Below are 43,665 nucleotides of genomic sequence, written 5' to 3'. Positions count from 1 at the left end.
GGGGAAGAACTCGTACCAGGAGCCGTACAGGGCGCGTTCGCGCTCCACCAGCAGGGGCATCGGATCGGAGGCCGTCACCAGCTCCCGCAGCGGATAGCGGGCCAGGAGCGTCTCCACCTCCGGGGCGAGGGCCGCCTCCAGGCGGTCGTGCACCGAGCGGGAGTCGTCGCCGAGGGTCCGCGCGGTGGCCAGGACCAGGTCGCGCTCGGGGCCCTTGGGCACTCCGGCGGCGGCACGCTCGTACAACTCGGCGCCCTCTTCCAGGACCAGGCCGGTGTCGATCCCGGCCGGCACCTTCACCGACGCGGTGTGCCGCCAGGTCGCCAGCGGATGGCTCCACGCCTCCACCCGGTAGGTCCAGCGGCCCGGGGAGTCCGGGGTGACCTCCGCCCCCCAGCGGTCGCTTCCCTCGGACAGCTCCCGCATCGGTGTCCACGGGCCGCGGCGGCCCGCCGGATCGCGCAGGACCACGTTCGCGCCCACGGCATCGTGCCCTTCACGGAACACGGTGGCCGTGACCTCGAAGGTCTCTCCGGCCACCGCTTTCGCCGGGCGCCTGCCGCACTCCACGGCCGGCCGGACGTCGCGTACCGGTACACGGCCGATGGCCGGGGTCCTGCGCATGTATCTCACCTCCGCCGTGCGCGAAGCCGGGCACGGCGGCCCGGCTTCGCGATCCGAAAGTCGGGCCGGTGCGAGCCGGTCCCGAGGGGAACGCCTTGTACGGTGCCAGGTCAGGGCCTTGGCGCCGTGGAACGCCGCTCCGGTGGCGGCGCTCTTCTCGCCGACCGACGCGGCTGCGGCCGGCCGTCCTGCTCGCGCAGGTAGGTGACCGGGTTCGTGCGCAGATAGCGCTCGGCCGCGTCCGCGGCTTCGCGAGCGCAGCGTTTGCCCATCAGCACGCACAGGGTGTACCCCGAGTCCTCGAAGGTGGCCCGGACCGCGCGGTCGTACGGCGAGGCGAGCATCACGCGCTCCCACGCCCGGTAACGCCGCAACTGCCGGGCCACTTCGGCCTTGGCCGGTAGCAGCATGGCCCTCTTCACCTTCCACGCTCTCGACTGGGCGCGTTCCCGACGGTCGGGTGGCGTCCGCGCACGGAGAGGCGCGGCACCGTTACGGCGATCGAGGCTTTCACTTATGGTGCACGCGCGACGACGCAGCGTCTTGTTGGAGCTTCAACGATTGCGGGTGTCGGGGGTTCGTGTTGCACGAATGGCGTAGTGGCCGCACCGTGGAGGTGACTCAGAAGCGATCAGCACTCACGCTATGTGTCCGGGATCCCTCCCGGACGGGCAAGGGGAGCGACAGCTTCGCCGGTGAGGAGCAAGCGACAATGAAGACCGCAGTGCCCTGCTACTACCACCTCGACGTGGAAGTCAGCCCGGAACGGGTGGGACAGGTCAGCCGCATCCTGGCCGCCCATCTCCGCTACTGGGACCTGGAGAACCTCGCGGTTCCCGTCTGCCACGGCGCGGAACTGCTGCTGCGGGCGATCGACGCCCATGCCAAGGACAAGCACACCTCCATCGAGATGTGGTGGAACGGCCAGCACCTCATCACCGCCTTCGGCGACGACGACCCGGATCTCCGCCCCGACCAGGACCTGCGGTCCTGCCTGGCGGACATCGCCGCCATGAGCGACGGTTGGGGCTGCTGCGCCCCGGACGGCGGCAGCAAGATCATCTGGTTCTCGCAGCGTGCCCGCGCCGGCCAGCGCGTCCCGCTGGTGCCGGTCGCCCCCGACTCCACCCTGCGCACGGGACGGAAGGTGCCGCGCGAAGAGCCCGTGGCCGTGCTGGCCGGGTGGGCGCCCGCCGGCGACGACGCCCTGGAGGGCAGCCGGTGACCGCCCGTACCTCCCGTACAGGGCTGCCCGTCTGGAGCGGGCAGCCCTACCCGTTGGGCGCCGCGTTCGACGGTCAGGGCACCAATTTCGCCCTGTTCAGCGAGGTCGCCCAGCGCGTCGAGCTGATCCTCGTCGACGACGCCGGTACCGAGACCCCGGTCCGGCTGCACGAGGTCGACGGCTTCGTGTGGCACGCCTACCTGCCCGGCATCGGCCCCGGCCAGCGCTACGGCTACCGGGTGCACGGCCCCTGGCAGCCGGCGCTCGGACACCGCTGCAATCCGGCGAAGCTGCTGCTCGACCCGTACGCCCGCGCCGTGGACGGTCAGATCGACAACCACCCGACCCTGTACGAGCGCGCCGCGGACGGCCCGGCCCCGGGCGACAGCGCCGGCCACTCCATGCTGGGGGTCGTCACCGACCCGTTCTTCGACTGGGGCGACGACCGCCCGCCCAGGACGCCGTACGCGGACTCGGTGATCTACGAGGCCCACGTCCGCGGCCTCACCCGCCGCCACCCGGACGTCCCCGAGCGGCTCCGCGGCACCTACGCCGGCCTCGCACACCCCGCCGTGACCGAGCACCTCACCTCGCTCGGCGTGACCGCGGTGGAGCTGATGCCGGTGCACCAGTTCGTGCAGGACGGCGTCCTCCAGGACCGCGGCCTGTCCAACTACTGGGGCTACAACACCATCGGCTTCTTCGCCCCGCACAACGCCTACGCCGCCTTCGGCACCCTCGGCCAGCAGGTCAACGAGTTCAAGGCCATGGTGAAGGCGCTGCACGCGGCCGGCCTCGAAGTCATCCTCGACGTGGTCTACAACCACACGGCCGAGGGCAACGAGCTGGGTCCCACCCTGTCCTTCCGCGGCATCGACAACGCCTCCTACTACCGCCTGGTGGACGGCGACTGGGCGCACTACTACGACACCACCGGCACCGGCAACAGCCTCCTGATGCGGCACCCCTACGTGCTCCAGCTGATCATGGACTCGTTGCGGTACTGGGTCACCGAGATGCATGTCGACGGCTTCCGCTTCGACCTCGCGGCCACCCTGGCCCGGCAGTTCCACGAGGTGGACCGGCTCTCCGCGTTCTTCGACCTGATCCAGCAGGACCCGGTGATCAGCCGCGTCAAGCTGATCGCCGAGCCGTGGGACGTGGGCGAGGGCGGCTACCAGGTGGGCAACTTCCCGCCGCTGTGGTCGGAGTGGAACGGCAGGTACCGGGACGCGGTACGGGACTTCTGGCGGGCCGAGCCCGGCTCGCTCGGCGAGTTCGCCTCCCGGCTCACCGGCTCCTCCGACCTGTACCAGCACAGCCGGCGCCGGCCGCGCGCGAGCGTCAACTTCGTCACCGCGCACGACGGTTTCACCCTGCGCGACCTGGTGTCGTACAACGACAAGCACAACGAGGCCAACGGCGAGGACAACCGGGACGGCGAGAACCACAACCGGTCCTGGAACTGCGGGGTCGAGGGCGACACCGACGATCCGGCCGTCCTCGGCCTCCGTGCCCGCCAGCAGCGCAACCTGCTCGCCACGCTGTTCCTGTCACAGGGCATCCCGATGCTCTGCCACGGCGACGAACTCGGCCGCACCCAGCGGGGCAACAACAACGCCTACTGCCAGGACGACGCCCTCTCCTGGGTGGACTGGGACCTCACCGACGAGCAGCGCGCTCTCGCCGACTTCACCCGGCACCTGATCGCGCTGCGCGCCGCCCATCCCGTGCTGCGCCGACGCCGCTTCTTCCGCGGGGAGACCGCGACCCGCCCGGCACAGCCGCTGCCCGACCTGATGTGGCTGCGGCCCGACGCCCGTGAGATGACCGACCGGGACTGGCTGCGCGACGACGCGCACTCCGTCACCGTCTTCCTGAACGGCGACGCCATCGCCGAACGCGACCCCTACGGCGGCCGGATGGTCGACGACTCCTTCCTGCTGCTCGTCAACGGGTACTGGGAGCCGGTGGACTTCCGGCTGCCCGACCACTCCTTCGGCGAACGCTGGACCACCCTGGTCGACACCGCCGAACCCGACGGCGTCCTCGACGAACGCGAACACAAAGCCGGGACCAGGCTCCGCGCGGAGGCCCGCAGCCTGGTCCTGCTGTCCCGTCCGTCCCGCACCGCGAAGGACGCGGCCGAGCGCGCACGTGCCTAGCGGCGCCGACGAGCGCGCACGCGCCTAGCGGCGCCAGTTCGAGGTCACCGTGAACTGCGCGCCGTCCGCGTCGCGCAGGATGGCCTCGGTCTCGTCCTCGCGCAGCACGCTGCCGCCGTGCTTCTCCGCCGCGCGGGCGCAGCCGGGCACGTCGGACACCGCGAAGTGGACCTGCCAGTGCGGACGCACCGAGGGGTCCGGGGCCGCCTCCACCGCGCCCGAGTCGATGCGCGCCACCACGTCACCGCGGCTGCGCAGCACCACCTCGCCGCCCTCGTACTCCACCTCGCAGCAGCCCGGCTTCCCGGTCGCCCAGTCCAGGATCTCGCCGTAGAACATCGCCGAGTCGAAGGCGTCCCGGGTGTGCAGCCGCACGAACGTCGGCGCGGCCTGCCGCCACGCCTCCCAGTTGCCGACCAGCTCGCCCTGCCAGATCCCGAACGTGGCTCCGTCCCGGTCGGCCAGCAGCGCCGCCCGGCCCGGCGGGAAGGACAGCGGACCGACCGCGGCCGTACCGCCGCGCTCCCGGGCCCGGGCCACCGCCACGTCCGCGTCCGGCACGGCGAAGTACGGCGTCCAGGCCACCGCCATCTGCCACATGGAGGCCACGGCGGCGATCCCGGCCACCGGGACCCCGCCCGCCAGGGCGATCCGGAAGTGCTCACCCAGCTTGGCGCCGCGCCAGCGCCAGCCCAGGACGGCGGTGTAGAAGTCCTGGGTGGCCTGGAGATCGCGGCTGGTCAGACTCACCCAGCACGGCGCGCCGAAGACGGAGTCGGTGGAGACGACGTTGTTCCTGCGCGGCTCGCCGCCGGCGGAGGTGTCGTGATTCATGGCAGTCGTCCTGCTCTCGGGGCCGGGCGGCCACCGGTAGGGCACCAGTGTCCGGCCGGACGGGGTGGAAACGCCTGTCGAGTACCCCGGTTGGCAGGCTGCCAGGCCCTTGCGCAGGATGGAGGAATGGGAGAGAGCGAGCCGGACCGGGTGGCCGCGCTGGAGGCGGAGGTCGTCCAGCTGAAAGAGGCCATGACCTCGCACGCGGTGGTGGACCAGGCGATCGGCATGATGGTGGCGCTCGGCCGGGTCACCCCGGACCAGGGCTGGCAGGTGCTGCGGGAGGTCTCACAGCACACCAACATCAAGCTGCGCCATGTGGCGGAACTGATCCTGATCTGGGGGCGGCGCGGCGACATACCGGCCGACATCCGTGCCGAGCTGGAGGACGCCCTGGACCGGTACGGGCCCACGCAGGTGCCGGGCTCCGAGGGGACGTAGGGACAGCGGGCCGGGCGAGGGGGCGGCGGGGCCGGGTACCGGAGCACGGGCCTGGGCAGGAGGTCGGCCGGGCCTGGGCAGGAGGTCGGCCGGGCCCGGGCAGGAGGTCGGCGGGGCCTGGTGAGGGGACAGCGGGCCTCGGAGGCGGGAGGGGTCAGCGGACCTCGGCGAGCAGTTCCTCGCGGAGCCGGTCGAAGCAGCCGCTGAGCAGCCGCGAGACGTGCATCTGCGAGATGCCGAGCTGCTGGGCGATCCGGCTCTGGGTCATGCCGCCGAAGAATCGCATGTAGAGGATGGTGCGTTCGCGTTCGGGCAGTGCCGCGAGACACGGCTTGACGGCGGCACGGTCCACGACGAGGTCGAACCCCGGGTCGGGCTCGCCCAGGGAGTCCCCGAGGGCGTAACCGTCCGTGCCGGCCACCTCGGCGTCCAGGGACAGCGCGGAGAAGCACTCCAGTGCCTCCATACCGGTGCGCACCTCGTCCTCGCTGAGCCGGGTGTACGCGGCGATCTCGGCGACGGTGGGTGCCTGGCCCGCCGTGGACTGCGCCAGCTCCTTCACGGCGCCGCGGACCCGGTTGCGCAGGTCCTGCACGCGGCGCGGCACGTGCAGGGTCCACATGTGGTCGCGGAAGTGGCGCTTGATCTCCCCGGTGACGGTGGGCACCGCGTATGCCTCGAAGGCCCGGCCGCGTTCGGGGTCGTAGTGGTCGACGGCCTTGACCAGACCCAGGGCGGCCACCTGGTAGAGGTCCTCCAGGGCCTCGCCGCGGCCGCGGAACCGCACGGCGATCCGCTCGGCCATGGGCAGCCACAACCGGACCAGCTCGTCCCGCAGCGCCCGGCGCTCGGGACCGTCGGGCAGCCGGGCGAGCCGTTCGAAGGACTCGACCGTGTCCGGGGCGTCGTCATGAGGATGGGACTTCGTGCTGCCGGTGACACGCATCGGGCACACCTCTCTCAGCATGTGCAGGATGGACAGACGCCGTGGGAGGTGCGCTCGGACATGCACAGATCGTCGGGGCGTCCGGCGGAGCCGGCTCCCACGGACGTGCCTCCTGTCCGAAGCACTGAGCTTCGCATTCCCGCTGGAGGACACTCCAAAACAAATATGGTCATATCGGACAGAGGTGTGCATGCCGGGCGATGGCCCCGCAGGTTCTTTTGACCGTCTCTTGGCGGGGAGACATCTCTGTTGCAGAGGTAATTTTCGGGGGTGGAAGCCGAGGCTTTCCCGGAGGAGCCGGCCGACGTCCTGGTGGGCGTCCAGCGGCTGATCCGGCGCCGGCTGCGCGGCGGACTCACCGGACCCCGGCTCCGCGGTGCCGAGGTCGAGCTGCTGCGGCTCGACCCGGCCGTGCGCGAGGGCTCGCCGCCGTCGGTCTCACCGACGCCGCCGACCGGCTGGCCAAGATCTACTCCGGTGGCATGATCCGCCGCCTCGAACTCGCGAGATCGTCGGGGAGCGGGACGCGGGCATCCTGAACAAGCTGCTCGTCGCCCCCACCCCGCGCTCTGCGCTGATCACCGGCAAGGCGTTCGCGGCCGGGGTGAAGTCGCCGGTCCAGGCGGTCGTCGTGATCGTCATCGCCGCGCTGCTCGGTGTCGGTCTCACCTGGAACCCGCTCCAACTGCTCGGTGTCGCCGCGGTGGTGATCATCGCCTTCGCGTTCTTCTCCTGCCTGTCGATGACCATCGCGGGGATCGTGCTCGGCCGCGACCGGCTGATGGGCGTCGGACAGGCGATCACCATGCCGCTGTTCTTCGGGTCCAACGCCCTGTACCCCGTCTCGGTGATGCCCGGCCGGCTCCGGGCCGTCAGCAAGGTCAACCCGCTCAGCCGTCAAGTCGACGCCCCACGCGGCCTGCTGCCGGGCACGCCCGCGCATCTCGCCGCCGACTTCGGTGTGCTGGCGCCGGCCGCCGCCCTCGGCATCACCGCGGCCTCCGCCCTGCTCGGCCGCCTGGCCCGCTGATCTTGCCGCGGACGTGATGTGCGGCACGCACGCGTACCCGGCCGGAAGGCGCCCTCGACGGATTCTTCCTGGGCAGCGCTTGATCACCGATGAAAGCGGGTGAATACCCTGGCCACGGCGCATTCTGCTCATTTGACAGTGCGCTGAGCGCACAGATAGACAGCAGCTCTCGAAGGTCGAGAGGGGCACTGTGTACGAGCCGAACGTGGTCGGTGACTGGCAGGAGTACGAGGAGCATGCCGGTCTGCGGGTCCGCGTCCACCGCCTGGAGACGGCCGAGCCGCCGCGCGGACGGGACGACGCCGCCGCGGGGTTGACGTACTTCAGCCTCCGCGTGACCGTGGAGAACCGTGGCGCGCGCCACTACGGCATCCATCTGGAGGACGGTCAGCTCGACGTCCGCGTCGGCCCCGACGGCGAGGGCGCCTTCATCGACTGGCGCAACTCCCAGTTCATCGAGGGCTTCGACGTCTACCCCCTGCGCCGGGCCACCGCCGTGCTCTACGCCGCCGCGCCCGAGGCCGCGCTCACGCACGTGGACGTGCAGGTGCAGTTGCGGGTGGACGAGGAATGGGCCGACCGCCGGCTGTGGACGGGCGGCACCGGCGTCCTGGAGTCGACCGCGGCAGCGGCCCCGGCGGGCACCGGGCAGGCCAGCCTGGCCCACCAGGTCAGCGCCTTCCTGAAGGACCAGACGGAGCCGGGCACCGCCTGAGACGGACAGGGCCGGCCCGCCTCACGGGGGCCGGCGCCGACTGCCGTACGGCGCTCAGTGCGCGATGCCGTCGATGATCTCCCGGGCGCCCTGCCGCAGCAGCGCCACCGCCACCGAGGTGCCGAGCGTGGCCGGGTCGAGCCGGCCCGCCCACTCGTGGGCGTTCAGCCGGGTCTTGCCGTCCGGGGTGAAGACACACGCCCGCAGGGACAGTTCCCCGCTGCGGTCCACGCGCGCGTAGCCGGCGATGGGGCTGTTGCAGTGGCCCTGGAGCACGTGCAGGAACATCCGCTCCGCCGTCGCCTCCCGGTGGGTGGCCGGGTCGCCGAGCCCGCTGACCGCGTCGATCAGCGCGGTGTCGTCCTCCCGGCACTGCAGGGCGAGGATGCCCGCGCCGATCGGCGGCATCATCTCCTCCGGCGACAGCACCTCGCTGATCACGTCGGTCCGGCCGATGCGCTCCAGGCCGGACACCGCCAGCAGCAGCGCGTCCGCCTCACCCGCGGCCAGCTTCTCCAGCCGGCGGTTGGCGTTGCCGCGGAACGGCACGCACTCCAGATGCGGATGGGAGGCGGCCAGCTGGGCGATCCGGCGCACCGAGGAGGTGCCGATCCGGCTGCCGGCCGGCAGCCGGTCCAGGGTGAGCCCGCCCGGGTGCACCAGCGCGTCCCGGACGTCGTCCCGCTTGAGGAACGCGGCGAACACGGTCCCGGTCGGCAGCGGCCGGTCCGCGGGCACGTCCTTGACGCAGTGCACCGCGAGATCCGCTTCCCCGGCCAGCAGGGCCGCGTCCACCTCCTTGGTGAACGCCCCCTTGCCCTCGACCGCGGACAGATCGCCCATCCACTTGTCACCGGTCGTCCTGACCGGGACGACCTCCGTCCGTACGCCCGGGTGCAGTACGGCCAACTCGGCGCGGACCCGCTCCACCTGGGCCAGGGCCATGGGGGAGTCACGGGACACGATACGGATCAGTTCCGGCACAGACATGGGGGACACGATAGACCCTCGGATCACCCGCCCGGCACAGCATGACGGGCTTGACCCGGGTGCGGTCGAGCGGGCCGGTGAGCGTCGGATCGCTGTCGTTTCCCCCGTCCCCGTACGACGCCGTGCGGCATCTCCGGCACCGTGGAGCCATGGGTGTCGACCCGGACGGTGCCGGTGCGCGGTGCCCGGCTCCCACGGGGGTTCGCGGGTGCCGTGCGGCGGGCCTACCGCCGTCACCTCACCCGGCGACCACCGGGTGACATGGCCGGAAAGCGCGGACATCCGTGACTGCCGTGCGGGCACGCCGGCGGCCCCCGGTGTCAACCGAGGTCCTCCGGCAGGTCCGCCGCCGACTCCTCCGGGGTGAGGTCGGGGCGCAGCCGCAGCCAGGACGGCTGGCGGAGCATCCCGTTCCGGGTGCGTGTGCTGTAGCTGACCTCGCCCACCAGCCGGGGCAGCACCCAGCGGGCCCCCGGCACGCGCGGCACCGGATCGAAGGGGCACCGGTCGCTCGCCCCGTCCCGCAGCAGTTCCGCCAGCCGGGCACGCTCGGCCTCGCTCCAGCCCGTGCCCACCCCGCCGACGTACCGCAGACGCCCGCCCGCGCGCTGGCCCACCAGCACGGCGCCGGGCAGCCCGCTCAGCCGCCCCTTGCCGGGCAGCCAGCCGCCGACGATCACGTCCTCGGCCCGCATGTTCCGGATCTTGATCCAGGCGCGCGAGCGCACCCCGGGCTCGTACACCGAGTCCAGCCGCTTGCACACCAGGCCCTCCAGGCCGTGCTCACGGGTGGCGCGCAGCGCCTCGGCGCCGTGCCCGGTCACGGCGGCCGGCGTCGACCAGTACGGTCCCGCGAGCCCCAGCTCCTCCAGCCGCGCCCGGCGCCGCAGCCAGCTCTGCCGTACCAGGGGCTCCGTCAGGTACGGCACGTCGAACAGCACCAGGTGCACCGGCACCTGCGCGGCCCGGCGCGCCGCCCGCGCGGGGGCGTGTGCGAGGCCCATCCGGCTCTGCAGCAGCTGGAAGTCGGCCCGGCCGTGCTCGTCGAGGGCCAGCACCTCACCGTCCAGCACGGCGGGGGTGGCACCCAGGGCCGTGCCGAGGGGGCGCAGCTCCGGGTAGGCCGCGGTGATGTCCTCGCCCGAACGGGCCCGCAGCAGCAGCCCGCCGTCACCGGGCAGATAGACCATCACCCGCTGCCCGTCCTGCTTGGTCTCGTACGCCCACCGCGCGTCCTGGGCGGCCGGCGGCAGCGCGCCGGGGACGGCCAGCATCGGCGGGATGAGCGGCAGGGTCACGGCGGTCACGGCAGAAGGTCTCGACCGGGCCCGGTGCCCTCACGCGCCTTTCCCCGAGGGTTCCCCTGAACGGGCCCCGGCCCCGGCCCCGCACCCCCCGGACCGGGGCTGGGACGCCGGACCGCGGGGCCGGTGCCCGCCTCAGGCCACCCGCTCCGCCGACGGCCGGTTCAGGCCACCCGCTCCGCCGACGCCCGCCTCAGGCCACCCGCTCCGCCGACGGCTCGGGGGCCGCGGTCGCCGGGGCCGGGCCGTCGGGGCGGTGCCGGGGGAGGAAGGAGGCGAGGACGAAGGCGAGGGCCGCGGCGCCCGCGCCGATCGCCATGACGACCTTGAAGCCGAGGCCGCCACGGGGCTCGCCGACGCCGTCGTCGGCCTCTGGCTGGCCCCGGTCAGCGGCACCCGCTGCGGGGCGGCGCGGGGAGGGGCGTCCGAGTGCCGGGTCAGGCGCCCTCACGCACGGCGGCCAGGCCGTGGAACACGCCGACACAGGCGGTGCCGGCCGGCCCGGGTCAGGGGGAGCGCGGCGGCCTGACCCAGTTCAGGGACCGCTCGACGGCCCGCTGCCAGTTGTCGTACTCCGACTCCCGCAGTCCGGGGTCCATGTCGGGCAGCCACTGGGCGGCCTTGTGCCAGTTGCGGCGCAGCACCTCCAGGTCGGGCCAGTAACCGGCGGCGAGCCCGGCCGCGTAGGCGGCGCCGAGGGAGACCGTCTCGGCGACCATGGGCCGCACCACGGGCACGTCGAGCACGTCGGCCACGAACTGCATGAGCAGGTTGTTCGCGGTCATGCCCCCGTCCACCTTGAGCTGCTGGAGGGAGACCGAGGAGTCGGCGTTCATGGCGTCGACGACCTCGCGGGTCTGCCATCCCGTCGCCTCCAGGACGGCACGCGCCAGATGACCCTTGGTGATGTACGAGGTGAGGCCGACGACGACCCCGCGCGCGTCGCTGCGCCAGCGGGGCGCGAACAGCCCCGAGAAGGCGGGGACGATGTAGCAGCCGCCGTTGTCCTGGACCGTGCGTGCGAGCGTCTCGATCTCCGGGGCGCTGTTGATCAGGCCCAGGCGGTCGCGGAACCACTGGACGAGCGCGCCCGTGATGGCGATCGACCCTTCGAGGGCGTAGGCCGGCCGCTGGTCCCCGATCTTGTAGGCGACGGTCGTGAGCAGTCCGTGCCGGGACAGCACGAAGTCGCTGCCGGTGTTGAGCAGCAGGAAGCTGCCCGTTCCGTAGGTGCACTTGGCCTCGCCCGGCGAGAAGCAGGTCTGGCCGAAGAGGGCGGCCTGCTGGTCGCCGAGGGCGGCCGTGATGGAGACGCCCGGCAGCAGCGCGCGGGCCTCGCCGTACTGCTCGGCGGACGACCTGATCTCGGGCAGCATCGGGCGGGGCACCCCGAAGAAGTCCAGCAGCTCGTCGTCCCAGGTGAGCGTGCGTATGTTCATCAGCATCGTGCGGCTGGCGTTGGTGGCGTCGGTGATGTGCAGTCCGTTGTCGGCGCCGCCGGTGAGATTCCAGATCAGCCAGCTCTCCATCGTCCCGAACAGCACCTCGCCGTCCTTGGCCCGCTGCTCCACCCCCTTGAGGTTGTCGAACAGCCAGCGGATCCGCAGCGCCGAGAAGTAGGTCGAGGGCGGCAGGGCGCACCGGTCCAGGAAGAACGCCGCACCGGGCCGCTGCACCAGGTCCTCGACGAGCGGCGCGGTGCGGGTGTCCTGCCAGACGATCGCCCGGCCCAGGGGGGCGCCGGTCCGCCGGTCCCAGAGCACGGTCGTCTCGCGCTGGTTGGCCAGGCCGATGGCGGCGACCTGCCCCTGGTCGACGCCGGCGTCGGACAGGGCCTCGGGCACGATCCGGCGCAGGTTCTGCCAGATCTCGACGGCGTCGTGCTCGACCCAGCCGGGCCTGGGAAAGTGCTGCTGGTGTTCCTTCTGCGCGACCGAGACCAGCCGTCCGCGGTGGTCGAACAGGATGCATCGGGTCGAGTTGGTGCCCTGATCGATGGACAATACGTACCGTTCAGCCATGATCGGGTCTGCCTTCCGACGGATCGAGGGGCGGCTGTCCTGGCCTACCAGCGAGCGGCTCCCAGGTCTCTGGAGATCGCCCGAGCGGCCTCCCGGATCAGGGTGATCAGGTTCGGGCGGGGGTGGCCCTGGCCGTCGCAGAGCCGCTCGACCGGACCGGACAGCCCGATGGCGCCCACGACCAGGCCGCCGTGCCCCCGGATCGGCGCGGCGAGCCCCGCCTCGCCCATGCTCATCTCCTGGATCTCGGCGGCCCAGCCGACCTCCCGGACCTCTGCGAGGGCTCGGGCGAGCCGCTCCGGGTCGGTCAGGGTGTGCCGGGTGTACGCCTCCAGCTCGGGATTCCGGGCCGGTTCGACGGTCGCGGTTCCGTAGGCCAGCAGCACTTTGCCGAGCGAGGAGGCGTGCAGGGGCAGCAGGGCGCCCACGTCCAGCGTCTGGAAGGTGTCGTCCGGCCGGAACACATGGTGGACGATGAGCACGCTGCCCTCCAGCGGAGTCCCGAGGCGTACCGCCTCCCCGCTGCGGGCGGCCAGCGCGTCGGCCCAGTTCAGGGAGCGCGAGCGCAGCTCGTTGACGTCCAGGTAGCTGGTGCCGAGGTGCAGCAGGGCCGCTCCGAGCTGGTACTTGCCGGTCGCCGCGTCCTGCTCCACGAAGTCCACGTGCTGGAGCGTGCGCAGAATGCCGTGGGCGGTGCCCTTCGCCAGCCCGAGCGAAGCCGCCACCTCACCGAGTCCGAGTCGGCGGGGGCCACCGGCGAGCAGGCGCAGAATCGCCGCCGCCCGTTCGATCGACTGGACCGGGCCCGTCATGAAGCGAGCCTATTACCGCCGGAGGCGCTTCGCCGTGCGGACGGCGGGGCCCCCGGGGACGGTGGCGTTCGGTAATGCCGACCGCCGTTCATTGACCAGCCCGATTTGTCTCCATACCGTGCAGTGGAGTCGGAATGCGCCGAGACGCGGCGTGGGATCGGCCGCACACACCATCGGGAGACAACATGGCGGCACAGCTCAATACGCTGCTTCGGGTGGCAGGCGAACACATGTGTCTGGTTCCGCCCGTCGCCGGCGCCGTCTCGGCCGTACGCCGCAGGGCGGCGGCGGTCCTCGCCGAATGGAGAGTGTGCGCGGACGTCGTCGAGGACGCGCTGCTCGTGGTGTCCGAGCTGGCCACCAACGCGGTCATCCACGCCAGGCCCCCGGCCGAGCTGCGGCTCTCGTGGATCCGGGGCGACGGATACGGCACCCTGCGTATCGAGGTCACCGACCGGGGGCCCGCGTTCCCGGGTCAGTCGCTCGCCGGGATCGACCCGGACGAGCACGGCCGAGGCGAGACGATCGTCCACGCCCTCGCCGCCCGCCACGGCATACGCGTCCACGCCGGCGGCGTCACCCGATGGGCCGAGCTCGTCGAGCTCTAGAGCGCGGCGGCCGCGCGGGACGGGATGTCGAGCTTCAGAGCGCGCCGGCCGCGTGGGACGGGACGCGGGCCGATTCGTCCGCGGACTGCCGGCGCAGCAGGAGCAGGGCGGCGTCGTCGTGGAGCCTCCCGCCCACATGGGCCAGCAGTTCGTCGTGGAGCGCGCCCAGCGTGCGCCCCGGCTCCTCGGACACGCAGCGGGCCACCCCGTCGGCCAGCGGATAGAACGCGCGTGTGTGATCGCGGGCCTCGGTGACCCCGTCGGTGTAGAGCAGCAGCTGATCGCCCGCCGAGAAGGGAAGGCGCTGGAGGCTGGGGGAGATGTCCAGCAGGGAGCGCAGCCCGAGGGGCGGCGCCGGAGGGGTGGGCTCCACCGTCGCGACGTCGTTCGAGGCCGATATCAGCAGCGGTGGTGCGTGTCCGCAGTTGACGACCTCCAGATGGCCCGCGGGGGGCAGTCCGACGACCACGGCGGTGACGAAGTCGTCCGCTCCCAGGTTGCGGGCCAGGCTCCGCTCGATCCTCCCGACGACCGCGAGCAGGTCCGGTTCGTCGTACGCGGCCTCCCGGAACACCCCGAGCACGAGCGCGGCGGTCCCCACCGCGGGCAGTCCCTTGCCGCGCACGTCACCGACGATCAGCCGCACTCCGTGCGGAGTGGGCACCAGGGCGTACAGATCCCCGCCGATCCGGGCCTCCGCCGCCGCGGCGCTGTAACGCACCGCCACCTGGAACGGGCCGACGGTCTCCGGTACGGGCTGGAGCAGGGCGTGCTGGGCGGCCTCGGCGACCGAACGGACGGCCGCGAGGACCCTTTCACGACGGCCGCGCATCGCGCTGGCCAGGCAGCTCGCCGCGGTGACGGCCACCAGGGCGGACACCACGGCCGCCGGCTCGCGCGCGGGAACCGCGTGCGCGAGGCCCAGTGCCGCGCCCAGCGCCGCGGCGAGGAGACCGACGCAGACCACGCCACGCGGCCCGTTGGTGGCGGCCGCCAGCGCGGGACCGGCCACCAGCAGCGGCAACCACAGCATCCCCGCCGGGGCGGCGGCGCCGACGAGGACGACGACGGCGACGACCAGCACGGGCAGCAGCGGCGTTCCCGCGGCCAGCTGCCCGGCGGTCCGCCGGCGCGCCGATGCCAGGGCGCCGGTCATCCGCTGTCCGAACAGCCGCATCGCCGTGCGGTCGCCGCCGTGGTGTCGGGCATGACTCATGTCTCGTCCGCTGTCCTGCCTGTCAGGGGGTGCGCACCCGGAATGTCCGTTTCAACAAGGAAACGGGCTGGGTGCGGGCGGCCACAAGGCGCGGGTTTTCAGATAGTGAGCGAGAGGCTCCGGCTCACCCGGTTCGCGACCGGGAGCAGCCGTTCGCGGACTTCCTGGAGCCGGTTCCGCCGTTCCGCGGGCAGCGAGACGCCGAGCGAGCCGAACGCCTCCCCGCGGTAGACGGGCACGGCGACGCACACCGTGCCGATCGCGTACTCCTCCAGGTCCGTGACGGCCGGCGCCCAGGGCGTCGAGTCCAGCCTGCGGAGCAGCTCCGGAAGGCTGGTGATGGTCCGCGGCGTGAGGTCGGGCAGGTGGTGCCTGGACAGGTAGTCCCGGCGGGCGTCCTCGTCCAGCTCGCGCAGCACGCACTTGCCGAGGGCGGTGGCGTGTCCGGCGTCCTCGAACCCCACCCAGAGGTCGACCCGTGGGGTCCGGGGGCCGTCGACGATCTCGGCGACCCTGATCTCGCCGTCCTCGTAGAACGTGAGGTACGCGGCGGCGGACAGCTCGTCCCGCAGCGCCGCCAACGCCGGGCGGACGCGGCTGAGCAGCGTCTGCGTACGGCCCGCCGTGTGCCCGAAACTCACTCTGTCGCCCAGGACGAAGCCGCCGTCGTCCAGTTTCCGCACGTACCCGTCGTGCACCAGGGTGCGCAGGAGGTGATAGGTGGTGGCCAGGGGCAGCCGCGTCTCCCGCGCCAGCTGTTTCGCCGGCGCGCCGTTCTCGTGCGCGCTCACCGTCTCCAGCAGCCGGAAGGCCCGCTGCACGGACGTGATGAGGGTGGGGCCGTCCTGAGCACCCATAGGACCAGGTTGCCCCGGGCACCGGGCATGGGCAAGGCCGGCCGGACACCCGCCGGTCATCCGGAGCGATGCGCGCAGGCGGCAGCCGGCTCGCGGCGCACGGCTCACCGCTGTGCCCTGGCGATGCACACCGCGTTCGCCGCCACCACCGCGCCGATGCCCGCCCACTCCGCGGTGCCGAGCCCCTGCCCGAGGACCACCAGGCCGACCACGGCCGCCAGGACCGGGTTGACGCTCATGAACAGGCCGAACGTCCGGGCCGGCACATGGCGCAGGGTCAGCAGGTCGGCCAGGTACGGCACGGCGGAGGAGAGGACACCGGCGGTCACCGCGCACAGCACCGCCCGGGCCGTCGGTGGGTGGGTGAGCGCGACGGCGACGCCGACGGGCAGGAAGGCGAGGGCGGACACGGCAGAGGCCGCCGCCGCGCCCTGCGCCCCGGGGACGCGCCGCCCGACGACCCGGTTGAGCAGGATGTACGACGCCCAGCAGCACGCGGCGACCAGGCCGAGGGCCATCCCGGTGTAGTCGGTGGAGGGCCGCGGCCGCATCAGGACGACGACCCCCGCCCCGGCCAGCACCGCGCACCCGGCGTCCAGCCGGCGTCGGGACGCGGCCAGCGCGATGGTGAGCGGCCCGAGGAACTCCAGGGTCACGGCGAGGCCCAGGCCGATCCGGTCGACGGCGCTGTACAGGCTGAGGTTCATCGTGCCGAACACCCCGCCCAGCAGCAGCACCGGCCACCACTGCCGCCAGGTGAAGCGGCGCAGCCGGGGACGGGCGACGGCGCACAGGACGAGTGCGGCGACGTACTGCCGCACGGCCACCACGCCGAGGGGACCGAGGACGGGGAAGGCCAGCGCGCCGACGGCGGCGCCGGTCTGGTTGCACAGTCCGCTGCCGGCCATGGCGGCCGGCCCGGCCAGCCTGGCCGACCGCCAGGGCCGGTGCTCGTGCGGGGGCGCGCTCGCGGTCACGGATCCGGCCGAGTGCGGGCGTCGGAGGGCTGGTCGCATGACGGGGATGGTGCGCCGAACGGATACTTGCGCAAAATGCATCTCTCAGTCGATCTATACGCTGAGCGTATGCAGGACATCGATCTGCGCCACTTGCGCTCTCTCGTCGCCATCGTCGACGAAGGCACCTTCACGGACGCGGCGATCGCTCTGGGCGTCTCCCAGGCCGCCGTCTCGCGTGCCGTCGCCTCCCTCGAACGCGCCCTGGGAGTACGGCTGCTGAGGCGCACCTCCCGCGAGGTGACCCCCACCGCGGCCGGGGTGCGCGTGGTGGCGCAGGCCCGGCGGGTGCTCGCGGACGTGTCCGCCCTGGTCCGGGAGGCCACCGCGGGACACAGCCGGCTGCGCGTCGGCTATGCCTGGTCGGCGGTGGGCCGGCACACGGTCGCCTTCCAGCGGCGCTGGAGCGCGGCCCACCGCGACGTCGATCTGCAGCTGGTCCGCGTCAACTCGCCCTCCGCCGGGCTCGTCGAGGGCGCCTGCGATCTCGCCGTCGTCCGCAGGGCGCTGGACGACCGGCGCTTCGACACCGCCATCGTCGGGCTGGAGCGGCGGCTGTGCGCGCTGGCCGCCGACGATGCGCTCGCCCGGCGCCGTTCGGTGCGGCTCGCCGACCTCGCCGACCGGCTCCTGCTGGTGGACCGACGTACCGGAACGGCCACCCCCGAGCTGTGGCCGCCGGACGCCCGGCCGGCCACCGAGGAGACCCACGACGTCGACGACTGGCTGACCGTCATCGCCGCCGGACGCGGCATCGGGGTGACCGCCGAGTCCACCGCGCACCAGTACCCGAGACCCGGCATCGTCTACCGGCCCGTGCGCGACGCGGAACCCGTCGCCGTACGGCTCGCCTGGTGGCGCGACGACCCGCACCCGGCGCTCCAGGCGGTGCTCGAACTGCTCACCGAGCTGTACCGGACCGGCTGAGAGGGTGTCGTCGTCCAAGGTGTCCCTCGGCACCGCGGCCCCGCGCCGGCTCCGGCACTCCGAATCCAGCGCCCGCCCCGGCACTCCGAACCCAGCGGCTCCGGGCGGCAGCCGGTCAGGGCCGGCCGACGCGCCCGCCTCGCCCGCCGCACCCGGCGCCGTCCCCGGTCTCGGTCCCGGGTGCGGCGCCGGTCCGCCGTCCCCGGTGAACGGTCACCCCGGCGCCTACCGTCCAGTAATATCCGGCTGCAGGACACCAGAGGAGGAACCGTGCCCCGGTCCGAACGCTCACCCCTGCTGCTCGCCGGCCTGCTGGCGGCCGCCGGAGTCGCCCACTTCGCCGCCCCCCGGCAGTTCGACGCCACCATCCCCCGGCAACTGCCGGGCTCTCCCAGGGCCTGGACGTACGGCAGCGGGGTGGTGGAGCTGGCTCTCGCGGCGGGGATCGCGGCCCCCCGCACACGCGCGCTCACCGCGAAGGCGGCAGCGGCCTTCTTCGTCGGTGTGTTCCCGGCGAACGTCAAGTTGGCCGTGGACTGGCGGCACCGCCCGGCACCGCTCAAGGCGGCCGCCCTCGCCCGGCTGCCCCTCCAGGTGCCCCTGGTGCTGTGGGCGCGTGGAGTGGCCCGCAACGGGGAGGGCCGGTCGTGACCGAGCGCATCGCCGTCGGGGACGAGGTGCCGGACTTCACCCTGCCCGACGAGACCGGTACCCCCCGCCGGCTCACCGAGCTGCTGGCCGACGGCCCCCTCGTCCTCTTCTTCTATCCCGCCGCCCTCACGCCCGGCTGCACCGCCGAGGCCTGCCATTTCCGTGACCTCGCCGCGGAATTCGCCGCCGTCGGCGCCCGGCCCGTCGGAATCAGCGGGGACGACGTCGACAAGCAGCAGGAGTTCGCCGGCCGGCACCGCCTCGGCATGCCGCTGCTCTCCGACGCCGACGGGAAGGTCCGCGAGCTGTTCGGCGTCACACGCGGTTTCTCCCTCGCCCCGACCAAGCGGGTCACCTTCGTGCTCGCCCAGGACCGCACCGTCCTGGAGGTCGTCCGCAGCGAACTGCGCATGAACACCCACGCCGACCGGGCCCTCGCCGCCCTGCGCGCCCACCGGGGCTGACGCGCACGACCCCGCGGCTTGATGCACCGGGGCAATCGGAACATCCTTGGGCATATGGAGCCTGTCGCCGCCGTGGCGGTTCTCGATGTGCTGGGCAGAGTGACCGGGTGGAGCGAGGGCGCACGACTGCTCACCGGTCACCCGGCCGAGGACGTCGTGGGGCGGCCGGCGACGGACCTGCTGGCGGCGGGCGTGCCGGACGGTGCGCTCGCCGCTCGCTCCGGGGTCGTCGCGCTGCGGCACCGCGACGGCCACCGGATCGACCTGACCGTCACCGCCGACGCGGTCACCGGTGCCGGCGGAACGCCCACCGGCTACGTCGTCACGGCCGGTACGCCCGGCTCGGCACTGGCCGCCCAGGTCTTCGAGCAGGCGTCCATGTCGATGTCGGTCTTCGACCTCCAACAGCGCTACCTCCGCCTCAACGACGCGGCCTGCAAGGTGATGGGCGTCCCCGAGGCCACGCTGACCGGCCGGTTCTTCCCGGACACCGTGGAGGACGTCGCATACAACCGGGGGTTCCTGCGCCATCTGCGCGAGGTCGCCGAGACCGGCCGGCCCGTCCGCTACGAAAGCTTCGCCGGTGCTCCCTCCCTGAACCGGGAACACCTCTGGAGCATCGAGATGTGGCCGCTGCGGACCGGCTCCGGGGAGCCGGCCGCCGTCGCCATGGCCGCCTTCGACAACACCGAGCAGTACTGGGCCCGGCGTCGCCTCGTCCTGCTCAACGAGGCCGCCACCGGCATCGGCACCACGCTCGACGTCGTACGCACCGCCGAGGAACTGATCGGCATCCTCGTTCCGCGATACGCCGACTTCGCCTGCATCGACCTGCTCGACTGGGTGCTCGGCCCGGACGAGCCGCCGACCGTCCCCGAGGGCGACGTCGAGGTGCGGCGCGTCGCGCACGGCTCCACCCGCCCCGGCGATCCCGGAGCGGCCCTGGAGATCGGCGAGACCGACGTCTACCGGCCGGCCTCCCCGCTCGCCCGGGCGCTGCACGAGGGCAACGCGGTGCTCAGCCAGGCCGGCGAACCGGCGTTCACCGAGTGGCTCGCCGAACGCAACGCGCGAGCGCCCCGGGGGCGTCCCTTCCGTGAGGGCGCGCACTCCATGCTCGCGGTGCCGCTCCGGGCCCGCGGCACCACCCTCGGTGTCGCGGTCTGCGTCCGCATGGCCCACCCGGACGCCTACGGCCCCGACGACGCCGTCTTCGCCGAGGAGCTCGCCAGCCGCGCCGCCGTCTGCATCGACAACGCCCGCCGCTTCGCCCGCGAACGCTCCACCGCCCTCGCCCTCCAGCACAGCCTCCTGCCGCGCGGCCTGCCCGGACAGGCCGCGGTCGAGGTCGCCCACCGCTATCTGCCGTGCGGATCGCTCGCCGGCATCGGCGGCGACTGGTTCGACGTCATCCCGCTCTCCAGCGGCCGGGTCGCCCTGGTCGTGGGGGACGTGGTCGGCCATGGCATCCAGTCCTCGGCCACCATGGGCCGGCTGCGCACGGCCGTCCGCACCCTCGCCGACGTCGACCTTCCCCCCGACGAACTCCTCACCCACCTCGACGACCTGGTCACCCACCTGGCCGCCGACGGCAGCGGCGAGGAGATCGCCGAACTCGGCGCGACCTGCCTGTACGCCGTGTACGACCCCGTCTCCCGCCGCCTCTGCGTGGCCGCCGCCGGCCACCCGCCCCCGGCCGTCATCCTGCCCGGCGGCACCGCCGAGCTGCTTCCCCTGACCGCCGGGCCGCCGCTCGGCGTCGGCGGTCTGCCGTTCGAGGCCACGGACCGCGAGCTGCCCGAGGGCTCGGTCGTCGCCCTCTTCACCGACGGCCTGATCGACCACCGCGACCAGGACCTCGACGGCGCCGCCGACGATCTGCTCCGGGCCTTCGGCGCGCCCGCCGACTCCCTCGACGCCCTCTGCGACGACGTACTGAAGGCCCTCCTGCCCGCCCAGCCCTGGGACGACGTCGCCCTGCTCCTCGCACGCACCCGGGCCCTCGGCGCCGACCGGGTCGCCACCTGGGACGTCCCGCCCGACCCCGCCCACGTCGCGGTCGTCCGGCAGGCGGCCACCGAGCAACTCGCCGTCTGGGGACTCGCGGAGGCCGCCTTCGTCACCGAACTCGTCGTCAGCGAACTCGTCACCAACGCCATCCGCTACGGCGAACCCCCCATCCACCTGCGGCTGATCCGCGACCGTGCCCTCATCTGCGAGGTCTCCGACGCCAGTTCCACCTCCCCGCACCTGCGCCGGGCGCACGTCTACGACGAGGGCGGCCGGGGACTGCTGCTCGTCGCCCAGCTCACCCAGCGCTGGGGCAGCCGGCAGACCGGCTTCGGAAAGACCATCTGGGCGGAACAGCCGCTGCCCGGCACCTGATCACTCGAACGGGCGACCCGGGTTCGGTGCGTCCTCCGAGCGCCAGGGGGGCGGAACGCGATGATCCGGGTGCCTGCGGCCGGGAGCCCGCGGGCCGGGCTCACTCCTGTCCGGCGTCGGTGGCGACCTGCGCCAGCGTGCGTCCCGTGCGTACCGAACGGGCCCGCCGCGGATCGGGCGTGCCGTGCCCGGCCGACCGCGCCGGGCCCTTGCGCACCAGCAGCCACGCCTCCTTCTCGTCCGCGCCGCCGCGGAGACGGGTGAGGGCGTACTCGCCGTGCAGCTTGCTGCCGCGGAGCCGGAAGGTGGCGTGCCCGCGCTCCAGGGACTCCGCGAAGTCCACCGGGCGCCCCCCGCGGTCGTGACTGAGCGGCTCGTAGGTGCCGCGGTCCCACACGATCACGGTGCCGCCGCCGTACTCGCCCTTCGGGATGACGCCCTCGAAGTCCTCGTACGCCAGCGGATGGTCCTCGGTCGGCACCGCCAGCCGCTTGTCCCCGGGGTCGGTGGACGGGCCCTTGGGGACGGACCAGGACTTCAGGACGTCCTCGACCTGGAGCCGGAAGTCGAAGTGCATCCGGCGCGCGTCATGGATCTGGACCACGAAACGAGGCCCGTCGCCCTCGCCGGGGAGCGCGTCGCCCGACGGCTCCCGGGTCCGCTCGAAGTCGCGCCTGCCACGGTACGTCCGCAGCCGGTCCTCCGCTGCCACGTGCGGCTCCTTCCCTGCACCCGCCTCACGCGCCCCCGGGTACCCCGCCGTTCAGCTCGCGATGCCGTTCAGCTCGGCCATCGCGTCGTCCGGCAGCACCAGGCTCGCCGCCGCGATGTTCTCCCGCAGATGCGCGGGGGAGGAGGTGCCGGGGATGAGCACGACGTTCGGGGAGCGGCGCAGCAGCCAGGCCAGCGCCACCTGCTGCGGCGAGGCCCCCAGCCGGGCGGCGACCTTCGCCAGCGTCTCGGACTGGAAGGGGGTGAACCCGCCGAGCGGGAAGTACGGCACGTAGGCGATGTCCTCCGCCGCCGTCCGCTCCAGCAGCGCGTCGTCCTGCCGGTCGGCCAGGTTGTACAGGTTCTGCACGGTCACCACCGGAGCGATCGCCCGCGCCTCGTCCAGCTGGGCGGCGGACGCCGTGCTCAGCCCGAGATGGCGGATCAGCCCCCGCTCCCGCAGCTCGGCCAGGGCACCGAACTGGTCGGCGACGGAGCCCTCGTTCGGGGTGTCCATGTCGCCGAGCCGAAGATTGACCACGTCCAGCGCGTCCACGCCGAGGTTCCGCAGGTTGTCGTACACCTGCGCCTTCAGGTCCTCGGGGTGCCGCGACATGATCCAGCTGCCGTCGGCTCCCCGCCGGGCCCCGACCTTGGTGACGAGGTGCAGGCTGTCCGGGTAGGGGCGCAGAGCCTCCCTGATGATGTCGTTGACGACGGCCGGGCCGTAGAAGTCGGCCGTGTCGATGTGGGTGATGCCCGCCTCCACCACCGCGCGCAGCACCGCGACCGCCCGCTCCCGGTCCCTCGGCGGGCCGAAGACGTGCGGCCCGGCCAGCTGCATGGCGCCGTAGCCGACGCGGGTCAGGGTCAGGCCCGCGGCCGGGGTGACGGTGCCGCCGAGTTGTGCAGTCATGTCCTACCTCGCAGAATGTGCCGGCCACCGGACTCTCCCGGCGGCCTCTGTCTTCACCCTGCGCCCGGCCGGTCCGGTACGGCAGTGCCCCCGTGTTCCTGGGAGTGACGGGACCAGTCACCGCCACCCGGCCCGCCGTACGGTGGTGCCGTGGACGGATCGAACGCACTGGGCGAGTTCCTGCGCGCCCGCCGGGCACGGGTACGGCCCGAGGACGTGGGGCTGCCCGGCGGCGGGCTGCGCCGGGTGCCGGGGCTGCGCCGCGAGGAGGTCGCGATGCTGGCCGGCATCAGCTCCGACTACTACCTGCGGCTGGAGCAGGGCCGCGACCGCAACCCCTCGGTGCAGGTACTGGACGCCATCGCCCGCGTGCTGCGGCTGGACACCGACGCCACCGCCCACCTCGTGGGGCTCGTCCGGGAACGGCCCGCGTCCGGTTCCCGGCCCGGACACCCGACGCAGCAGGTCCCGGCGAGCCTGCTGCAGCTCATCGACAGCTGGCCGCGCACCCCCGCCTACCTCCAGAACCCCTATACCGACTGCCTGGCCGCCAACGCCCTCGCCACCGCGCTCACCCCGAACTACGCGCCCGGCGTCAACCTGCTGCGGGCCGTGTTCCTCGACCCCGCCGAGCGCGCGCTGCGCAGGGACTGGGCGGACCTCACCGCCGAGGGCGTGGCCGCGCTGCGGTCGGGGGCCGGCACGGACCCGGACGACCCCCGGCTGCGCGACCTGGTCGGTGAGCTGTCCCTGCGCAGCGAACGCTTCCGCACCCTGTGGGCCCGCCACGAGGTCCGACCCCGGCACGGCCGGGTGAGCCGCCTCAGCCACCCCCAGGTCGGCGACCTCGACCTGCACTCCGACAAACTGTCCGTGGACGGTACCGACGGGCTCACCCTGGTCGTCTTCCACGCCGAGCCCGGCAGCCGCAGCGCCGAGCTGCTCGACATCCTCGGCAGCCTCACCGCGTCGCCCCCCGACAGCAGTCCGCACGCACAGGAGCGGATGGAGGAGCCCTAGGACCCGTCCGGCCGCTGCCGTCCGCCGCGCGGCGCCCTGCACGTACTCCCGCCGCGCCGGCCCCGACCCGACCACCTCCCGTACGAGGGCCCGGGTCCGCCCGGCCGCCCGCCCGGCGCGCCGGTGTGCCGGAGGACGGCGATCCGGCGGCTCGCCGTCCGCGGACCGGGAGTGTCACGATCTCTGCGTGAGCGACACGACGAGCACCGGAGGGCGCATGACGACGCACAGGGCAGGCGTGGACGAAGCCGAGCACGTCGCGGGCGTGGAGGTGCAGCCGGTCGCCGGGCACATCGGCGCCGAGATCACCGGCGTCGACCTCGCCGGCCCGCTGGACGAGAGGGTGGTCGCGCTCATCCGGCACGCCGTGCTGCGCTGGAAGGTGGTGTTCTTCCGCGGACAGCGCCTGGACCATGCCGGGCACATCGCTTTCGCGCGCCGCTTCGGCGAGCCGGTCCTCCTCCCGAGCCGCGGACCGCACTCGCCACCCGACTTCCCCGAGATCGAGACCACCGCCGACCGGCTGGAGCTGTCCGGCAGGTACGGCATGGAGCGCGACGAGTGGCTGCAGCGGCGCCGGCACACCCTGCTGCGCGGCTGGCACTGCGACCACGGCGCCCGGATCGACCCGCCGGCCGCGACCGTCCTGCGCGCCGAGACCGTCCCGCCCTACGGCGGCGACACCACCTGGGCCAATCTGGCCGCGGCCTACGCCGGGCTGTCCGCGCCGGTCCGCGCCTTCGTGGACGGGCTGCGCGCCGAACACCGGCTCGGCGTCGGCTACCAGCCCCGGCTCGGCGGTGACGCGTACGCCCGCCGGCTGCTGGACGAGCAGGTCGCCTCCGTGCACCCGCTCGTCCGGGTGCATCCGGAGACCGGGGAACGGGTGCTGTTCGTGAACGGCTACTACGTGGAGCAGATCGTGGACGTCTCCCGGCCGGAGAGCGCGGCGCTGCTGGAGATGCTGGTGGAGCAGGCGGTGCGTCCCGAGTACACGGTCCGCTTCCGCTGGGAGCCCGGCAGCGTCGCCTTCTGGGACAACCGGGCCACCATCCACCTCGCGCCCGGCGACCACACGCACGTGGGCGCCTCGCGGATCATGCACCGGGTGATGCTCCAGGGCGAGGTGCCGGTCGGCGTGGACGGGCGGCCGTCCGAACCGCTCATCGGCACGGAAGCGGGCCGGTGGTGACGCCTCGGCCGTGCGGCGGACCGGCGGTGCCTCAGGCGTCCGGCCGCCAGCCCAGCGCCGGCCCCAGCCTCGTCGCCATGTCCGTCAGGATCTGCACGTAGTCCTCGTGCTCGAAGGTGAACGGCAGCGCGAACGCCACCTCGTCGACCTCGCGGAACGCGGCGTGCGCGTGCAACCGCTCGGCCAGCTCCGCCGAGGTGCCGACCAGGTCCGGCGCGAACAGCAGTCGCGCCGGCCCCTGCGGGGAGGCCGTCCGGGGCAGCCGCCGGGCGGCGTACTCCGCGTACCGGGCGCGCTGTTCGGGACTCGCCGAGTCGGTGGGGATCACCACCAGGCCCTGGGAGACACGGGCCGCCTCGCCGTCGGGGTGGTGGGCCCGGAACTCCCGGATGTGGGACAGCTGGATCTCGGCGAAGTCCGGCGGCCCGCCCGTCTCCCCGGCGCTCTCCGCCTTGACCACGCTGCTGGTCAGGAAGTTCATGCCGTGCGCGCCGGCCCAGCGTGCCGAGCCGAGGCTGCCGCCGCCGTACCACAGCCGCCGCCCGAGCCCGGGGGAATGCGGCTGTACGACGTCCGAGCCGTGTTCGACATCCGGCTGCCGCGGCGCGGCCTCGAAGCCCTCCACCCCGCTGACGTCGGTGGCGGGCTTGCCCCGCACCAGGTCCAGCAGCCGCCGCACCCGCTCGTGGCCGAAGTCCTCCGCGTCGGCGGTGTCCGGGTAGAGGGCGCCCTTGACCTGCTCGTAGTGCATCGGCGGGCCCACGCTGACGCCCGGGTTGAGCCGGCCGCCGGAGAGCACGTCGACGGTCGCCAGGTCCTCGGCGAGCCGCAGCGGGTTCTCCCAGCCGAGCGGAGTGACCGCGGTGCCCAGCTCGATCCGGCGGGTCCGCTGCGAGGCGGCGGCCAGGACGGCGACCGGCGACGATATGCCGTACTGGAGGTGCCGGTGGCGGACCCAGGCGCTGTCGAAGCCGAGCCGCTCGCCCAGCTCGATGAGTTCCAGCGTGGCCTCGTGGCCCCGGCCCGGGTCCGCCGCGTCGAACAGACCGATGGTGAGGAACCCCAGTCTGCGCAGGGGGCGGGGGGTGGACGGCACGGGTTCCTCCAGCGGTCGTACGGCTGCTCCGCCCGATTCTGGCAGGCGAGTGTGACAACCGTGTGATCAGTTCGAGCGGGCAGGAGGCAGCGGGATGACGACCTCGTCCTCGACCGGCGGATCGACCTCCTGCGCGCGGTTGCCGGTCGCGGCGAAACAGCGCAGCCGGACCGCGTCCGGAGCGACGTCCAGCCGCAGGAAGCATTTGAAGAACGGCGGGCTGTAGGTGGTGGAGGACGGCGAGAACAACTGGGTGTAGATCTTCCGCACCGGCAGCCGGAACCGGGCGGGCCGGTCGGGGCGGCGGCCGGTCCCGAGCAGGCCCGCGACCACGCGGGCACGGCGGGTGACGCGGACCTCGGGGCCGGGAGCACGGCCCGGCTCGATGCCGAGCCGTTCGGACACCACGGCCGTCGCCTCCGCCTCGGTCAGGCTGAAGAACCGGCGCAGCCGGAGCCGGCGGCCGTACAGGCGGCTGTAGAAGGCGAGCGAGTCGCCGCGCAGCGGATAGCAGCGGAACTCGCGCTCGGTGACCCCGCCGACCGAGACCCGCGGGATGGTGTGCGTGGCGTGCATGAACGCCCCGCCGCCGCCCGCGACGACGTACTGGATCGTCCGGCCGTCGACGGCCACCGGGTAGCGCTGGTAGTTGTGGATGTCGCCGCCGATCGCGGCCACGTAGTGGTGCTCCGGGGCCCGCACGATGTCGTCCACCGTGCCACCGCCCTCGATGGGACAGGGGTGGTGCTCGCCGTCGACGTACAGCGGCGAACCGGTGACGAGGATCTTCGGCCGGGGTCCCTTCGACACCTCCCGCAGCCAGGCGCCCTGTTCGGCGTCGACCGTGCCCAGCAGACCGGTGTCGAGGCCGATGATCCGCACCGGTCCCGCGTCGATCGCCCAGTACGGTCCCGGCTGCACGGCCTGTTGTGCCGGCGCCGACCGCAAGGTCCTTGCGTCGGCGAAGCGTTGCTCGTCGGCCGGGCGCGGCCGGTGCCACAGCAGGGAGCGCCACCAGGCGCGGCCGAGCGGGCGGGGCCGGGGCTCGGGGTCGAGCGGCGGGGTGTCGGCGCAGAAGACGCGCATGAAGGCGCCGAGATCCTCGTACCAGTCGTGGTTGCCCGGTATCGCGTAGATCGGCGCGGGGTAGTCCTGGTACGGCCGGAAGAACTTGCGGCCGTAGTCGTCGGCGCTGCCGACGGGATAGATGACATCGCTGGCGAGCACGGCGAAGTCGGTGCCCTGACCGGCCTTCAGAAAGCCCGGCACGGCAGCGTACTGGGAGTCGCCGCCCTCGCCGGTGTCCCCGATGACCATGAAGGAGAACCGTTGCGGTACGTCCCGCCGGATCAGCTTGTCGGCGGGCGCTCCCGCCGCCGCCCGCCGGGCCACCCAGCGGCTGCGGGTACGACCGGTCGGATCGCCGAACCAGGACGCCAGGACGCCGTTGCGGGCGGCCCACAAGATCCGGGGGTTCAGCCACGACAACTTCTCGACGTGGTCCGGCATCAGCCGCTTGTAGGTGCCAGGTTCGGCCGCGCCCCAGCCGGCGCCCTGTGCGGTATCGCGTGAGGAGTCAGACACGCGTGCACGGTAACAACGCGCCGGTCAGGGGCGGGATACCGGGGCTGGGACCAACACCCCCGGCGCCTCGCGGAGTTCCGGCCCGCTACGCTGGCCGCGCCCCCGTGCCCCTCCCTCCGGAACGGAACCAAGCCATGGAACTCTCCTTCGCCGGCCGGGTCGTCGAGTGGCGGGGGCCGTCGCCGTACTACTTCGTCGCCGTGCCGGAGCAGGAGTCCGCGGACATCCGCGAGGTGGCCGCCCTGGCCACCTACGGCTGGGGCGCGATCCCGGTGGAGGCGAGGATCGGCGGGACCGGCTTCACCACGTCGCTCTTCCCCAGGGAGGGCGCGTATCTGCTGCCGCTGAAGAACGCCGTCCGTACCCCCCAGGGGCTCGCGGTGGGCGACGAGGTGGCCGTGGAGCTCACCGTGCGCCTGTGAGACCCCCGCACCCGGCAGGGCCGTACGCCGGATCCGTGCGGCGGGCTCAGCGGTGGATGAGCCGGCGGACCAGTTCCGCGGTCCACTGGACGTACTCGATCTCCGTTCCGTCGGCGTGGCGGGCGTAGAGGAACCGCCCCGTCGGGCTCGGCGCCGGGGGAGTGGTGATCGTGGCCCCGGCCGACCGCAGCGCCTCTTGAAGGGCGTCGAGGTCGTCGACGACGACGGTGGCGGAGGCGTGCGCGTACTTCGCGCGTTCCTCGGCGGGGCCGGCGATGACCAGGAAGTCGCCGACGGCGGCCAGTTCGACCGTCTGGAACGTCAGCCGCAGGTCCGGCTCCGCGCCGGTGAGCTGCTCCAGGAGGGGCAGCGCCTGGTCGAGGTCGTCGCTCCACAGGCGGGCATAGGTCTTCAGGATGCTCACGGGCACGCTCCACTCCTGGTCACTTCTGGTTACTCGGGAACCGTAAGTGAGCCGTCCCGGACGTGGAAGAACGCACTTTTCGGTGACTGGGGAACCCGGAGGAAACCGGGGCCGCGCGGCGGACGGTCACGGCTTCCGGGCGAGCCCTCCGTGCCCGGCCGGGGCACGGCGGAGAGCGGGCCGGGAGCAGGCAGTCGTGCGAATCGGGGCGATAGGGAAAACCCTCGATTGACCCGCCGTGAGGTGACATGGCTCGGTCAATCCTGTCATTCTCCCTCCGCACGCTGATCCACCCCACCGGTTCATGGATCACGGTCCCGCACAGCTCAGCTCGCCCGGGCGACAGACCCGTCTGCCCGTCTGTCACCGGCCGCCGCCCGGCGGTCGCAGCAGGAGGAGTACGAGTGAGACCCCACAGACCCCTTCCCCACAAGCGAGCCACGGTCGGAGCCGCCCTGGTCTCCACCGCGGCCTTCCTCGCCGTCGGACTGCAGGCCCTCCCGGCGTCCGCCGCCCCGGCCGCTCCCCACCCCGGCCCGCTGCGCACCGGCGGCCTGGAGGCCAAGCTCAGCCCGGCCCAGCACCGGGCGCTGGTCGAGAGCGCCCGGCAGCAGACGCGCACGACCGCCCGCACCCTCGGCCTCGGGGCCCAGGAGAAGCTGGTCGTCAAGGACGTCGTCAAGGACAACGACGGCACCGTGCACACACGGTACGAGCGCACGTACGCCGGTCTGCCCGTCCTCGGCGGCGACCTGGTCGTGCACACCCCGCCCGCCTCGCTGGCCAAGGGGACCGTGAGCACCACGTTCAACAACAAGCGCAGGATCCAGGTGCGCTCCACCACCGCGACCTTCACCAAGGCCGCCGCGGAGACCAAGGCGCTGAAGGCCGCGAAGGCCCTGGACGCCGAGAAGGCCACCACCGACAGCGCCCGCAAGGTGATCTGGGCGGGCGACGGCACCCCGAAGCTCGCCTGGGAGACGGTGATCGGCGGCTTCCAGGACGACGGCACGCCCAGCCAGATGCACGTCATCACCGACGCCACCACCGGCAAGGAGCTGTACCGGTACCAGGCGGTCAAGACCGGCACCGGCAACACCCAGTACAGCGGAAGCGTCACCCTGGGCACCACGCTGTCGGGTTCGACCTACCAGCTGTACGACACCACGCGCGGCGGTCACAAGACCTACAACCTCAACCGGGGCACCTCCGGCACCGGCACCCTGTTCACCGACGCCGACGACGTCTGGGGCGACGGGACCGGCTCCAACACCCAGACCGCCGGCGCCGACGCCGCCTACGGCGCCCAGGAGACCTGGGACTTCTACAAGAACACCTTCGGCCGCAGCGGCATCCGCAACGACGGCGTCGCCGCCTACAGCCGCGTCCACTACAGCAGCGGTTACGTCAACGCCTTCTGGGACGACAGCTGCTTCTGCATGACCTACGGCGACGGCTCGGGCAACACCCACGCCCTGACCTCGCTGGACGTGGCCGGCCACGAGATGACCCACGGTGTCACCTCCAACACCGCCGGCCTGGAGTACAGCGACGAGTCGGGCGGTCTGAACGAGGCCACCTCCGACATCTTCGGCACGGGGGGCGTGGAGTTCTACGCCAACAACTCCAACGACGTCGGTGACTACCTCGTCGGCGAGAAGATCGACATCAACGGCGACGGCTCGCCGCTGCGGTACATGGACAAGCCGAGCAAGGACGGCGGCTCGGCCGACAGCTGGTACAGCGGCGTCGGCAACCTCGACGTGCACTACTCCTCGGGCCCCGCGAACCACATGTTCTACCTGCTGTCCGAGGGCAGCGGCACCAAGGTCATCAACGGTGTGACCTACAACAGCCCGACCTCCGACGGCGTCGCCGTCACCGGCATCGGCCGGGCCGCCGCGCTCCAGGTCTGGTACAAGGCGCTGACGACGTACATGACGTCCAGCACCGACTACGCCGCCGCCCGCGCCGCCGCCCTGCGCGCGGCCGCCGACCTCTACGGCACCAACTCCACGCAGTACGCCGGAGTGGGCAACGCCTTCGCCGGCATCAACGTCGGCAGCCACATCAACCCGCCGAGCAGCGGGGTGACGGTCACCAATCCGGGCAGCCAGTCCGCCACCGTCGGTACCGCCGTGAACCTGCAGATCCAGGCGAGCAGCACCAACAGCGGCGCGCTGAGCTACAGCGCCTCCGGCCTGCCCACCGGTCTGTCGATCAACAGCTCGACCGGCCTCATCTCCGGTACGCCCACCGCGGCGGGCTCGTACAGCACCACCGTGACGGTGACCGACTCCACCGGCGCGACCGGTACCGCGACCTTCTCCTGGACGGTCAGCACGACCGGCGGCGGCTGCACCTCCAGGCAACTGCTGAGCAACCAGGGCTTCGAGTCCGGCAACACCGGCTGGACCGCCACCAGCGGCGTCATCACCACCGACAGCGGTGAGGCGGCCCACAGCGGCTCCTACAAGGCCTGGCTGGACGGCTACGGCTCCGCGCACACCGACACGTTGTCCCAGTCGGTGACGATCCCCGCGGGCTGCAAGGCGACCCTGACCTTCTACCTGCACATCGACACCGCCGAGACCACCACCAGCACCCAGTACGACAAGCTGACGGTGACCGCCGGTTCGAAGACCCTCGCGACCTACTCGAACCTCAACAAGGCCGCCGGCTACAGCCAGAAGACCTTCGACCTGTCCTCGCTGGCGGGCTCGACGGTCACGCTGAAGTTCAACGGCGTGGAGGACTCCTCGCTGCAGACCAGCTTCGTCGTGGACGACACCGCCCTGACGACCGGCTGAGCCCCTCGCGCGCACGGTCCCGCACCCCGTTCCTCGGGTGCGGGACCGTGTCATGTCAGCTCAGCGGGTCCAGCGTCAGATACGCCTGCTGCGGGTTGCCGTCGTGCACCAGCGACTCCTGGTTGCCGACGTCGTCGAAGGCGAAGGCGTAGGCCTTGCCGTCGGCCATCTGCGCATGGATCCTGCGGGCGTACTGGTTGGTCACGGCGTCCTGGTAGAAGTTCGCCGTCGTGGTGTCGGGCTGGTTGGGGTTGACCAGCAGGGTCGACCGGTTGAAACCGGCGCACAGCGTCCGGGAGATGGGGCCGCGGACCTGGTCGTTGGGCGCGTCCAGCAGCTTGTGACAGCCGAAGATGCTGGACGCGTCGGGCTTCTGGAAGCTGGTGACGACCGCGCCGGAGCCGTTGGTGAAGTTCATGACGTTCCCGGAGACCCGGCCGTAGTACTTGGTGTTCGGCTGGTCGGCGAACGGCGTGACGGTCAGGGTCGACGTCGCGTACTTCTGCCAGACGCGGTTGACGTAGTCGTCCATCGCGTTCGCCGGCAGGGCGCCGGTCTCCACGCCGTACAGCGGGGACAGCGCGCGCAGCACGGTCCCGTCGGAGCGGGTCTGGATCAGGGCCGCCCAGCCGCCCGACTGCCCGCGCAGGGAGTTGAAGAAGCCGGTCCAGCCACCGGACTTCAGATGACCGGTGCTGCTCACCCCGCCGTCGGCACGCTGCACCCCGACCGCGTACGGCGCCGAGAACATGTCCACCTGGGTGCTGTTGAGCCACAGCCCGGAGTCGTTGAGCGTGTACTCCGACCAGTTGAAGAGGATGTTCCGGTTGGGGTCGGAGGGGTTCTGCACGGCCGGCTGCACCAGTCCGCCGGTGGTGAGCCGGAAGTCGAGCTTCTGGCCGTAGGAGAAGTAGATCCGGCCGGAGAACTTCGGGATGCGGATGGTCGTGGACTGCCCGGCGGCGGGGCCGGGTATCGCCGCGTCCGGCGCGGGGGTCGGCGGGTTCCCGCCCGCCGGCCAGGCGTGGAAGGTGCCGTTCGCGTCGGCCCAGCCCTGCCGTCCCGAGGACAGCTGGGTGCCGAGGTCGTAGACGTAGACCGGTTCGGAGCGGCCCGAGTTGTTGGTGATCTTCAGCGGGATGGTGTCCGGCACCGCGGCACCGGCGCTTCCCGGTGCGCCGAGCGCGAGCAGCCCGCCGAGCAGGGCCGCGGCGGCCGTCAGGGGCAGTGCGCGGCGCGTGAGCCTGTGAGGCACTCTCCACCTCCGTGTGGGGTCGGGGTCGTACGGATCTGGTCCGTACCTGCTTGAGAGCGCTCTCAGACTCGTGCGCGGACGGGTGCATGTCAATGACCTGGACGGGATCGGCCCGGCGTCCACCGCCGGGCCGGGTGTCAGGCCGTGCGCTCGCACACGCCGGGGCCGGGTGTCAGAACGTGCGCTCGAGGAGGCCGAGCAGCGCCTCCCAGTGCCGCTCGTCCCCCGCCCGGTCGTAGGCGGGCGTGTCCGCCTGGGTGAAGCCGTGGTGGGCGCCGGCGTAGACCTCGCAGGTGTGCCGCACTCCGGCGGCGGTCAGGGCGTCCTCGAAGCGCGCCACCTGCTCCGGGGGCAGCGAGGCGTCCTCGTCGGCATGCCCGAAGTACAGCTCCGCGGTGATGCGCGGGGCCTCCAGATGCGGGCTGTCGGGATCGTCGGTGGCGAGGCGTCCGCCGTGGAAGCCGGCCCCCGCCGCGACCCGCTCCGGGTGGGCGCCCGCGGTCCACAGCACGAGCCGGGCGCCCATGCAGTAGCCGGTGAGCGCGACCGGACCCGCGGTCACCTGCGGGCTGTCGGCCAGCCACCGCAGATAGGCGCCCGCGTCCCGCCGGACCAGCTCCGGGGTCAGTCCGGCCACGAGGGGACCGAGCCGCTCCCAGATGGTGGGGTCGGCGCCCGGGTCGATGAACTCGGGCAGGTCCACGACCGGCGCCCGGCCGAGGCGGTAGAAGGCGTTCGGCATCAGCACGGTGTAGCCGGCGGCGGCCAGCCGGTCGGCCATCGACCTCAGGTACGGTCGCGGCCCGTAGGCGTCCTGGTAGAACAACACGCCCGGGCGGGGGCGTCCGTCGGCCGGATGGACGACGTAGGCGTCGGCGACGCCGTCCTCGGTCGGGACGTCGACAACGTTTCCCTGGACATCGGTCATGGTGAGCAGGCCCTCCCTCGGGGAACGGGCGCCGGAGGCGATGCCTTCGGCGCCGCGGCTGTGCCCCATGCTGTCACGCGAAGATCGTCACCCCCGCATCCGGTGCGCCCGGCGCTCACGCGATGATCGTCACCCCCGCGTCCGGTGCGCCCGGCGCTCACTCGAAGCGGCTCGTGTCTCCCGCGCCCCGCCGGACGATCTCCGCCTCGCCGCCGGAGAAGTCGACGACGGTCGTGGGCTCGGTGCCGCAGTCGCCCGAGTCGACCACCGCGTCCACCGCGTGGTCGAGCCGGTCCTTGATCTCCCAGCCCTGGGTCAGCGGCTCCTCCTCGTCCGGCAGCAGCAGCGTGCTCGACAGCAGCGGCTCGCCCAGCTCCGCCAGCAGCGCCTGGGTCACCACATGGTCGGGGATGCGCACGCCCACGGTCTTCTTCTTCGGGTGCTGCAGCATCCGCGGCACCTCGCGGGTGGCGGGCAGGATGAAGGTGTAGCTGCCCGGAGTCGAGGCCTTGACGGCCCGGAACACGTCGTTGTCCACCCGTACGAACTGGCCGAGCTGCGCGAAGTCCCGGCACATCAGCGTGAAGTGGTGCCGGTCGTCCAGCCGGCGGATGGAACGGATCCGGTCGATGCCGTCCCGGCTGCCCAGGCGGCAGCCGAGCGCGTAGCAGGAGTCGGTCGGGTATGCGATGAGCGCGTCCGAACGGATCGCGTCGGCGATCTGGGAGATGCTGCGCTGCTGGGGGTTCTCGGGGTGCACGTCGAAGTACTTCGCCATCTGCCGAGCTTATGCCGTCCCCCGGCACGGGGCGCGCAGCCGCGGTACCGCCACGGGTGACACCTATGACCTCATACCTTTTTGACATGGGTATGAATTCATACCTACCCTGGGGCCGTGTCCGGATCCAGCGCTCCCCAGCGGGACGTCGACAGCGTCGCCTCGGCGCTCGCCGACGCCCTGCCCGCGCTGCACCGGGCCCTGGACCGGCTGGTCGCCCGCGACTACGCCCTCCCCAAGCCCCCCGAGGGGCAGCTGAACCTGCTCCGCCATGTCGCCGAGCACCACGGCGCCACCGTGCGCGAGGCCGCCGACGCGCTGCTGATGAAGCCCAACAACGTCAGCGCGCTCGTCACCCAGCTCACCGAGCAGGGCCTCCTGGAACGCCGGCAGGACAGTGCCGACAAGCGTGTCGCCCGCCTGCATCTGACGGCGGTCGCCCGGCGGCGCCTCGGCGAGGTGCACGCGCTCCAGGTCGCCCATCTCGCGGAGGCGCTGCGTTCGCTGACCGAGGGCGAGATGGCCGCGCTCGGCTCCGCCCTCGGCGCGCTGAACTCGCTGACGCACCGGCTGCACCCCGCCGCACGCTGACCCGAACGCCGTCACGTCCCCCGCGCCCCGCCGCCCGGGACGGCCGGCTCGTGCGGGCCCGTGTTCTCCGCACCCTTTCCCGACCCGTACCAGACGAGGCTTTCCCATGCCGTCCACCTCCGTGGATCACCCCACCGTGCCCGCGACCCCCGCGGCCGCGGCCACCGCCGCCGCCCGGCGGCGCGCCAACCCCTGGCTCACCCTCTGCGCGGTCGCCTTCGGCCTGTTCATGGTCCAGCTCGACGGATCCGTCGTGGCGATCGCCAACCCCGAGATCGGGCGCGAACTGCACGCGTCCACCGCCCAGTTGCAGTGGGTCACCAACGCCTATCTGCTCGCCCTCGCCGCCACCCTCATCCTCGGCGGCAAGCTCGGCGACCGGTTCGGGCGGCGCACCTTCTACCTCGTCGGCGTCGCCAGATTCGCGCTGTCGTCCGTCGCCATCGGCCTGTCCGGCTCCATCACCGGCGTCGTCGCCTTCCGTGCGCTCCAGGGAGTCTTCGGCGGCCTGCTGATGCCCAACACCCTCGGCCTGCTGCGGGCCGTGTTCCCGCCCCGCAGGTTCGGCATGGCCGTCGGCGTCTGGGCGATGGTGTCGGCCGTGTCCACGGCACTGGGCCCGATCGTCGGCGGTCTGCTGGTGGAGAACGTCAGCTGGCAGTCCGTCTTCTCCATCAACCTGCCCATCGGCGTGCTCGCCTGCGCCTTCAGCGCGTTCGTGCTGCCCCGGTCGAAGAACGCCTCCGGAGACCACCGCTTCGACGTCACCGGTGTCGTCCTGCTCGCACTCGGCCTGCTGAGCGTCGTCTTCGGTGTCGTCAAGGGCGAGACCTGGGGCTGGACGTCCGCCGGCACCTGGGGTGCGATCCTCGCCGGCCTGCTGCTCCTCCTCGTCTTCGGCCGCCACGAGACGCGCATCGAGCACCCGCTGCTGCCGATGCGGCTCTTCCGCAGCCGCGCCCTGACCATCGGTGCGGTCATCACCGCACTCAACTTCTTCGTCATGCTGGGCGTGATCTTCTTCATCATGCTGTACCTGCAGAACGTGCGCGGTATGACGCCCGTTCAGGCGGGTGTGCGCACCCTGCCGTTGAGCCTCGCCTCCCTCGTCGCCTCCCCGCTCGGTGCCGCCCTGACCCAGCGCTACGGCGCCCGCTTCTGCATGCCGCTGGGCATGGTGCTCCAGGCCGTCGCGTGCTTCACCATGCTCACCTGGTCCGGCGACTCCTCGTACGCCACCATGTGGCCGCCGTTCGTCGCGCTCGGCCTCGGCGTCGGCATGGTGCTCTCGGCCTCGTCCGACGCGATCGTCGGCAACGCGCCGGTACGGGACGGTGGTGTGGCCGGCGGCCTCCAGGCCACCACGCTGCAGATCGGTGGCGCCCTCGGCACGTCCGTGCTGGTCTCCGTCATCAGCGCCCGCGTCGGCACCACCCTGCGGACCGAGCTGACCGGCGCCGGAGTGCCCCAGGCCCTGGCCGGGAAACTGGCCGAGGCCAAGGACGCGGTGGCGATGGGCGTCGCGCCCGTCTCCGGGACCATGCCGGACACCCTCCGGGCGGCCGTGGCCGAGGGCAGCGGCCGGGCGTTCCTGAACGGCCTGCACGCCGCGGCGCTGCTCAGCGGTGTGCTCTGCCTGCTGGGCGCGGTTCTCGCGGCGGCCGGGATGCGGGGCGGGACGGCGGAACCGGCGGAGTGAGAGGGGGTACGGCGGCGACCGGAATCCGGCGGGGGAAGGAGGCCGGGCGCCGCCGGCCGCCTGACGGCCGCCCCGGTCCCGCCGGCCTGGCGGCCGGCGCCGTCCCGCCCTCCCGCCGGCCTGGCGGCCGGCGCCGTCCCGCCCCCCGCGCCGCAGTCCAGGGATCGTCCGGAATTCGCCCGCGTACTTTCCGGATGAGCGGGCATCCGAACTCTGAGCCGCCCGGGGCCGTCCCCCCGCCCCGGGCGTGGCGTCTCCGCCGGCGGCCCCACCCCCCCCGGGCCGTCGGCGGAGTTCGGTCCCACGGGTACCCGCCTCCGCGGCCGGCCGGCCCGCAGGCCGTCGGCCGGATCGACGCCTACCTGGCGGCCGGTGCGGCGGGCAGGTCGAACACGTGCCGAGGAGAGATGATCTCTGTGACGGCCTCGCCGAACAACGTGCTGGGCTCGTTCCCGCGATAGTCGATGTCGGTGTTCAGCAGCGCCACGACGGTCGTCCGTGTGGCCGGGAAGTAGATGGTCAGCGATTCGTATCCGGGCAGGGAACCGTTGTGGCCGATCCAGCCCTGTACGTCGAAGACGCCCAGCCCGTAGCCGGTGCCGGGGATCGGCGTGGCCGGTGTGACGAGCCGCTGCTTCTGTGTCGCGGCGCTGATCAGGCGCTTGCCGTCGGGCAGTATCCCGGTCGCGACCGTGGGGGCCCAGATGCGCAGGTCGTCCAGGGTGGAGATCATCGCGCCGGCCGCCCAGCCCCAGGAGGGGTTCCAGCCGGCGGTCTCGGCGACCTTGCCGCTCGCCGTCTGGTCGGTGTAGCCCTGCGCGTGCGGGGTGGGGAACTCGGCGCCCTCGGGGAAGACCGTGTCCTTCATGCCGGCCGGGGCGAGGATGTGCTGCTCGACGTAGTCCCCGAGCCGGCGCCCGCTCGCCTTCTCCACGACCAGGCCGAGCAGGATCAGGTTGGTGTTGCTGTAGAAGAACTTCTCCCCGGGCCGGAACATCACCGGATGCCGGAAGGCGTAGTCGAGCAGCTGCCGCGGGGTGAAGGAGCGCCGGGGGTCGGACGTGAGCGCCTTGTAGAAGCCGTCGTCGGCGGAGTAGTTGAACAGCCCGCTGCGCATCCCGGCCAGCTGGCGCAGTGTGATCCTGTCGCCGTTCGGTACGCCGCCGACGTAGCGGTCGATCGTGTCGTCCAGGCCGACCTTCCCCTGGTCCACCAGTTGCAGCAGCGCGGTCACCGTGAACGTCTTCGTCTCGCTGCCGATCCGCATGTAGAGGTCCGGCGTCATCTTCCGGCCGGTCGCCCTGTCGGCCACTCCGAAGGAACGGACCCAGCTTCGCTGTCCGGGCGTCCAGACGCCGACGCTCACACCCGGCACGTGCGCCTCGCGCATCACCCGCCGCACGGCCGCGTCGAGCCGGCGTGTCACCTCGGGGGAGAGGGCGCGGACGTCGGGTCCCGAGGCCGACGGGGCGGGCGTACCGGCGGCGGGTGCGACAGGCGCGGCGGCCCGCATGCCCGCCCCTGTCGTGAGCGGGGCGAACAGCGTCCCCGCCAGCACGGTGACCACGGCCCCCCGGCGCAGGCGTACGGACGTGGACGGCATGGGCGCCCTCCCAGCACACGTGCGGCGGCCGCGCGCGGCACGGACGCCGGAGCCGGACCTTCCCAGCATAGAAGCGGCCGGGCCGGGACGCGCGGGCGGCACCGGTGCGGGGCGCAGCGACCGCGAGCGGGCGTTGCCCCGGCACCCGTCACGGCGCCGCCGGAGCGCCCTACTGCCCGCAGAGCGGCGCGAGCACCGCCAGCGTGCCGTTGGCCTGCCGCAGCGCGTCCTCCAGGATGCCGGGTGCATGGAGCGTGCCGGTGCCGTCGGGCGGGACGAGCCATTCCAGGGAGCGGGCCGGCCGGTACGGCGGCGGTGCGGCGACCCAGGACCCCTTCGTCGCGTACCGCAGCCCGGCCCCCACCCAGCCCCCGGAAGGGTCCGGCGGCAGGAAGAAGCCGACCCGCTGCGCCGCCGTGTCCACCAGCGTCGGCCCCGGAATCGGCAGGGCCGGCCGCCACAGCAGGTCGAGGGTGAGCAGCCCCAGCCGGTCGGGAACGCTCAGCACGTCCCAGAAGCGGCCCGCCTCCAGCAAGGCGATGCCGTCGCCGTGGTCCCACTCCCATTTGCAGGCGCGCGGGTCGGCCGATGCCGCGGCCAGCCACTCCACGCCCCGCTTCCACATCGTGTTCGTCATGCACCGCTCCGGGTGTCCTCGCCCGCCTGCCCGAGCGCAGGGAGCGCCCATGGCCGGGCACATCGTGTCGTCGGCACGCCAACCCGGCATATGCATCGTTGTAGATATTTCTATGTGGCGGAAGGGGTGGCGAACCCTGGCGTTTGAGGCGGGGCGTTCGAACTCCGCGCATGGGTTCGTCAGTTGACGAGGCGGGGAGCTTCACCCGTTCGGTGAGCAGTCCCTCATCGCACGCATGATTCGTGTGTACCGGCGATCGAATCACGCGTGCAGCGTTGAAATAGCCGGGTTTTCAGTCGTAGTCTCACGGCATTCCCTCACCGTCGTCTTCGTCGAGGTGCCCCATGGACCGCACGCGTCTGCACGCCCTTCTGGCCCGGGAGAGCGCCGAGGCCGAACGCCGGAACCCGCGCTCCCGGGCGGCCTACGGGCGCGCCGACCACCTCTTCGGCCGGGTGCCGATGACCTGGATGAACAAGACCGCCGGCGCCTTCCCGCGCTACCTGGCCGGGGCACGGGGCGCGCGGGTCACCGACGTCGACGGGCACGAATACGTCGACTTCTGCCTCGGCGACACCGGCGCCATGGCCGGCCATTCGCCCGCGCCCGTCACCGAGGCGGTACAGCGACGCTACGCCGAACTGGGCGGGGCCACCGCCATGCTGCCCACCGAGGACGCCGAGTGGGTCGGCGCCGAACTGGCCCGGCGGTTCGGCCTGGCCCGCTGGAGCTTCTCGCTCACCGCCACCGACGCCAACCGCTGGGCGATCCGCCTGGCCCGCGCCGTCACCGGCCGGCCGAAGATCCTGGTCAACGGCTACTGCTACCACGGCAGCGTCGACGAGTCGCTGATCGTCACCGGCCCGGACGGCGCCGGCACCCCCCGCCCCGGCAACGTCGGCGCGCCCTGCGACGTGACGCTCACCAGCAGGGTCGCCGAGTTCAACGACCTCGCCGGGCTGGAGCGCGAACTGGCCCACGGGGACGTCGCCGCCGTCCTCATGGAACCCGCCCTCACCAACATCGGCATCGTGCTGCCCGAACCCGGCTACCTCCAGGGTGTCCGGGAACTGACCCGGCGGTACGGCACGCTGCTCGTCAACGACGAGACGCACACCTTCTCCGCCGGACCCGGCGGCTGCACGGCCGCCTGGGACCTGGAACCCGACCTGCTCACCATCGGCAAGGCGATCGGCGGCGGCATCCCCGCCGGCGCCTACGGGCTGTCCGCCGCGCTCGCCGAGCGGCTGCTGTCCCGGACCGACCTGGACCTCGTCGACATGGGCGGTGTGGGCGGCACCCTCGCCGGCAACGCGCTGTCGGTCGCGGCCACCCGGGCCACCCTCGAACACGTCCTGACGGACGAGGCGTTCGACCGGATGGGCAGGCTCGCCGAACGGTTCGAGGCCGGCGTGCGGGCCGGTGTCGAGGCGCACCGGCTGCCGTGGTCGGTCAGCCGGCTCGGCGCCCGTACCGAGTACCGTTTCACCTCACCGGCCCCGCGCACCGGCACCGCGTCCGCGGCGGCCGCCGACCCGGAGCTGGAGGACTTCCTGCACCTCTACCTCGCCAACCGGGGCATCCTGCTGACCCCGTTCCACAACATGGCGCTGATGTGCCCGGACACCACCGAACGGGACGTCGACACCCACACCGAGGTCTTCGCCGCCGCGCTGTCCGAACTGGCCGGCTGAGGACGCCGAGAGGAGGAGCGGGAGACATGGACGCCATCGACCGGGCCATCCTGCGCGAACTGCAGACCGACGGCCGTATCGCCTACGCCGACCTGGGGCCCCGGGTCGGCCTGTCCGCCTCGGCGGCCCGGCAGCGCCTGCAGCGCCTGCTGGACTCCAAGGCCGTGCAGGTGGTCGGCGTCACCGACCCGATGGCCATGGGCGGACAGGCCATGGCCCTGCTCGGCATCGGCGTCGACGGCGACCCCCGGAGCGTCGCCGACGCCCTCGCCGAGCGCCCCGAGGTCGTCTACTCGGTGCTCACCGCGGGCGGCTTCGACCTCTTCGCCGAGGTGGTCGCTCCCGGCCCGAAGGCGCTGCTCGACTTCGTCAACGACGTGGTGCGCCCCCTCGAGGGCATCCGCGAGATCCGCTCCTTCCCGTACTTCGGCATCCACACCCACCGCTTCCTGTGGGACGTGGGCTGACGGTGGAGAGAGCGGGAGCGAGGCGGCCCGGCGGAGGGTGACCGACGGGAGAAGGCGTTGCGGCGGGTGGGGCTGGGAGCCCGGTGGCGGCTGCGCAGCGGGTGGGGCCGGGGGAGGTGGCCGGTGGCGGTCGGGCCGAGGGCACGGCCGTGCGGCGGACGGGCTGACGGGAGGCCGGTGCGGCGCTCAGGTGTCCGCAGGCTCGGGTGCCAGCACCAGCATCGTGGCGTCGTCGCGGACCTTGTAGTGCCGCCGCAGCAGGTCCGCCCACACCGCGGCGGGCAGCTCGGCGGACGGGGTGCCGGCCAGGTCGGCCAGCCGCTCCGGCAGCGGATAGAAGGCGCCGTCGGCGTTCCTTGCCTCCCACACGCCGTCGGAGGCAAGGAACAGCCGGTCGCCGGGACCGAGCGCCACGGTGACCTCCTTCGGCTGCTCCATGCCGATCAGCCCGATGCCCAGGGGCAGACAGGGCGCGACGGCCACTTCCCGGGCCTCTCCCTCGCACAGCAGGACGGGCGCCGGATGACCGCAGGCCAGCACCCGCACCGTGGCCGTGCCGCCGCCGAACTCCAGCAGCAGGGCCGTCGCGAACAGTTCCGGGTGCCGTTCGTCCGCCGCGTCCACCGCCAGCCGGCGGTCCAGCCGGGCCGCCACCGACTCCAGGTCCGGCTGGTCCAAGGCGGCCTCCCGGAACGCGCCCAGCAGCGACGCCACCGTGGCGACCGCCGACAGCCCGTGCCCCTGCACATCGCCCACCACCGCGCGCACGCCGTGCGGCCCCGCCCGCACGTCGTAGAAGTCCCCGCCCACCAGCGTGCCGTCCTGCGCCGCCCGGTAGAAGGTGGCGCACCGGACCTGCCCCACCCGGGCCGGGAGCGGCGGCAGCACGGCCCGCTGCACCGCCTCGCCGATCGCCCGCTCCGTGTCCAGCTGGGCGTCGCGGCGGCTGCGCACATAGGACACGAACACACTCAGCGCGGTCACGAACACGATGGTGAGCAGATCGGTGTCGCCGGGGCGGTTCAGGTGGGTGGCCGGCACGTTCAGCACCACGACCACGCCCAGGCCGAGCAGGGCGGTCATCATCGGGCCGTACGACAGGACCGCCAGCGGCGGGATCGCGCCCAGCAGGAAGCCGAGATCACGCGCATGGGGCGAGAGCAGCGTGCCGCAGCCGACCACGAAGAGCAGCAGCACGGGCAGCACCCGTACCCAACACGGCGGCGGTGCGCCCCGCAGCCAGCCGCGATCCTCCCGGTCCCCGCGCGACGACCAGCCGCGCACCGCCTTCACAACCCCAAGCTACGCCGCCGCCCGCACACCGCACCCGGCGGGAAAAGGGGTCGACGCCCGCCCGGCCGCCCGTCTAGTGTGTGATCACCACGCCCGAGCCGGACGGAAGAAGGAGGCGAGCGTCATGAATCCCACCATGGAGCGCTCCCCCCTCCCCGTGCCGCGGGCGTGTCACGTCTGAGATCCGACCGGGAGCGCCGCACACCACGCGTCTTCCGGAGGAATCCTTGACCGATCCGGTCATGCGCACGCTCGACGAGAGCAGCGCTCACGTTTTCGACACCATGCCCGACCCGCTCGGCTTCCGTGAGCGGCACCGGCTGATCCGTTTCCGCCCCGACTGGCAGCGCGTCGCCCGGCGCGACGGCCGCACCGTGGCCCGCGCCGCCTGGTGGGGCAGGGCCGATGACCCCGAGCCGCTGGTGATCAACTGGCTCGACGTCGCCGAGGGCGAGGAGGAGGCCGGCGCCGAACTGCTGCGGACGGCGCCCTGGCAGACCCCCGAACTCGAACTCGACCTGCCCGCCGGCTGGCGCGGCGACCCCCATCTGCGGGCCGCCGCCGGCACCCGTGCGGCCGCCGCCCGGCTGGCCGGCTACACCCCCCTGGTGGAGCGCTTCCTCTACCGCTGGACCCCGGAGCGGGGACTGCCCGAGCGGCCCGGACGGCTCGTCTTCACCGCCGAACCGGACGACGCCGTGTTCCACGGCCTGCTGCGCCGCATCCAGTTCGGCACGCTCGACGCCCACGCCCGCCGGGCCATCGCACAGGGCGGCGTCGACCAGGCGGCCCAGGAGGAACTGGACGTCTTCCACTGGTTCCCGTCGCCCAGGGCCTGGTGGCAGGTCGCCCGCACACCGGCGGGGGAGCCCGTCGGCATCCACGTCCCGGCACGCAATCCGTCCGGGCCGTGCGTCGGGTTCATCGGTGTGGTGCCGGAACACCGCGGCCACGGCTACGCCTACGACCTGCTCGCCGAATGCACCCACTTCCTGGCCGGTGAGGGCGCCGAGTTCATCGCCGCCGCCACCGACCAGGGCAACGTCCCCATGGCCGCGCACTTCACCACGGCGGGCTATCCCGTCGTACGAGAACGCGTCAACTACTGGACCGACCGTGACTGAGGCCGACGGGATTCGTCCTCAGGTCCTGCCGCCGGGCGCGGACCGGGCAGACGCCGTCCCCCGGGGCGGGGCCGGCCCGAAGGCCGCGCCCTAGTTGTATTGACCCGAAGCGTTGTTCACACGGCTGATCGGTGGGTGGCCGCCGAGTGCGGTGTGGCAGCGGTGGTGGTTGTAGGTGTGCAGAAAGTCT

At 72.8% G+C, this 43,665-nt stretch carries 41 protein-coding genes and 4 pseudogenes; 21 read left to right on the top strand and 24 right to left on the bottom strand.

The genetic code is table 11. The features are described from left to right. Positions 1-624, bottom strand: a 624-nt coding sequence (locus ACZ7KF_RS40635; RefSeq protein WP_471087432.1) for a maltotransferase domain-containing protein, incomplete at its 3' end; no start/stop codon positions are given. Positions 625-734: 110 nt separating this feature from the next. Then, the gene (locus ACZ7KF_RS40630) at positions 735-1,034 is read right to left on the bottom strand and encodes a DUF5133 domain-containing protein (protein ID WP_471087429.1); all 300 of its coding nucleotides are present in this window, start codon (positions 1,032-1,034) and stop codon (positions 735-737) included. 302 nt (positions 1,035-1,336) lie between these two features. On the opposite strand from ACZ7KF_RS40630, the gene ACZ7KF_RS40625 reads away from it, so the two are divergent. Next, the gene (locus tag ACZ7KF_RS40625) at positions 1,337-1,849 is read left to right on the top strand and encodes a pep a2 (RefSeq protein WP_471087427.1); all 513 of its coding nucleotides are present in this window, start codon (positions 1,337-1,339) and stop codon (positions 1,847-1,849) included. After that, positions 1,846-4,014, top strand: coding sequence for a glycogen debranching protein GlgX (glgX, locus tag ACZ7KF_RS40620; RefSeq protein ID WP_471087424.1), 2,169 nt, complete (start codon positions 1,846-1,848; stop codon positions 4,012-4,014). The genes ACZ7KF_RS40625 and glgX overlap by 4 nt, the downstream gene beginning before the upstream one ends. 24 nt (positions 4,015-4,038) lie before the next feature. Here glgX and ACZ7KF_RS40615 read toward each other — a convergent pair whose 3' ends face one another. After that, positions 4,039-4,848, bottom strand: a complete 810-nt coding sequence (locus ACZ7KF_RS40615) for a VOC family protein (RefSeq protein ID WP_471087421.1) — start codon at positions 4,846-4,848, stop codon at positions 4,039-4,041. Between the two features lie 126 nt (positions 4,849-4,974). On the opposite strand from ACZ7KF_RS40615, the gene ACZ7KF_RS40610 reads away from it, so the two are divergent. Beyond that, positions 4,975-5,289, top strand: coding sequence for an ANTAR domain-containing protein (locus ACZ7KF_RS40610; RefSeq protein WP_471087418.1), 315 nt, complete (start codon positions 4,975-4,977; stop codon positions 5,287-5,289). Positions 5,290-5,443: 154 nt separating this feature from the next. Here the strand turns inward: ACZ7KF_RS40610 and ACZ7KF_RS40605 are convergent, their stop codons facing one another. Then, entirely contained in the window at positions 5,444-6,235 is a 792-nt protein-coding gene (locus ACZ7KF_RS40605) for an RNA polymerase sigma factor SigF (protein ID WP_471087415.1), read from the bottom strand. 270 nt (positions 6,236-6,505) lie between these two features. On the opposite strand from ACZ7KF_RS40605, the pseudogene ACZ7KF_RS40600 reads away from it, so the two are divergent. From ACZ7KF_RS40600 to ACZ7KF_RS40585, 4 genes and pseudogenes are all read left to right on the top strand, one after another. Next, positions 6,506-6,637: pseudogene (locus ACZ7KF_RS40600) on the top strand (MarR family transcriptional regulator); the annotation flags it as partial. Further along, positions 6,622-6,765 (top strand): annotated as a pseudogene (locus ACZ7KF_RS40595) (ABC transporter ATP-binding protein); the annotation flags it as partial. The pseudogenes ACZ7KF_RS40600 and ACZ7KF_RS40595, both read left to right, overlap by 16 nt. Next, positions 6,741-7,265, top strand: a pseudogene (locus tag ACZ7KF_RS40590) (ABC transporter permease); the annotation flags it as partial. The pseudogenes ACZ7KF_RS40595 and ACZ7KF_RS40590, both read left to right, overlap by 25 nt. A 190-nt stretch (positions 7,266-7,455) precedes the next feature. After that, positions 7,456-7,980 carry a hypothetical protein gene (locus ACZ7KF_RS40585; protein WP_471087412.1) on the top strand — a complete coding sequence of 175 codons (525 nt, stop codon included), beginning with the start codon at positions 7,456-7,458 and terminating at the stop codon, positions 7,978-7,980. A gap of 54 nt (positions 7,981-8,034) precedes the next feature. Here ACZ7KF_RS40585 and hemC read toward each other — a convergent pair whose 3' ends face one another. The 5 genes from hemC to ACZ7KF_RS40560 form a co-directional block, all read right to left on the bottom strand. Next, complete coding sequence (gene hemC, locus ACZ7KF_RS40580; protein WP_471087409.1) at positions 8,035-8,970, bottom strand: hydroxymethylbilane synthase; 936 nt, start codon at positions 8,968-8,970, stop codon at positions 8,035-8,037. A 320-nt stretch (positions 8,971-9,290) separates the two neighbouring features. Continuing rightward, positions 9,291-10,268: an ATP-dependent DNA ligase gene (locus ACZ7KF_RS40575; protein WP_471087447.1), complete on the bottom strand. Its 978-nt coding sequence runs from the start codon at positions 10,266-10,268 to the stop codon at positions 9,291-9,293. A gap of 199 nt (positions 10,269-10,467) precedes the next feature. Continuing rightward, positions 10,468-10,725, bottom strand: coding sequence for a hypothetical protein (locus ACZ7KF_RS40570; protein ID WP_471087406.1), 258 nt, complete (start codon positions 10,723-10,725; stop codon positions 10,468-10,470). Positions 10,726-10,780: 55 nt separating this feature from the next. Beyond that, positions 10,781-12,295 (bottom strand): glycerol kinase GlpK, encoded by a 1,515-nt coding sequence (glpK, locus tag ACZ7KF_RS40565; RefSeq protein ID WP_471087403.1) that lies wholly within the window; start codon positions 12,293-12,295, stop codon positions 10,781-10,783. A 44-nt stretch (positions 12,296-12,339) separates the two neighbouring features. Next, positions 12,340-13,107, bottom strand: coding sequence for an IclR family transcriptional regulator (locus tag ACZ7KF_RS40560; protein WP_471087401.1), 768 nt, complete (start codon positions 13,105-13,107; stop codon positions 12,340-12,342). A gap of 185 nt (positions 13,108-13,292) precedes the next feature. Between ACZ7KF_RS40560 and ACZ7KF_RS40555 the strand changes: the two genes are divergently transcribed. Continuing rightward, a complete protein-coding gene (locus ACZ7KF_RS40555) occupies positions 13,293-13,715 on the top strand; it encodes an ATP-binding protein (protein WP_471087398.1) in 423 nt (140 codons plus the stop codon). A 34-nt stretch (positions 13,716-13,749) separates the two neighbouring features. Here the strand turns inward: ACZ7KF_RS40555 and ACZ7KF_RS40550 are convergent, their stop codons facing one another. The 3 genes from ACZ7KF_RS40550 to ACZ7KF_RS40540 form a co-directional block, all read right to left on the bottom strand. Further along, complete coding sequence (locus ACZ7KF_RS40550; RefSeq protein ID WP_471087395.1) at positions 13,750-14,931, bottom strand: PP2C family protein-serine/threonine phosphatase; 1,182 nt, start codon at positions 14,929-14,931, stop codon at positions 13,750-13,752. A 98-nt stretch (positions 14,932-15,029) separates the two neighbouring features. After that, positions 15,030-15,788 carry an IclR family transcriptional regulator gene (locus ACZ7KF_RS40545; protein WP_471087392.1) on the bottom strand — a complete coding sequence of 253 codons (759 nt, stop codon included), beginning with the start codon at positions 15,786-15,788 and terminating at the stop codon, positions 15,030-15,032. 104 nt (positions 15,789-15,892) lie between these two features. Further along, positions 15,893-16,696 (bottom strand): EamA family transporter, encoded by an 804-nt coding sequence (locus ACZ7KF_RS40540; RefSeq protein ID WP_471087444.1) that lies wholly within the window; start codon positions 16,694-16,696, stop codon positions 15,893-15,895. A gap of 177 nt (positions 16,697-16,873) precedes the next feature. On the opposite strand from ACZ7KF_RS40540, the gene ACZ7KF_RS40535 reads away from it, so the two are divergent. The 4 genes from ACZ7KF_RS40535 (at position 16,874) to ACZ7KF_RS40520 (ending at position 21,231) form a co-directional block, all read left to right on the top strand. Next, a complete protein-coding gene (locus tag ACZ7KF_RS40535) occupies positions 16,874-17,731 on the top strand; it encodes a LysR family transcriptional regulator (RefSeq protein WP_471087389.1) in 858 nt (285 codons plus the stop codon). Between the two features lie 270 nt (positions 17,732-18,001). Next, the gene (locus tag ACZ7KF_RS40530; protein WP_471087386.1) at positions 18,002-18,382 is read left to right on the top strand and encodes a DoxX family protein; all 381 of its coding nucleotides are present in this window, start codon (positions 18,002-18,004) and stop codon (positions 18,380-18,382) included. Continuing rightward, positions 18,379-18,846, top strand: coding sequence for a peroxiredoxin (locus tag ACZ7KF_RS40525; protein ID WP_471087383.1), 468 nt, complete (start codon positions 18,379-18,381; stop codon positions 18,844-18,846). The genes ACZ7KF_RS40530 and ACZ7KF_RS40525 overlap by 4 nt, the downstream gene beginning before the upstream one ends. Positions 18,847-18,900: 54 nt before the next feature. Beyond that, positions 18,901-21,231 carry a SpoIIE family protein phosphatase gene (locus tag ACZ7KF_RS40520; RefSeq protein ID WP_471087380.1) on the top strand — a complete coding sequence of 777 codons (2,331 nt, stop codon included), beginning with the start codon at positions 18,901-18,903 and terminating at the stop codon, positions 21,229-21,231. 100 nt (positions 21,232-21,331) lie between these two features. On the opposite strand, the gene ACZ7KF_RS40515 is transcribed toward ACZ7KF_RS40520, so the two are convergent. Beyond that, a complete protein-coding gene (locus ACZ7KF_RS40515) occupies positions 21,332-21,943 on the bottom strand; it encodes a DNA polymerase ligase N-terminal domain-containing protein (protein ID WP_471087377.1) in 612 nt (203 codons plus the stop codon). Between the two features lie 51 nt (positions 21,944-21,994). Then, entirely contained in the window at positions 21,995-22,858 is an 864-nt protein-coding gene (locus ACZ7KF_RS40510) for an oxidoreductase (protein WP_471087375.1), read from the bottom strand. A gap of 150 nt (positions 22,859-23,008) precedes the next feature. On the opposite strand from ACZ7KF_RS40510, the gene ACZ7KF_RS40505 reads away from it, so the two are divergent. Together ACZ7KF_RS40505 and ACZ7KF_RS40500 are read left to right on the top strand one after the other, a co-directional pair. Continuing rightward, on the top strand, positions 23,009-23,878 hold the full coding sequence (locus ACZ7KF_RS40505) for a helix-turn-helix domain-containing protein (protein WP_471087372.1): 870 nt from the start codon (positions 23,009-23,011) through the stop codon (positions 23,876-23,878). Positions 23,879-24,095: 217 nt separating this feature from the next. After that, entirely contained in the window at positions 24,096-25,070 is a 975-nt protein-coding gene (locus ACZ7KF_RS40500) for a TauD/TfdA dioxygenase family protein (RefSeq protein WP_471087441.1), read from the top strand. A gap of 31 nt (positions 25,071-25,101) precedes the next feature. Here the strand turns inward: ACZ7KF_RS40500 and ACZ7KF_RS40495 are convergent, their stop codons facing one another. Further along, positions 25,102-26,166, bottom strand: a complete 1,065-nt coding sequence (locus tag ACZ7KF_RS40495; protein ID WP_471087369.1) for an LLM class flavin-dependent oxidoreductase — start codon at positions 26,164-26,166, stop codon at positions 25,102-25,104. 66 nt (positions 26,167-26,232) lie between these two features. Next, on the bottom strand, positions 26,233-27,750 hold the full coding sequence (locus ACZ7KF_RS40490; RefSeq protein ID WP_471087366.1) for a metallophosphoesterase family protein: 1,518 nt from the start codon (positions 27,748-27,750) through the stop codon (positions 26,233-26,235). Between the two features lie 134 nt (positions 27,751-27,884). Between ACZ7KF_RS40490 and ACZ7KF_RS40485 the strand changes: the two genes are divergently transcribed. Beyond that, positions 27,885-28,172 (top strand): DUF1905 domain-containing protein, encoded by a 288-nt coding sequence (locus tag ACZ7KF_RS40485; RefSeq protein WP_471087363.1) that lies wholly within the window; start codon positions 27,885-27,887, stop codon positions 28,170-28,172. Positions 28,173-28,218: 46 nt separating this feature from the next. On the opposite strand, the gene ACZ7KF_RS40480 is transcribed toward ACZ7KF_RS40485, so the two are convergent. After that, the gene (locus tag ACZ7KF_RS40480) at positions 28,219-28,596 is read right to left on the bottom strand and encodes a VOC family protein (RefSeq protein WP_471087438.1); all 378 of its coding nucleotides are present in this window, start codon (positions 28,594-28,596) and stop codon (positions 28,219-28,221) included. Between the two features lie 404 nt (positions 28,597-29,000). On the opposite strand from ACZ7KF_RS40480, the gene ACZ7KF_RS40475 reads away from it, so the two are divergent. Continuing rightward, positions 29,001-31,406, top strand: a complete 2,406-nt coding sequence (locus ACZ7KF_RS40475) for a M4 family metallopeptidase (RefSeq protein ID WP_471087360.1) — start codon at positions 29,001-29,003, stop codon at positions 31,404-31,406. 55 nt (positions 31,407-31,461) lie between these two features. On the opposite strand, the gene ACZ7KF_RS40470 is transcribed toward ACZ7KF_RS40475, so the two are convergent. The 3 genes from ACZ7KF_RS40470 to ACZ7KF_RS40460 form a co-directional block, all read right to left on the bottom strand. Further along, positions 31,462-32,661 carry a glycoside hydrolase family 64 protein gene (locus tag ACZ7KF_RS40470; protein ID WP_471087357.1) on the bottom strand — a complete coding sequence of 400 codons (1,200 nt, stop codon included), beginning with the start codon at positions 32,659-32,661 and terminating at the stop codon, positions 31,462-31,464. A 172-nt stretch (positions 32,662-32,833) separates the two neighbouring features. Continuing rightward, complete coding sequence (locus tag ACZ7KF_RS40465) at positions 32,834-33,589, bottom strand: dienelactone hydrolase family protein (RefSeq protein WP_471087435.1); 756 nt, start codon at positions 33,587-33,589, stop codon at positions 32,834-32,836. A 157-nt stretch (positions 33,590-33,746) separates the two neighbouring features. Further along, complete coding sequence (locus tag ACZ7KF_RS40460) at positions 33,747-34,367, bottom strand: L-threonylcarbamoyladenylate synthase (RefSeq protein WP_471087354.1); 621 nt, start codon at positions 34,365-34,367, stop codon at positions 33,747-33,749. A 117-nt stretch (positions 34,368-34,484) separates the two neighbouring features. On the opposite strand from ACZ7KF_RS40460, the gene ACZ7KF_RS40455 reads away from it, so the two are divergent. Together ACZ7KF_RS40455 and ACZ7KF_RS40450 are read left to right on the top strand one after the other, a co-directional pair. After that, complete coding sequence (locus ACZ7KF_RS40455; RefSeq protein ID WP_471087351.1) at positions 34,485-34,958, top strand: MarR family winged helix-turn-helix transcriptional regulator; 474 nt, start codon at positions 34,485-34,487, stop codon at positions 34,956-34,958. 106 nt (positions 34,959-35,064) lie between these two features. Beyond that, positions 35,065-36,657 carry an MFS transporter gene (locus ACZ7KF_RS40450; protein ID WP_471087348.1) on the top strand — a complete coding sequence of 531 codons (1,593 nt, stop codon included), beginning with the start codon at positions 35,065-35,067 and terminating at the stop codon, positions 36,655-36,657. 358 nt (positions 36,658-37,015) lie between these two features. On the opposite strand, the gene ACZ7KF_RS40445 is transcribed toward ACZ7KF_RS40450, so the two are convergent. Together ACZ7KF_RS40445 and ACZ7KF_RS40440 are read right to left on the bottom strand one after the other, a co-directional pair. Beyond that, the gene (locus ACZ7KF_RS40445; protein WP_471087345.1) at positions 37,016-38,260 is read right to left on the bottom strand and encodes a serine hydrolase domain-containing protein; all 1,245 of its coding nucleotides are present in this window, start codon (positions 38,258-38,260) and stop codon (positions 37,016-37,018) included. 169 nt (positions 38,261-38,429) lie between these two features. Further along, a complete protein-coding gene (locus ACZ7KF_RS40440; RefSeq protein WP_471087342.1) occupies positions 38,430-38,897 on the bottom strand; it encodes a hypothetical protein in 468 nt (155 codons plus the stop codon). A gap of 344 nt (positions 38,898-39,241) precedes the next feature. On the opposite strand from ACZ7KF_RS40440, the gene ACZ7KF_RS40435 reads away from it, so the two are divergent. Beyond that, positions 39,242-40,591: a transaminase gene (locus ACZ7KF_RS40435; protein ID WP_471087339.1), complete on the top strand. Its 1,350-nt coding sequence runs from the start codon at positions 39,242-39,244 to the stop codon at positions 40,589-40,591. Positions 40,592-40,617: 26 nt separating this feature from the next. Continuing rightward, entirely contained in the window at positions 40,618-41,058 is a 441-nt protein-coding gene (locus ACZ7KF_RS40430) for an Lrp/AsnC family transcriptional regulator (protein WP_471087336.1), read from the top strand. 186 nt (positions 41,059-41,244) lie between these two features. Here the strand turns inward: ACZ7KF_RS40430 and ACZ7KF_RS40425 are convergent, their stop codons facing one another. Next, a complete protein-coding gene (locus tag ACZ7KF_RS40425; RefSeq protein ID WP_471087333.1) occupies positions 41,245-42,351 on the bottom strand; it encodes a PP2C family protein-serine/threonine phosphatase in 1,107 nt (368 codons plus the stop codon). A gap of 227 nt (positions 42,352-42,578) precedes the next feature. Between ACZ7KF_RS40425 and ACZ7KF_RS40420 the strand changes: the two genes are divergently transcribed. Beyond that, entirely contained in the window at positions 42,579-43,475 is an 897-nt protein-coding gene (locus tag ACZ7KF_RS40420) for a GNAT family N-acetyltransferase (protein ID WP_471087330.1), read from the top strand. A gap of 90 nt (positions 43,476-43,565) precedes the next feature. On the opposite strand, the pseudogene ACZ7KF_RS40415 reads toward ACZ7KF_RS40420, so the two are convergent. Then, a pseudogene (locus ACZ7KF_RS40415) lies at positions 43,566-43,665 on the bottom strand (IS481 family transposase); the annotation flags it as partial.

This window comes from Streptomyces sp. NPDC038200, assembly GCF_055600785.1.
Note: the sequence above shows the minus strand (reverse complement) of the source record. Positions and strands in the feature narration are given on the sequence as shown.

Bases quoted from the DNA above. Each gene is read 5' to 3' on its own strand.
- ACZ7KF_RS40625 (WP_471087427.1), top strand. From the start codon at position 1,337: ATGAAGACCGCAGTGCCCTGCTACTACCACCTCGACGTGGAAGTCAGC.
- ACZ7KF_RS40630 (WP_471087429.1), bottom strand. From the start codon at position 1,034: ATGCTGCTACCGGCCAAGGCCGAAGTGGCCCGGCAGTTGCGGCGTTAC.
- ACZ7KF_RS40450 (WP_471087348.1), top strand. From the start codon at position 35,065: ATGCCGTCCACCTCCGTGGATCACCCCACCGTGCCCGCGACCCCCGCG.
- ACZ7KF_RS40535 (WP_471087389.1), top strand. From the start codon at position 16,874: ATGCAGGACATCGATCTGCGCCACTTGCGCTCTCTCGTCGCCATCGTC.
- ACZ7KF_RS40445 (WP_471087345.1), bottom strand. From the start codon at position 38,260: ATGCCGTCCACGTCCGTACGCCTGCGCCGGGGGGCCGTGGTCACCGTG.
- ACZ7KF_RS40615 (WP_471087421.1), bottom strand. From the start codon at position 4,848: ATGAATCACGACACCTCCGCCGGCGGCGAGCCGCGCAGGAACAACGTC.
- ACZ7KF_RS40560 (WP_471087401.1), bottom strand. From the start codon at position 13,107: ATGACGGGCCCGGTCCAGTCGATCGAACGGGCGGCGGCGATTCTGCGC.
- ACZ7KF_RS40465 (WP_471087435.1), bottom strand. From the start codon at position 33,589: ATGACCGATGTCCAGGGAAACGTTGTCGACGTCCCGACCGAGGACGGC.
- ACZ7KF_RS40510 (WP_471087375.1), bottom strand. From the start codon at position 22,858: ATGACTGCACAACTCGGCGGCACCGTCACCCCGGCCGCGGGCCTGACC.
- ACZ7KF_RS40520 (WP_471087380.1), top strand. From the start codon at position 18,901: ATGGAGCCTGTCGCCGCCGTGGCGGTTCTCGATGTGCTGGGCAGAGTG.
- ACZ7KF_RS40430 (WP_471087336.1), top strand. From the start codon at position 40,618: ATGGACGCCATCGACCGGGCCATCCTGCGCGAACTGCAGACCGACGGC.
- ACZ7KF_RS40550 (WP_471087395.1), bottom strand. From the start codon at position 14,931: ATGAGTCATGCCCGACACCACGGCGGCGACCGCACGGCGATGCGGCTG.
- ACZ7KF_RS40540 (WP_471087444.1), bottom strand. From the start codon at position 16,696: ATGGCCGGCAGCGGACTGTGCAACCAGACCGGCGCCGCCGTCGGCGCG.
- ACZ7KF_RS40440 (WP_471087342.1), bottom strand. From the start codon at position 38,897: ATGACGAACACGATGTGGAAGCGGGGCGTGGAGTGGCTGGCCGCGGCA.
- ACZ7KF_RS40605 (WP_471087415.1), bottom strand. From the start codon at position 6,235: ATGCGTGTCACCGGCAGCACGAAGTCCCATCCTCATGACGACGCCCCG.
- ACZ7KF_RS40460 (WP_471087354.1), bottom strand. From the start codon at position 34,367: ATGGCGAAGTACTTCGACGTGCACCCCGAGAACCCCCAGCAGCGCAGC.
- ACZ7KF_RS40610 (WP_471087418.1), top strand. From the start codon at position 4,975: ATGGGAGAGAGCGAGCCGGACCGGGTGGCCGCGCTGGAGGCGGAGGTC.
- ACZ7KF_RS40500 (WP_471087441.1), top strand. From the start codon at position 24,096: ATGACGACGCACAGGGCAGGCGTGGACGAAGCCGAGCACGTCGCGGGC.
- ACZ7KF_RS40555 (WP_471087398.1), top strand. From the start codon at position 13,293: ATGGCGGCACAGCTCAATACGCTGCTTCGGGTGGCAGGCGAACACATG.
- glpK (WP_471087403.1), bottom strand. From the start codon at position 12,295: ATGGCTGAACGGTACGTATTGTCCATCGATCAGGGCACCAACTCGACC.
- ACZ7KF_RS40485 (WP_471087363.1), top strand. From the start codon at position 27,885: ATGGAACTCTCCTTCGCCGGCCGGGTCGTCGAGTGGCGGGGGCCGTCG.
- hemC (WP_471087409.1), bottom strand. From the start codon at position 8,970: ATGTCTGTGCCGGAACTGATCCGTATCGTGTCCCGTGACTCCCCCATG.
- ACZ7KF_RS40545 (WP_471087392.1), bottom strand. From the start codon at position 15,788: ATGGGTGCTCAGGACGGCCCCACCCTCATCACGTCCGTGCAGCGGGCC.
- ACZ7KF_RS40435 (WP_471087339.1), top strand. From the start codon at position 39,242: ATGGACCGCACGCGTCTGCACGCCCTTCTGGCCCGGGAGAGCGCCGAG.